The 50,974-nt window shown below is 58.2% G+C and carries 43 protein-coding genes and 3 pseudogenes; 26 read left to right on the top strand and 20 right to left on the bottom strand.

Translation table 11 applies throughout. The annotated features are described in order from the left end of the window. Together ACK5JN_RS19130 and ACK5JN_RS19125 are read left to right on the top strand one after the other, a co-directional pair. The coding region (locus ACK5JN_RS19130; protein WP_416871593.1) for a class I tRNA ligase family protein at nt 1–672 on the top strand (672 nt) is incomplete at its 5' end. A 218-nt stretch (nt 673–890) separates the two neighbouring features. Continuing rightward, nucleotides 891–1,394 carry a GNAT family N-acetyltransferase gene (locus ACK5JN_RS19125; RefSeq protein WP_416871592.1) on the top strand — a complete coding sequence of 168 codons (504 nt, stop codon included), beginning with the start codon at nt 891–893 and terminating at the stop codon, nt 1,392–1,394. Between the two features lie 6 nt (nt 1,395–1,400). Here the strand turns inward: ACK5JN_RS19125 and ACK5JN_RS19120 are convergent, their stop codons facing one another. From ACK5JN_RS19120 to rraB, 3 genes are all read right to left on the bottom strand, one after another. Next, the gene (locus ACK5JN_RS19120; RefSeq protein ID WP_416871591.1) at nt 1,401–2,231 is read right to left on the bottom strand and encodes a topoisomerase II; all 831 of its coding nucleotides are present in this window, start codon (nt 2,229–2,231) and stop codon (nt 1,401–1,403) included. 126 nt (nt 2,232–2,357) lie between these two features. Continuing rightward, the gene (gene miaE / locus ACK5JN_RS19115; RefSeq protein ID WP_416871590.1) at nt 2,358–3,116 is read right to left on the bottom strand and encodes a tRNA isopentenyl-2-thiomethyl-A-37 hydroxylase MiaE; all 759 of its coding nucleotides are present in this window, start codon (nt 3,114–3,116) and stop codon (nt 2,358–2,360) included. Between the two features lie 52 nt (nt 3,117–3,168). Further along, a complete protein-coding gene (gene rraB / locus ACK5JN_RS19110; protein ID WP_163445790.1) occupies nt 3,169–3,588 on the bottom strand; it encodes a ribonuclease E inhibitor RraB in 420 nt (139 codons plus the stop codon). A gap of 95 nt (nt 3,589–3,683) precedes the next feature. Here rraB and argL point away from each other — a divergent pair, with 95 nt between their 5' ends. Together argL and argF are read left to right on the top strand one after the other, a co-directional pair. Continuing rightward, the gene (argL, locus tag ACK5JN_RS19105; RefSeq protein ID WP_411908129.1) at nt 3,684–3,779 is read left to right on the top strand and encodes a putative translational regulatory protein ArgL; all 96 of its coding nucleotides are present in this window, start codon (nt 3,684–3,686) and stop codon (nt 3,777–3,779) included. Further along, nucleotides 3,749–4,753 carry an ornithine carbamoyltransferase gene (gene argF, locus ACK5JN_RS19100; RefSeq protein ID WP_416871589.1) on the top strand — a complete coding sequence of 335 codons (1,005 nt, stop codon included), beginning with the start codon at nt 3,749–3,751 and terminating at the stop codon, nt 4,751–4,753. Before argL ends, argF begins: the two co-directional genes overlap by 31 nt. 77 nt (nt 4,754–4,830) lie before the next feature. On the opposite strand, the gene ACK5JN_RS19095 is transcribed toward argF, so the two are convergent. Continuing rightward, on the bottom strand, nt 4,831–5,283 hold the full coding sequence (locus ACK5JN_RS19095) for a YhcH/YjgK/YiaL family protein (RefSeq protein ID WP_416871588.1): 453 nt from the start codon (nt 5,281–5,283) through the stop codon (nt 4,831–4,833). Between the two features lie 264 nt (nt 5,284–5,547). Here ACK5JN_RS19095 and ACK5JN_RS19090 point away from each other — a divergent pair, with 264 nt between their 5' ends. The 4 genes from ACK5JN_RS19090 (at nt 5,548) to ridA (ending at nt 7,559) form a co-directional block, all read left to right on the top strand. Beyond that, the gene (locus tag ACK5JN_RS19090; RefSeq protein ID WP_072351778.1) at nt 5,548–5,652 is read left to right on the top strand and encodes a pyrBI operon leader peptide; all 105 of its coding nucleotides are present in this window, start codon (nt 5,548–5,550) and stop codon (nt 5,650–5,652) included. Nucleotides 5,653–5,689: 37 nt separating this feature from the next. Continuing rightward, complete coding sequence (gene pyrB, locus ACK5JN_RS19085; RefSeq protein ID WP_064546980.1) at nt 5,690–6,625, top strand: aspartate carbamoyltransferase; 936 nt, start codon at nt 5,690–5,692, stop codon at nt 6,623–6,625. Nucleotides 6,626–6,637: 12 nt separating this feature from the next. After that, on the top strand, nt 6,638–7,099 hold the full coding sequence (gene pyrI, locus ACK5JN_RS19080; protein WP_416871587.1) for an aspartate carbamoyltransferase regulatory subunit: 462 nt from the start codon (nt 6,638–6,640) through the stop codon (nt 7,097–7,099). Nucleotides 7,100–7,172: 73 nt separating this feature from the next. Continuing rightward, nucleotides 7,173–7,559: a 2-iminobutanoate/2-iminopropanoate deaminase gene (gene ridA, locus ACK5JN_RS19075; RefSeq protein ID WP_000047541.1), complete on the top strand. Its 387-nt coding sequence runs from the start codon at nt 7,173–7,175 to the stop codon at nt 7,557–7,559. 142 nt (nt 7,560–7,701) lie between these two features. Here ridA and mgtA read toward each other — a convergent pair whose 3' ends face one another. Continuing rightward, complete coding sequence (gene mgtA, locus ACK5JN_RS19070) at nt 7,702–10,410, bottom strand: magnesium-translocating P-type ATPase (protein ID WP_416871586.1); 2,709 nt, start codon at nt 10,408–10,410, stop codon at nt 7,702–7,704. Nucleotides 10,411–10,560: 150 nt separating this feature from the next. Beyond that, nucleotides 10,561–10,611 (bottom strand): mgtA regulatory leader peptide MgtL, encoded by a 51-nt coding sequence (gene mgtL / locus ACK5JN_RS19065; RefSeq protein WP_416871596.1) that lies wholly within the window; start codon nt 10,609–10,611, stop codon nt 10,561–10,563. A 156-nt stretch (nt 10,612–10,767) separates the two neighbouring features. On the opposite strand from mgtL, the gene treR reads away from it, so the two are divergent. From treR to nrdG, 5 genes are all read left to right on the top strand, one after another. Continuing rightward, nucleotides 10,768–11,715, top strand: coding sequence for a trehalose operon repressor TreR (gene treR / locus ACK5JN_RS19060; RefSeq protein ID WP_416871585.1), 948 nt, complete (start codon nt 10,768–10,770; stop codon nt 11,713–11,715). A gap of 194 nt (nt 11,716–11,909) precedes the next feature. Then, the gene (treB, locus tag ACK5JN_RS19055) at nt 11,910–13,331 is read left to right on the top strand and encodes a PTS trehalose transporter subunit IIBC (RefSeq protein ID WP_416871584.1); all 1,422 of its coding nucleotides are present in this window, start codon (nt 11,910–11,912) and stop codon (nt 13,329–13,331) included. 55 nt (nt 13,332–13,386) lie between these two features. Beyond that, nucleotides 13,387–15,042, top strand: coding sequence for an alpha,alpha-phosphotrehalase (treC, locus tag ACK5JN_RS19050; RefSeq protein WP_416871583.1), 1,656 nt, complete (start codon nt 13,387–13,389; stop codon nt 15,040–15,042). A gap of 385 nt (nt 15,043–15,427) precedes the next feature. Next, entirely contained in the window at nt 15,428–17,566 is a 2,139-nt protein-coding gene (gene nrdD, locus ACK5JN_RS19045; RefSeq protein WP_416871582.1) for an anaerobic ribonucleoside-triphosphate reductase, read from the top strand. 158 nt (nt 17,567–17,724) lie between these two features. Further along, nucleotides 17,725–18,189: an anaerobic ribonucleoside-triphosphate reductase-activating protein gene (nrdG, locus tag ACK5JN_RS19040; protein ID WP_416871581.1), complete on the top strand. Its 465-nt coding sequence runs from the start codon at nt 17,725–17,727 to the stop codon at nt 18,187–18,189. An 11-nt stretch (nt 18,190–18,200) separates the two neighbouring features. On the opposite strand, the gene ACK5JN_RS19035 is transcribed toward nrdG, so the two are convergent. The 3 genes from ACK5JN_RS19035 to pmbA all read right to left on the bottom strand — a co-directional run bounded on the left by ACK5JN_RS19035 (nt 18,201) and on the right by pmbA (nt 21,213). Next, entirely contained in the window at nt 18,201–19,343 is a 1,143-nt protein-coding gene (locus ACK5JN_RS19035) for a lactonase family protein (protein ID WP_416871580.1), read from the bottom strand. Nucleotides 19,344–19,425: 82 nt separating this feature from the next. Next, nucleotides 19,426–19,812: a cytochrome b562 gene (gene cybC, locus ACK5JN_RS19030; RefSeq protein ID WP_416871579.1), complete on the bottom strand. Its 387-nt coding sequence runs from the start codon at nt 19,810–19,812 to the stop codon at nt 19,426–19,428. Between the two features lie 60 nt (nt 19,813–19,872). Further along, complete coding sequence (gene pmbA / locus ACK5JN_RS19025; RefSeq protein ID WP_416871578.1) at nt 19,873–21,213, bottom strand: metalloprotease PmbA; 1,341 nt, start codon at nt 21,211–21,213, stop codon at nt 19,873–19,875. Nucleotides 21,214–21,319: 106 nt separating this feature from the next. On the opposite strand from pmbA, the gene yjgA reads away from it, so the two are divergent. Both yjgA and ACK5JN_RS19015 read left to right on the top strand, forming a co-directional pair. Further along, a complete protein-coding gene (gene yjgA, locus ACK5JN_RS19020; RefSeq protein ID WP_416871577.1) occupies nt 21,320–21,871 on the top strand; it encodes a ribosome biogenesis factor YjgA in 552 nt (183 codons plus the stop codon). Between the two features lie 53 nt (nt 21,872–21,924). Beyond that, nucleotides 21,925–22,002 (top strand): annotated as a pseudogene (locus ACK5JN_RS19015) (hypothetical protein); the annotation flags it as partial. A 12-nt stretch (nt 22,003–22,014) separates the two neighbouring features. Here the strand turns inward: ACK5JN_RS19015 and ACK5JN_RS19010 are convergent. After that, a complete protein-coding gene (locus tag ACK5JN_RS19010) occupies nt 22,015–22,536 on the bottom strand; it encodes a GNAT family N-acetyltransferase (protein WP_416871576.1) in 522 nt (173 codons plus the stop codon). A gap of 156 nt (nt 22,537–22,692) precedes the next feature. Then, nucleotides 22,693–24,060, bottom strand: coding sequence for a UDP-N-acetylmuramate:L-alanyl-gamma-D-glutamyl-meso-diaminopimelate ligase (gene mpl / locus ACK5JN_RS19005; RefSeq protein WP_416871575.1), 1,368 nt, complete (start codon nt 24,058–24,060; stop codon nt 22,693–22,695). A gap of 176 nt (nt 24,061–24,236) precedes the next feature. Between mpl and fbp the strand changes: the two genes are divergently transcribed. After that, nucleotides 24,237–25,235 (top strand): class 1 fructose-bisphosphatase, encoded by a 999-nt coding sequence (gene fbp / locus ACK5JN_RS19000; RefSeq protein WP_416871574.1) that lies wholly within the window; start codon nt 24,237–24,239, stop codon nt 25,233–25,235. A 151-nt stretch (nt 25,236–25,386) separates the two neighbouring features. On the opposite strand, the gene ACK5JN_RS18995 is transcribed toward fbp, so the two are convergent. The 5 genes and pseudogenes from ACK5JN_RS18995 to ytfQ all read right to left on the bottom strand — a co-directional run bounded on the left by ACK5JN_RS18995 (nt 25,387) and on the right by ytfQ (nt 31,772). Next, a complete protein-coding gene (locus tag ACK5JN_RS18995; RefSeq protein ID WP_416871595.1) occupies nt 25,387–26,949 on the bottom strand; it encodes a methyl-accepting chemotaxis protein in 1,563 nt (520 codons plus the stop codon). Nucleotides 26,950–27,035: 86 nt separating this feature from the next. Beyond that, nucleotides 27,036–28,037 carry a galactofuranose ABC transporter, permease protein YjfF gene (yjfF, locus tag ACK5JN_RS18990; RefSeq protein ID WP_416871573.1) on the bottom strand — a complete coding sequence of 334 codons (1,002 nt, stop codon included), beginning with the start codon at nt 28,035–28,037 and terminating at the stop codon, nt 27,036–27,038. Beyond that, nucleotides 28,024–29,049 carry a galactofuranose ABC transporter, ATP-binding protein YtfT gene (gene ytfT, locus ACK5JN_RS18985; protein ID WP_416871572.1) on the bottom strand — a complete coding sequence of 342 codons (1,026 nt, stop codon included), beginning with the start codon at nt 29,047–29,049 and terminating at the stop codon, nt 28,024–28,026. The genes yjfF and ytfT overlap by 14 nt, the downstream gene beginning before the upstream one ends. Before the next feature lie 10 nt (nt 29,050–29,059). Next, nucleotides 29,060–30,562, bottom strand: a pseudogene (ytfR, locus tag ACK5JN_RS18980) (galactofuranose ABC transporter, ATP-binding protein YtfR). Between the two features lie 253 nt (nt 30,563–30,815). Continuing rightward, nucleotides 30,816–31,772, bottom strand: coding sequence for a galactofuranose ABC transporter, galactofuranose-binding protein YtfQ (gene ytfQ, locus ACK5JN_RS18975; RefSeq protein ID WP_416871571.1), 957 nt, complete (start codon nt 31,770–31,772; stop codon nt 30,816–30,818). Nucleotides 31,773–32,174: 402 nt separating this feature from the next. Between ytfQ and ppa the strand changes: the two genes are divergently transcribed. Continuing rightward, nucleotides 32,175–32,702 carry an inorganic diphosphatase gene (ppa, locus tag ACK5JN_RS18970; RefSeq protein WP_416871570.1) on the top strand — a complete coding sequence of 176 codons (528 nt, stop codon included), beginning with the start codon at nt 32,175–32,177 and terminating at the stop codon, nt 32,700–32,702. 97 nt (nt 32,703–32,799) lie between these two features. Here ppa and ACK5JN_RS18965 read toward each other — a convergent pair whose 3' ends face one another. From ACK5JN_RS18965 to tamA, 3 genes are read right to left on the bottom strand one after another with little or no spacing between them, the layout of a single operon-like run. Next, entirely contained in the window at nt 32,800–33,144 is a 345-nt protein-coding gene (locus ACK5JN_RS18965) for a gamma-glutamylcyclotransferase family protein (protein WP_064546942.1), read from the bottom strand. 2 nt (nt 33,145–33,146) lie between these two features. Continuing rightward, nucleotides 33,147–36,923, bottom strand: a complete 3,777-nt coding sequence (tamB, locus tag ACK5JN_RS18960) for an autotransporter assembly complex protein TamB (RefSeq protein ID WP_416871569.1) — start codon at nt 36,921–36,923, stop codon at nt 33,147–33,149. After that, the gene (gene tamA / locus ACK5JN_RS18955; protein WP_416871568.1) at nt 36,920–38,653 is read right to left on the bottom strand and encodes an autotransporter assembly complex protein TamA; all 1,734 of its coding nucleotides are present in this window, start codon (nt 38,651–38,653) and stop codon (nt 36,920–36,922) included. Before tamA ends, tamB begins: the two co-directional genes overlap by 4 nt. A 269-nt stretch (nt 38,654–38,922) precedes the next feature. On the opposite strand from tamA, the gene msrA reads away from it, so the two are divergent. Continuing rightward, on the top strand, nt 38,923–39,567 hold the full coding sequence (gene msrA / locus ACK5JN_RS18950; RefSeq protein ID WP_416871594.1) for a peptide-methionine (S)-S-oxide reductase MsrA: 645 nt from the start codon (nt 38,923–38,925) through the stop codon (nt 39,565–39,567). A 27-nt stretch (nt 39,568–39,594) separates the two neighbouring features. Here the strand turns inward: msrA and ACK5JN_RS18945 are convergent. Then, a pseudogene (locus ACK5JN_RS18945) lies at nt 39,595–40,629 on the bottom strand (LacI family DNA-binding transcriptional regulator); the annotation flags it as partial. A gap of 189 nt (nt 40,630–40,818) precedes the next feature. Between ACK5JN_RS18945 and ACK5JN_RS18940 the strand changes: the two are divergent. The 8 genes from ACK5JN_RS18940 to ACK5JN_RS18905 all read left to right on the top strand — a co-directional run. Further along, a complete protein-coding gene (locus ACK5JN_RS18940) occupies nt 40,819–41,973 on the top strand; it encodes a Gfo/Idh/MocA family protein (RefSeq protein WP_416871567.1) in 1,155 nt (384 codons plus the stop codon). A 19-nt stretch (nt 41,974–41,992) separates the two neighbouring features. Further along, nucleotides 41,993–43,171, top strand: a complete 1,179-nt coding sequence (locus tag ACK5JN_RS18935; protein ID WP_416871566.1) for a Gfo/Idh/MocA family protein — start codon at nt 41,993–41,995, stop codon at nt 43,169–43,171. A gap of 2 nt (nt 43,172–43,173) precedes the next feature. Next, nucleotides 43,174–44,241 carry a Gfo/Idh/MocA family protein gene (locus ACK5JN_RS18930; protein ID WP_416871565.1) on the top strand — a complete coding sequence of 356 codons (1,068 nt, stop codon included), beginning with the start codon at nt 43,174–43,176 and terminating at the stop codon, nt 44,239–44,241. Between the two features lie 12 nt (nt 44,242–44,253). Next, nucleotides 44,254–45,276 carry a Gfo/Idh/MocA family protein gene (locus ACK5JN_RS18925; protein ID WP_416871564.1) on the top strand — a complete coding sequence of 341 codons (1,023 nt, stop codon included), beginning with the start codon at nt 44,254–44,256 and terminating at the stop codon, nt 45,274–45,276. An 88-nt stretch (nt 45,277–45,364) separates the two neighbouring features. Beyond that, a complete protein-coding gene (locus ACK5JN_RS18920) occupies nt 45,365–46,909 on the top strand; it encodes an MFS transporter (protein WP_416871563.1) in 1,545 nt (514 codons plus the stop codon). A 143-nt stretch (nt 46,910–47,052) separates the two neighbouring features. Next, nucleotides 47,053–48,396 carry a hemolysin family protein gene (locus ACK5JN_RS18915; RefSeq protein ID WP_416871562.1) on the top strand — a complete coding sequence of 448 codons (1,344 nt, stop codon included), beginning with the start codon at nt 47,053–47,055 and terminating at the stop codon, nt 48,394–48,396. 192 nt (nt 48,397–48,588) lie between these two features. Continuing rightward, nucleotides 48,589–49,812 (top strand): oligosaccharide MFS transporter, encoded by a 1,224-nt coding sequence (locus ACK5JN_RS18910; protein ID WP_416871561.1) that lies wholly within the window; start codon nt 48,589–48,591, stop codon nt 49,810–49,812. Between the two features lie 17 nt (nt 49,813–49,829). Then, nucleotides 49,830–50,974: beta-galactosidase (locus ACK5JN_RS18905; protein WP_416871560.1), on the top strand; the 1,145-nt coding region annotated here is incomplete at its 3' end.

The following is a 50,974-nucleotide window of genomic DNA, read 5'->3' as shown; positions in this document are numbered from 1 at the left end:
GAATCTGAACTGCGCGGCACCCGCAATACGCTGGTCACCGTGCTGGAAGGTCTGCTGCGCCTGGCGCACCCGATCATCCCGTTCATCACTGAAACCATCTGGCAGCGCGTGAAGGTCATTTGCGGTATTACCGCCGATACCATTATGCTGCAGCCGTTCCCGGAATATAACGCCGCGCAGGTTGATGAAGCCGCGTTGGCCGATACCGAATGGCTGAAGCAGGCGATCGTTGCCGTACGCAACATTCGTGCGGAAATGAACATCGCCCCGGGCAAACCGCTGGAGCTGCTGCTGCGTGGTTGCAGCGCTGACGCGATGCGTCGCGTGAACGACAACCGTAGCTTCCTGCTGAACCTGGCACGTCTGGAAAGCATCACCGTGCTGCCAGCCGATGACAAAGGTCCGGTTTCCGTGACCAAAATCATCGACGGCGCCGAGCTGCTGATCCCGATGGCTGGCCTCATCAACAAAGAAGATGAGCTGGCGCGTCTGGCGAAAGAAGTGGCGAAAATCGAAGGCGAGATTGCCCGTATCGAAGGCAAACTCTCCAACGAAGGTTTTGTCGCTCGCGCACCGGAAGCGGTCATTGCTAAAGAGCGTGAGAAGCTGGACGGCTACGCGGAAGCGAAAGCGAAGCTGATTGAGCAGCAGGCGGTTATCGCCGCGCTGTAACAATCCTGCCTGTACGTTTGCCGGATGTCGCTACGCTTATTCGGACTACAGGCTCCGTCAACGTAGGTCGGATAAGCGTAGCGCATCCGACGTCGCAGACAACAAAAGCCTCTGACGCAAATGCTCAGAGGCTTTTTATTGAATTATCCTCGCTTGCGCTTCCCCTCACCACAATGGTATTAACTGCATATATTTCACGTTTCTGTCATGAGTTCGTTATGAGTGTTACTACACCTGTCCTGGCAACGCTACGCCGCATTACCGCCGACGACAACGCCGCTATCGCCCACGTTATCCGTCAGGTCTCCGCCGAATACGGTCTGACCGCCGATAAAGGCTATACCGTGGCCGACCCTAATCTGGACGAACTGTATCAGGTATACAGCCAGCCGGGCGCGGCCTATTGGGTAGTTGAGCAGAATGGTCAGGTGGTAGGCGGTGGCGGCGTCGCGCCGTTAGGCTGTAGCGAACCGGATATCTGCGAACTGCAAAAGATGTACTTTCTGCCGAGCGTACGTGGCCAGGGGCTGGCGAAAAGGCTGGCGCTGATGGCGCTGGATCACGCCCGTGAGCAGGGATTTAAACAGTGCTATCTGGAAACGACCGCGTTTCTGACGGAAGCCATTCGCCTCTACGAGCGCCTGGGGTTCGCGCACATCGCGGAACCCCTCGGCTGCACCGGTCACGTCGACTGTGAAGTCCGGATGCTGAAACCGCTCTGATTCCCGCTATTGCATCTCAGCGGAGAGCATCAGGCGTATCATGCCGGCCGATCGTGCGGTCGGCAGTTTGAGCACCTGATCCCATAAGTCCTGTACCATGTCGCAGGTCAGCTTCTCTTTCCCTACGCCTTTACTCGGGTCAGCCATAATCTGGATATCCTGGCCATAGCGCTGTACCAGACCGGGGCTGAGAGCCTGCAGGTCCTGGAGCGCCAGCTGCTTTTCTTCCGCCGTCACGGTATGTTTTTTCGGGCCATGAGAGGCATACAGCATACTCATATCACTCGCCATACGACGCTGCATAATCTCGTGCGGAATAATGCGGACCGGGTTAATTCCCCCTTTCACCGCCGGGAACAGGAAGCGAAAACATTCGTCATCGCCCACCTTTTCCACCGCCGCAATCTGTTCGAGGTTAATCTTCATATAATCAATCACGTTGGCATCGGGTGCCTGCTGCAAGCGCGCCATCTGCATCTGCAGAATCTGCGGCTGAATGGCGTCGATAATCTGCTGTTCGCCTTTCCCCGCCTCTTTCATCTCGGCGGCCTGGCTGAGAATATGCTGCCAAAGCGCAGGCTCCTGCTCTTTAATCACCTGATAGACCGGCATTGCCAGCATCGCCTTTTCAAACTTCTGCGTTTCCGTCAGGCCATAGTCCGGGCTTTCACGCGGAATAAGGTAATGCACGTCAAACAGATTCCAGCCGACGATAGCGACAACGAAAATCACCCCGCTCGCGACCTTGCCAATCCAGCCTTTTTTACGAAATACGCCAACGATGATGGCGATAACCGCCCCGATGTACCCTGCCAGTAATACGTGTGCCCAGTTCATTGAATATCCTTAGCCGAAACAATAACCCTGCCGGGGATTATGCTTCCCCGTGTTGTGTGTCGATTATTGCGGCAAAGCTGGACGATTTCCAGCCACCAGATTTTTCCGCCGGGAAAAGGTGAGAGGCTAGACGGGCACGCCGCTGTGGAAGCGGAATTCATCGTCAGGCGTAGAGATGAGCGAGGCTTCCACTTCGCCAAAGAAGCGTACGCGGTCGCCGATATCATCAGCCGCCACCTGCTGTGCCAGCGTCAGATAGTCCTGATAGTGACGCGCCTCAGAACGCAGCAGCGACAGATAAAACGCCTGCAAATCAGCGTCCAGATACGGCGCCAGCGCAGCAAAACGCTCGCAGGAACGGGCCTCGATATAGGCGCCGCAAATCAGCTTATCGATCAGCGTCAGCGGCTCGTGGGTGCGCACCTCTTTGAGCATACCTTTGGCATAGCGGCTGGCGGTGATTTTGACGTAGGGGATCTCGCGACGCTGCATCGCCTCGCGTACCTGCCAGAAGTGGTGCAGCTCCTCTTTGATCAGCAGCACCATGCTGTCGATCAATTGGCGGCCCCACGGGTCATCGGTCTGCGGCATCACGCTTTTGTTAATCTGCTTATTCAGCGCGGCAAAATCGGGCTCCTCGCCCTCGCGAAAGGCAAAGGCCTCATACGGTTTTAGCCAGTCGAGCAGCGCCTGTGCGCCGTCTTTATCGGCGACATATTTACGCACCAGCAGCATTGCGGTTTGCGCCGCTTTCAGCTCGCACACGAGGTGGTCGGTCAGCAACAGAGGAAGATTGGCCGGATCGCGGGCTTTATCGAGCCACGCCTGCGGCGTTTTGCAGTGCAGGAAATCAACAACCGGGGAGAGTATTTGCGGGTAATCCATACCGAAATCCTTGCCCTACGGCAGCGGGCGCTGCCGTAGGTCGTGAGATGACTTAGTGACGCACGCCGTCGTCTTCTTCGTCGACGTAGTCTTCGTCGTCATCGCCTTCTTCGCCGTTCGGGTCTTCGTAGTAGGTGCCCCAACCGTCGTATTCCACTTCAAACTTCTCGGCCAGGTTCATCAGTTGCTCAACCTGGGCGTCAATCAGCTCGGCATTCAGCGCACATTCACTGAGGATATCGCAGCAGATCACGGTGTCGCCTTCTTCCACTTCCAGCTCTTCCGGCTCGGTCACTTCATAGCCCAGCTTGAACGCTTCGACCGCCGCCTTCTCCAGGCTTTCGAAATCGTCAGCGGAAAGGTGGTGTTCGATGGTGTACAGCGCATCAGGATCGCTGCCGTCTTCCAGCAGTTCTTCAATAATCAGACGCGTTTCTTCACGCTGTTCTTCCAGGTGTTCCGGGTTTGCCATGGCTCGTTCCTCATAATGTGGCTGATGCTCTTATTGTCACATACCGCCGCCATTGCCTCCACCTTTCCGACAAAGATTTGTTATGGGGGTTGCAAATGAATATTCATACATATAAAGTGAATTTTAATTCAATAAGTGGCTTGAGCCAGGTGAGGGAAAAATGTCTACTCTGTATAAAAAGAACTTCTTAAAATTACTCGATTTTACCCCTGCAGAAATCACCACGCTGCTGCAGCTCGCGGCAAAACTCAAAGCGGATAAAAAGAAAGGCGCAGAGACGCCGAACCTGACCGGTAAAAACATCGCGCTCATCTTCGAAAAAGACTCGACCCGTACACGATGCTCTTTCGAAGTTGCCGCTTACGATCAGGGCGCTCGCGTCACCTATCTGGGATCCAGCGGCAGCCAGATTGGCCACAAAGAATCGATTAAAGACACTGCGCGCGTGCTGGGCCGCATGTATGACGGCATTCAGTATCGCGGCTACGGCCAGGAAGTGGTTGAAACATTGGCCGAGTACTCCGGCGTGCCGGTGTGGAACGGCCTGACCGACGAATTCCACCCGACTCAGCTGCTGGCGGACCTGCTGACCATGCAGGAACACCTGCCGGGCAAAGCGTTCAACGAAATGACGCTGGTCTATGCGGGCGATGCGCGTAACAACATGGGTAACTCGATGCTCGAAGCGGCGGCGTTAACCGGGCTGGATCTGCGTCTTGTCGCGCCACAGGCGTGCTGGCCGGAAGAGAGCCTGGTGGCCGAGTGTAAAGCGCTGGCGCAGAAAAACGGCGGCAACGTGACGCTGACGGAAGATATCGCCGCAGGCGTGAAAGGGGCCGACTTTATCTATACCGACGTGTGGGTATCGATGGGCGAAGCCAAAGAGAAGTGGGCGGAACGTATCGCGCTGCTGCGCGGCTATCAGGTGAACAGCGCCATGATGAAGCTGACCGGCAACCCGCAGGTTAAATTCCTGCACTGCCTGCCCGCCTTCCATGATGACCAGACCACGCTCGGCAAGAAAATGGCCGCTGAATACGGCATGCACGGCGGCATGGAAGTGACCGATGAGGTCTTTGAATCGCCGGCCAGCATCGTGTTTGATCAGGCGGAAAACCGGATGCACACCATCAAAGCGGTGATGGTTGCAACGCTGAGCAAGTAATAAAGTAGCCCGGCCGAGCACCGCGACGCCGGGAACACCCCGGAGTCGGCGCTATCGCACCTCGTCCGGGCTACATATCACTCAACCAGCAGTTTCACCACCAGCTTACGCACTTTCGCCGGTGCCCCGACGGCGCACAGCGGTTTGTGCACTTCGCCCGGATAAAACACCACGAAATCACCTTCGCTCATCACCACCATTTTTTCCTGCACGCCTTCCGGCAGGAACGCGATGTCTTTATCAGCCAGCCAGTCGGTGTCCGGTTTGCCCGCAGGCTGCGTGCTGAACGCCATCCCTTCCTGGCCGCTCAGCACCACCTGGATATCCAGGTAACGCGCGTGATACTCGGCGCGGCGCTCGGCAAACGGCTCGGTCATGTTTTCAGAAACCATATAGAACAGACGGTTGCCGTCGATGTCGTATTTCCCTTCCGGGGTCTCTGCGGTGACGTTCGCTTTGATGTAGGCAATCGCCTGACGCAGCTCTTCCGGCAGCCAGGACTGCACGTTATGAATGTTGCCAATAATCATGATGACTCCATAAATAAAACAATGTTTCAATTTTCAGTTGTTATACGTAAATTCGCGATACCATACCAGCACTTTTTATCCTGTTATTGCCATCCTGCCGGTTTAGCGCACACTTTGCGCCTGCCGGGCGCGCCGTAGAATTTAAATGCATAAAAAGCGAATACTCATTCTATGAGAATCGTTTTCGTTGATTAAAATGTGAATTCATCGCTTGATTGCCTACTAAAGCTGCGTATAATGCCACCCGTTTTGCCGGGAGGAATTATGGTTCAGTGTGTACGACATCGCGTCTTACCGCGTCTCAAAACAGACGCTGGCCTGCCGTTTTTCCTTTCCGTTGCATCCGTATTCGTAAAGCCCCTTATTTAAGGGGCTTTTTTTTTTGCGCCGTCGTCAGGAGATAAACATGGCTAATCCGCTGTATCAAAAACACATCATTTCCATAAACGATCTCAGCCGCGAAGACCTTGAGCTGGTTTTGGCGACCGCCGCTAAACTGAAAGCCAATCCACAGCCGGAGCTGCTCAAGCACAAGGTTATCGCCAGCTGCTTCTTCGAGGCCTCGACGCGTACCCGCCTCTCCTTTGAAACCTCTATGCACCGCCTCGGCGCCAGCGTGGTCGGCTTCTCCGACAGCGCCAATACCTCTCTCGGCAAAAAAGGCGAAACCCTGGCCGACACCATTTCGGTAATCAGCACCTACGTTGACGCCATCGTGATGCGTCACCCGCAGGAAGGCGCGGCGCGTCTGGCCACCGAATTCTCCGGCGGCATTCCGGTACTTAATGCCGGTGACGGCGCGAACCAGCACCCAACTCAGACGCTGCTCGACCTGTTCACCATTCAGGAAACCCAGGGCCGTCTCGAAAATCTCAACATCGCGATGGTCGGCGACCTGAAGTATGGCCGCACCGTGCACTCGCTGACCCAGGCGCTGGCGAAATTTAACGGCAACCGCTTCTACTTTATCGCCCCGGACGCGCTGGCAATGCCGCAGTACATCCTCGATATGCTCGACGAGAAAGGTATCGCCTGGAGCCTGCACAGCGCCATTGAGGAAGTGATGGCCGAGGTCGACATTCTGTACATGACCCGGGTGCAGAAAGAGCGCCTTGACCCGTCGGAATACGCCAACGTGAAGGCGCAGTTCGTCCTGCGCGCCGCGGATTTGACCGGCGCACGCGATAACATGAAAGTGCTGCACCCGCTGCCGCGTATTGATGAAATCACCACCGATGTCGATAAGACGCCGCACGCCTGGTACTTCCAGCAGGCCGGTAACGGCATCTTCGCCCGCCAGGCGTTACTGGCACTGGTACTGAATAGCGAACTGGCTCTGTAAGGGGAAATGACGATGACACACGACAACAAATTGCAGGTAGAAGCCATCAAACGTGGCACCGTAATCGACCATATCCCGGCACAGGTTGGCTTTAAGCTGCTGACGCTGTTCAAGCTGACCGAAACCGACCAGCGCATCACCATTGGCCTGAACCTGCCGTCCGGAGAGATGGGCCGTAAAGATCTGATTAAAATTGAGAACACCTTCCTGACCGACGAGCAGGTCAATCAGCTGTCGCTGTACGCGCCAGAGGCCACCGTCAACCGCATCGATAATTACGAAGTGGTCGGCAAAACGCGCCCCAGCCTGCCGGAGCGCATGGACAGCGAGCTGGTGTGCCCGCACAGCAACTGCATCAGCCACGCCGAGCCGGTTTCATCGAGCTTTGCAGTGAAAAAACGCGCCGATGACGTTGCGCTCAAATGCAAATACTGTGAAAAAGAGTTTTCCCATTATGTGGTGCTGGCCAACTAATTGCGGTTGGTATTGGTATTAGGCGTCCCTATAATGGCTACGACCTCATTACCGCAGTTCATCTGGAGATATCATGAGCAAAACTATTGCGACGGAAAATGCACCGGCAGCTATTGGACCCTACGTTCAGGGCGTTGATCTGGGCAGCATGATCATCACTTCCGGTCAGATCCCGGTTGACCCAAAAACCGGCAGCGTGCCGGAAGACGTGTCCGCACAGGCGCGTCAGTCGCTGGAAAACGTTAAAGCTATCGTTGAGGCCGCTGGCCTGAAAGTGGGCGATATCGTGAAAACGACCGTATTCGTAAAAGATCTCAACGATTTCGCGACCGTTAACGCCACTTACGAAGCGTTCTTCACCGAGCACAATGCCACCTTCCCGGCGCGTTCCTGCGTGGAAGTGGCGCGTCTGCCGAAAGACGTGAAGATTGAAATCGAAGCGATTGCCGTACGTCGCTGATCGCGATGCAGTATGAAGAAAGGCAGCCAATGGCTGCCTTTTTTGTTTTGTGCGGTGGTTTCCCGGCGGCGCTTCGCTTGGCCGGGCTACATTCGTGTTTCCTGTAGCCCGGGCGACCGCAGTGACCCCGGGGCCACCACAATCACTGCCAGCCGTAGCGACGGCTGAAGAAGCCTTTCACCAGCTGCGTCAGCGTCATGTAGCCCACCAGAATCGCCACCAGCCACGGAAAGTAGCTGAGCGGCAGCGGCTGCAGCTGCAGGTAGCTGGCCAGCGGCGAGAACGGCAGCGCGATACCGACCGCCATCACCAGCAGCGTCATGGCAAACAGCGGCCAGGCGGCACGGCTCTGCACGAACGGAATGCGGCGGGTACGAATCATATGCACAATCAGCGTCTGTGACAGCAGCCCTTCAATAAACCAGCCGGACTGGAACAGGGTCTGCATTTCCGGGGTATTGGCCTTAAACACCCACCACATCAGGCAGAAAGTCAGAATGTCGAAGATGGAGCTGATCGGCCCGAAGAACACCATAAAGCGCCCCAGATCCGCCGGGTTCCAGCGCTGCGGTTTACGAATCTGCTCGTCATCGACGTTATCAAACGGCAGCGCCACCTGGGATACATCGTACAGCAGGTTCTGAATCAGTAAGTGTAACGGCAGCATCGGCAGGAACGGCAGGAAGGCGCTGGCCACCAGCACGCTGAAGACGTTACCGAAGTTGGAGCTGGCGGTCATCTTGATGTACTTGAGCATGTTCGAGAAGGTGCGGCGCCCTTCGATCACCCCCTCTTCCAGCACCATCAGGCTTTTTTCCAGCAGGATGATATCCGCCGCCTCACGGGCGATATCCACCGCGCCGTCCACTGAAATACCGATATCCGCCGCGCGCAGCGCCGGGGCGTCGTTGATGCCGTCGCCCATAAAGCCCACCACGTGGCCTTCGCGCTTCAGCAGCGTCACGATGCGCTCTTTATGCATCGGCGTCAGGCGGGCGAACAACGTGGTGCGCTGGGCAAGCTTCGCCAGCTCGTCGTCGCTCAGGTGCTCAATATCGCTGCCGATAATCACCTCACCGGCGTCCAGCCCCACTTCATGGCACACTTTCGCCGCCACCAGCTCGCTATCGCCGGTCAGAATTTTCACCGTGATGCCGCTGGCCTTCAGCGCTTTCAGCGCCGGTGCGGTGGTCTCTTTCGGCGGATCGAGGAAGGCGATGTAGCCTTCAAGAATCAGGTCCGATTCATCAATACGCTGATAGTCGCCTTCACGCGCGGGCAGGAATTTGCTGGCCACCGCCACCACCCGCAGCCCCTGACGGTTCAGGTTGTCGGTCACCCGACGGATACGGCGCAGCATGGTGTCATCCAGCGGCACGATTTCACCGTTGTGATACACCTGGCTACAGACGTTGAGGATCTCCTGCAACGCGCCTTTGCAAATCAGCTTGTGGACGTCCGGCTTCTCGCTCACCACCACCGACATACGGCGGCGCTCGAAATCAAACGGGATCTCATCCACCTTCTGCCAGGCGGTAGACAGCTCGCGGGCCGCCGCTTCATCTACCCCTTCCAGCACTGCGGTATCGAGCAGGTTTTTCAGCCCGGTCTGGTAATGGCTGTTCAGCCACGCGGTTTGCAGCACCCGTTCGCTGACCTTGCCGGATACATCGGTGTGGTTTTCCAGCACGATTTTATCCTGCGTCAGGGTGCCGGTTTTGTCGGTGCACAGAATGTCCATCGCGCCAAAGTTCTGAATAGCGTCGAGGTGCTTCACAATCACCTTTTGCTTAGAGAGCTTCACCGCGCCGCGCGCCAGCGTGGAGGTGACGATCATCGGCAGCATTTCCGGCGTCAGGCCGACGGCGACGGAGAGCGCGAACAGCGCCGCTTCCCACCAGTCGCCTTTGGTGTATCCGTTAATGACCAGCACAATCGGCGCCATCACCAGCATAAAGCGGATCAGCAGCATGCTGACGCGGCTGATGCCTTTCTGGAAGGCGTTCGGCTCGCTCTCCTGCTCGCTCACGCGCCCGGCCAACTGACCAAACCAGGTGTTCGCTCCGGTGGCAATCACCATCGTCTGCGCGGTGCCGCTGACCACGTTGGTGCCCATAAAGCACAGCGTGTCGCACTCAAGCGGGTTCGTTTGCTGTGGCTCGCGGGTGTTCGCCACTTTCTCCACCGGCAGCGATTCGCCGGTCAGCGAGGCCTGCGCCACGAACAGATCGCGGGCCTGAATCACGCGCAGATCCGCCGGAATCATATCCCCGGCGGCGAGCTTGATAATATCGCCCGGCACCAGCTGGTCGATAGGCAGTTCCACCCAGCTGCTCTCGCCCTTATCGTTGACGACACGCAGCACCGTTGCGGTGTTGCTGACCATCGCTTTCAGGGTATCGGCGGCTTTGGTTGAGCGCGCCTCCTGCACGAAATTCAGCAGCGTGGAAATGCCCACCATCAGCACAATCACCACCGCCGCGAACAGATCTTCCGTGGCGTAAGAGACGGCGGCCAGCACGGTCAGCAGGATGTTGAACGGGTTACGGTAGCAGAGCCACAGATGCACCCACCACGGCTGAGGCTGCTGTGCCGGCAGCTGGTTTTCACCGTGTAGCGCGCGCGCCTGCTCCACTTCCGCCGCATTCAATCCTTCCGGATGGGTATTAAAGATTTGCCACAGCTCCTGCTCGCTAAGCTGGGCCATTTTGAGGCAGTGTTCGCTGAGCGAAGGTGGAATGGGCGTATGGGCGACGCTTTGCTGAGTGAGCATCGGATCGCGCTGTACCAGACGGCGCGGCAGGTGGCGGCCAAGCTGTGCAAACAGCTGCCGGGTTAAATTTTTCAGCATACAAAATCCCCCTGCAGTCGCCGGACGCGACCGCAGTCAGACCTGTGGGCACAGTCAATCTGTACCGCACAGGCACTTAATTTTTATTGCAGGGACATGATTAAGGAATGTCACTGCCTCACATCATCGGCAAGGCAGCGCAAAGCTGACTTACCGGAACGTTACTCTCCAGCGCGAGAGAGGTGCGGGATCGGGATCCATAAAGCCTCCGGTAAGGGTGAAAGACGAAATCGCCGCGAATTATACGCAGAAAATCATAAGTTTTGTGACTATTAGAGCGATATAATAACGGCAAGTAATTCAACAACACGTCAACCATCAGGTCTGACGGCAAAAATATTCACGTGGGGCAACTACATGCAAAATCGGCTGACCATCAAAGATATCGCTCGCCTGAGTGGTGTTGGCAAATCAACCGTGTCCCGCGTCCTGAATAACGAAAGCGGCGTCAGCGAACGCACCCGCGAGCGCGTGGAAGCGGTAATGATCCAGCACGGCTTCTCCCCTTCTCGCTCCGCGCGCGCCATGCGGGGGCAAAGCGATAAAGTGGTCGCCATTATCGTTACCCGTCTGGACTCGCTATCGGAAAACCTGGCGGTGCAGACCATGCTGCCGGCGTTTTACGAACAGGGCTATGACCCGATCATGATGGAAAGCCAGTTCTCGCCCGAAAAGGTGGTGGAGCATCTGGCGATGCTTAAACGCCGCAATATCGACGGTGTGATCCTGTTTGGTTTTACCGGCATCACCGACGACATGCTGGCTAACTGGCAGTCTTCGCTGGTGCTGATGGCCCGCGACGCCGGCGGCTTCTCCTCGGTTTGCTATGACGACCACGGCGCTATCACCCTGCTGATGCAGCGCCTGTTCGAACGCGGCCATCGCCATATCAGCTTCCTCGGGGTGCCTCCAGGCGATGTCACCACCGGCCAGCGCCGTCACGACGCCTATCAGGATTTCTGCCAGCGCCACCAGTTGGAACCGGTCGCCGCGCTGCCGGGGCTGGCGATGAAACAGGGCTACGACTTCGCCCGCCAGGTCATCACCCCGGAAACCACCGCGCTTATTTGCGCCACCGATACCCTCGCCCTGGGCGTCAGTAAATATTTTCAGGAGCAGCGCATCAACAGCGTCCAGCTGGCAAGCGTCGGTAATACCCCGCTGACCAAGTTTTTGCACCCGGAAATTATCACCGTCGATCCCGGCTACGCCGAGGCCGGACGCCGCGCCGCAGATCAGCTGAACGCCTTGATCGGCGGCACTCGCGAGCCGCAGCAGATCGTGATCCCCGCCACCCTCGCCTAAGCTTAACATCCGCTTTAATGTGATCTTCGCTACGTTTCGGGAACGTTCCCATTTTCCCAAATCCGTAAACCCGCTACGCTTATAATCAGCGTATTAATAACGATTCATGTCCTGAATCCGTCAGGTTGCCCGAATTACGGCAGTCTGTACCGGCGGTTATCGGGAAGATCTTATCTCTGTTTGAAGGCCCTGACATGAGCAAAAAAATAGACCAAAAGAACATCGATAAACTTATCGATCTGGTCGGCGGACGCGAAAACATCGCGACCGTTAGCCACTGCATCACGCGCCTGCGCTTTGTGCTGAACGACCCGGCCAAAGCGGATCCAAAAGCGATCGAAGAACTGCCGATGGTAAAGGGCTGCTTTACCAACGCCGGGCAGTTCCAGGTGGTCATTGGCACCGAAGTGGGCGACTACTATCAGGCGCTGCTGGCCACCACCGGTCAGACCGGCGTGGATAAAGAGCAGGCCAAACAGGCGGCGCGCCAGAACATGAAATGGCACGAGCAGATGATCTCCCACTTTGCCGAGATCTTCTTCCCGCTGCTGCCGGCGCTGATCAGCGGGGGTCTGATCTTAGGCTTCCGTAACGTGATCGGCGACCTGCCGATGAGCAACGGCCAGACGCTGGCGCAGATGCACCCGTCGCTGCAAACCGCCTATGATTTCCTATGGCTGATTGGCGAAGCCATCTTCTTCTACCTGCCGGTAGGTATCTGCTGGTCGGCGGTGAAGAAAATGGGCGGCACGCCGATCCTCGGCATCGTGCTTGGCGTTACCCTCGTGTCGCCGCAGCTGATGAACGCTTATCTGCTCGGTCAGCAGGTGCCGGAAGTGTGGAACTTCGGCCTGTTTACCATCGCCAAAGTCGGCTATCAGGCGCAGGTTATCCCGGCGCTGCTGGCGGGTCTGACCCTCGGCTTTATTGAGACGCGCCTCAAACGTATCGTGCCGGACTATCTGTACCTCGTCATCGTACCGGTGTGCTCACTGATTCTGGCGGTATTCCTCGCTCACGCGATTATCGGGCCATTCGGTCGCTTGATTGGCGACGGCGTTGCCTTCGCGGTACGTCACCTGCTGACCGGCAGCTTCGCACCGATTGGCGCAGCGCTGTTCGGCTTCCTGTATGCGCCACTGGTGATTACCGGTGTGCACCAGACCACGCTGGCCATTGATATGCAGATGATTCAGAGCATGGGCGGCACCCCGGTGTGGCCAATGATTGCCCTGTCCAACATCGCGCAGGCGTCTGCCGTCGTCGGCATTATCATTTGCAGCCGTAAAGCGAAAGAGCGTGAGATCTCCGTACCGGCCGCCATCTCTGCCTACCTTGGCGTGACCGAACCGGCGATGTACGGGATCAACCTGAAGTACCGCTTCCCGATGCTCTGCGCCATGATTGGTTCCGGTATTGCGGGCCTGCTGTGCGGCCTGTACGGCGTGCTGGCGAACGGTATCGGCGTCGGCGGCCTGCCGGGCATCCTGTCGATTAAACCGACCTTCTGGGCGGTCTACAGCGTCGCAATGATTATCACCATCGTGGTACCGATTATCCTGACGGTTGTGGTCTACAAGCGCAAAGAGCGTCAGGGCACCCTGCCCGTTATGTAAACACACCTTCTTCGGGGCGCATTTGCGCCCCTGATTCTTATTCGAGGACAACCCCATGAACACACTACCTCTCTGGTGGCAGAACGGCGTCATCTATCAAATTTATCCCAAGAGTTTTCAGGACACGACGGGCAGCGGTACGGGAGACCTGCGCGGCGTGACGTCTCGCCTCGACTATCTGCAAAAGCTCGGCGTTGACGCCATCTGGATCACGCCGTTTTACGTTTCACCGCAGGTGGATAACGGCTATGACATCGCCAACTACACGGCAATCGATCCATCTTACGGCACGCTGGAGGATTTCGATAAGCTGGTCGCCGAGGCGCATCAGCGCGGCATTCGCATCGTGCTGGACATGGTGCTGAACCACACTTCTACCCATCACGCGTGGTTCCAGGAATCGCGTAAAAAAGAGAGCCCGTATCGCCAGTTCTATATCTGGCGCGACGGTACGCCGGACACGCCGCCGAACAACTGGCGCTCCAAGTTTGGCGGCAACGCCTGGCAGTGGGACGCCGAGAGCGGCCAGTACTATCTGCACCTGTTCGCCACCGAGCAGGCCGATCTTAACTGGGAAAATGAGACGGTTCGTGATGAGCTGAAAAAGGTCTGCGAGTTCTGGGCCGATCGCGGCGTTGACGGCCTGCGTCTCGACGTCGTTAACCTGATTTCAAAAGACCAGACCTTCCCGGATGACCATCAGGGCGACGGCCGCCGCTTCTACACCGACGGCCCGCGCGCGCATGAGTTTCTGCAGGAGTTCAGCCGCGATGTCTTTACCCCACGCGGCCTGATGACCGTCGGCGAGATGTCTTCGACCACCCTGGAAAACTGCCAGCAGTATGCGTCTCTGGACGGCAAAGAGCTGTCGATGACCTTCAACTTCCATCACCTGAAAGTGGACTACCCCGGCGGCGAAAAGTGGACGCTGGCGCGCCCGGACTTCGTGGCGCTGAAATCGCTGTTCAGCCACTGGCAGCAAGGGATGCATAACCGTGCGTGGAACGCGCTGTTCTGGTGTAACCACGACCAACCGCGCATCGTCTCCCGCTTTGGTGATGAAGGTGAATATCGCATTACGGCGGCGAAGATGCTGGCGATGGTGCTGCACGGCATGCAGGGTACGCCGTACATTTATCAGGGTGAAGAGATTGGCATGACCAACCCCCATTTTGCGAAGCTTGAGCAGTATCGCGATGTGGAGAGCCACAATATGTACGCCGAGCTGCTGGCGCAGGGGAAAAACCCGGACGAGCTGCTGGCCATCCTCGCCAGTAAATCGCGCGACAACAGCCGCACGCCGATGCAGTGGGACGCCAGCGCCAACGCCGGTTTCACCGAAGGCGAGCCGTGGATTGGCGTGTCCGACAACTATGCAAGCATTAACGTTGAGCAAGCATTGGCGGATCCCGATTCGGTATTTTATACCTATCAACAGCTGATTGCGTTGCGTAAATCGCAGCCGGTACTGACCTGGGGCGACTATCAGGATCTGCTGCCGGAGCATCCGTCGCTGTGGTGCTATCGCCGCCAGTGGCAGGGGCAAACGCTGCTGGTTGTTGCCAACCTTAGCGCAGAGCCGCAGGCATGGCAGCCAACGGATACCGTTGCCGATGCCCGCGTGCTGATGAGCAACTACGCCGATGCCGCTTCGACCCCTACCGCGATGACCCTGCGCCCGTTTGAAGCCGTCTGGTGGCTTCAGGGCTAATCCCCCTACCCGGCAGCGCTGCGCTGCCGGGCCTGCCTGCATCACACTGTTTCTACGCCTTTTTTCGTACATTTATTGCGCAACAAAATTTACATAATCGATAACGCCTGCCATATGTACTCTCGCATTTTTACTTTGTCCTGAATCAATAAAAGCGCAAACATGTTTGATGCAAATCACTACATATAGAACTTAAAATGCGTCCCGGCCCAACATATGGTATTTATCGTCTATCATTGCAACAATGAGAATCATGAAAAAGATAGCCGGTATGTGGATAACCTGGGCCACACGCGGGGGAAAGTATTGGTTAATGGAGTAAATACGCCAATCGCTGTTTTCCCACCTCTGTGGATAACCTGTTCTTATAAATATTGGAGTGATCATGACACCGCATGTGATGAAACGAGATGGCTGTAAAGTGCCGTTCAAATCAGAGCGCATTCAGGAAGCAATTCTGCGTGCAGCTAAAGCAGCGGGAGTCGATGACGCAGATTATTGCGCCACCGTCGCAGCAATCGTTAGCCAACAAATGCAGGGCCAGGCGCAGGTTGATATCAACGAAATCCAGACCGCCGTTGAGAATCAGCTGATGTCCGGGCCGTACAAGCAGCTGGCCCGTTCCTATATCGAATATCGCCACGACCGCGATAGCCAGCGCGAGAAGCGCGGCCGCCTGAATCAGGAAATTCGCGGCCTGGTTGAGCAGACCAACTCGGCGCTGCTTAACGAAAACGCCAACAAAGACAGCAAAGTGATCCCGACCCAGCGCGATCTGCTGGCCGGTATCGTCGCCAAACACTACGCTCGCCAGCACCTGCTGCCGCACGACGTGGTGATGGCGCACGAGCGCGGCGTGATTCACTACCACGACCTCGACTACTCGCCGTTCTTCCCGATGTTCAACTGCATGCTGATCGACCTGAAAGGCATGCTGACCCAGGGCTTTAAGATGGGCAACGCGGAAATCGAGCCGCCGAAATCCATCTCGACCGCTACCGCGGTCACCGCGCAGATCATCGCCCAGGTTGCCAGCCATATTTACGGCGGCACCACCATTAACCGTATTGATGAAGTGCTGGCGCCGTTCGTCACCGAGAGCTTCAACAAGCACCGTAAAATTGCCGATGAATGGCAGATCCCGAACGCGGAAGAGTACGCTCGCACCCGCACCGAGAAAGAGTGCTACGACGCCTTCCAGTCGCTGGAGTATGAAGTCAACACGCTGCACACCGCCAACGGCCAGACGCCGTTCGTCACCTTTGGTTTCGGCCTCGGCACCAGCTGGGAATCGCGCCTGATTCAGCAGTCTATTCTGCGTAATCGCATCGCGGGCCTCGGCAAAAACCGCAAAACCGCGGTGTTCCCGAAGCTGGTCTTCGCCATTCGCGACGGCCTGAACCACAAGTTCGGCGACGCCAACTACGACATCAAGCAGCTGGCGCTGGAGTGCGCGAGCAAGCGCATGTACCCGGATATCCTCAACTACGATCAGGTGGTGAAGGTCACCGGCTCCTTTAAAACCCCGATGGGCTGCCGCAGCTTCCTCGGCGTGTGGGAAAACGAAAACGGTGAGCAGGTGCACGACGGGCGTAACAACCTGGGCGTCATCAGCCTCAACCTGCCGCGTATTGCGCTGGAAGCCAAAGGTGATGAAGCCGCATTCTGGACGCTGCTCGACGAGCGTCTGCTGCTGGCGCGTAAAGCGCTGATGACCCGCATCGCGCGTCTGGAAGGGGTAAAAGCGCGCGTGGCGCCGATCCTGTATATGGAAGGGGCCTGCGGCGTGCGTCTGAAAGCGGACGACGACGTATCAGAAATCTTCAAAAACGGTCGTGCGTCCATCTCTCTGGGCTACATCGGTATCCACGAGACCATCAACGCGCTGTTCGGCAACCAGCATATGTACGACAGCGAAATGCTGCGTGAGAAAGGCGTGGCCATCGTTCAGCGCCTGCGCGATGCGGTTGATCAGTGGAAAGATGAAACCGGCTACGGTTTCAGCCTGTACAGCACGCCGAGCGAAAACCTGTGCGACCGCTTCTGCCGTCTCGACACCGCCGAGTTTGGCGTGGTGGAAGGCGTGACTGACAAAGGCTACTACACCAACAGCTTCCACCTCGACGTGGAGAAAAAGGTTAACCCGTACGACAAGATCGACTTCGAAGCGGCCTACCCGCCGATCGCCAACGGCGGTTTTATCTGCTACGGCGAGTACCCGAACATCCAGCACAACCTGAAGGCGCTGGAAGACGTGTGGGACTACAGCTACCAGCACGTGCCGTACTACGGGACCAACACGCCGATCGATGAATGCTACGAGTGCGGCTTTACCGGTGAGTTCGAGTGCACCAGCAAAGGCTTCACCTGCCCGAAATGCGGCAACCACGACGCGGCCCGCGTCTCCGTGACGCGCCGCGTGTGCGGCTACCTCGGCAGCCCGGACGCCCGTCCGTTCAACGCCGGTAAGCAGGAAGAAGTGAAGCGCCGCGTTAAGCACCTGGGTAACGGGCAGCTCGGTTAAGGCCGAGCGGTTTATCCCCCTCCCCTGAGGGGAGAGGGAACCGTTTACTGCACCATCGTACCACCGTAGCCCGGCCGAGCGTAGCGACGCCGGGGCCGTCCCGGAGTCGGCGTATCGCCTCGTCCGGGCTACGATGGTTGCTAATCTGGAACGCGAACATGAATTACCATCAATACTACCCCGTCGACATCGTCAACGGCCCCGGCACGCGCTGTACGTTATTCGTCGCTGGCTGCGTTCACGAATGCCCCGGCTGCTACAACAAGAGCACCTGGCGCGTGAACTCCGGCCAGCCGTTCACCGCTGAGATGGCTGACCGCATCATCGCCGACCTCAACGATACCCGCGTCAAACGCCAGGGGATTTCACTCTCCGGCGGCGACCCGCTGCACCCGCAGAACGTGCCGGAGATCCTCAAGTTGGTCAAACGCATCCACGCCGAATGCCCCGGCAAAGATATCTGGGTGTGGACCGGCTATAAGCTCGACGAACTCAATGCTGCGCAAATGGAAGTCGTTGACCTGATCAACGTGCTGGTGGACGGTAAGTTTGTGCAGGACCTGAAAGACCCGGCGCTGATCTGGCGCGGCAGCAGTAATCAGGTGGTGCATCACCTGCGCTAGCCACGAGAGATCTAGCGGGCAGAGACCACCATCTGCGACGGGCTCCCCACCGGCGTATAGTCCGGCTCAAAGGTCAGCGCGCCGCTTTGCGGATCGACGCGGAAACGGGTGATGTTGTCGCTGCGTTGATTCATCACGTACAGCCAGCGCCCCTGGCTATCGAGGGTTAACGTGCGTGGGTAATCGCCGCGCGTCCAGATATCTTCCTGCCGCTTCAGACCGCCATCGGCCAGTACCGTAAAGTGAGCAATACTGTTGTGTAAGCGGTTGGCTACGTACAGCTGCTTACCGTCCTGGCTCAGCGTTAATCCCGACGCGAAGCTCGTGCCTTTGTACATTTCCGGCAGTACGGAGACCGTCTGGCCTTCGCGCAGCAGGCCGCTGTGCGTATCAAGATAGTAATAGGTCAGCGTTGAAGACTCTTCATTCACCAGCCACAGCCCATCGCCCGCAGGCGTGAATACGAAATGGCGCGGCCCCGCGCCCGCAGACGACGCGGCGATAAACGGCGGATCGTTCGGCGTCAGTTTGCCGCTCGCCGGATCTATCGTGTACTGGTAGATCCTGTCTAATCCGAGATCCGTGGCGTAAACAAAACGCCCGCTCCGATCCGCGCGTACCATATGCGCATGCGGACTGCCGTGGCCGCTGATGGCGAAACTGCCCTCGACCGCGGCTTCCGGGCGCGATGCGCCCACCGGCCCGCTATCCTGATGAACATCAACCGCATCCCCCAGACTGCCGTCATCGTGAACCGGCAGCACGGCAATCGAGCCGCTGGTGTAGTTAGCCACCAGCAGGTAGCGACCATCCGGCGTTAACGACAGATAGACCGGCCCCGCGCCGCCGGAGGCGACCTGGTTCAGGCTGAGCAATTCGCCCTGCGCGTCAATTCGCCACGCCTGCACCACGCCCTGATCCACTTCGCTGGCGGCATACAGCACCTTACCATCGCGCGAGACGGTGAGCTGCGCCAGGTCAGGCAGCGAGCTGACCTGCGTTTTATTCCGCAGCTCGCCGGTTTCCGCATCCACGGTAAAGCGGTATAGCCCTTCGCCATTCGGCGCGTAAGTGCCAACCCAGGCGTACTGCGTTTGTGCGGCAGCGCTGGCGGCGAGCAGAGAGAAAGAGGCAGCAAGCAGATGAGAAGGCATGGCGATTCCTTGATGGTCGATGGGAGATAGCAGGCGTTGAGGTATGCGGAAGGCATCGGGCGACGCCTTCCGTAGACAGGAATTAGCGGAACTTCTTGTGGTTCTCGTTGCGGGTGGTTTTGAAATCTTCCGCAGCGGCCTGGGCTTCTTTCACTTTGCCCTCGTTCGCCAGCTTCAGCGCACCGTCAATCTGACCAATCAGCGTATCCATGCCATGACGATAATCTTTCATTTCCGCGCTGTCAGCCGCTTTGCCTTCCAGCTTCGGCGGGGTCTCTTTTTTGGCGTCTTCTGCTGCGGTGCGCATCTTCGTCAGCGCCGCTTTCAGCTCACCCGCGTCGGAGGTTTTCTGCACGATCTGCAGATTTTCCGCCAGGGTATCCATATCGTCGCCCAGATCGGCGAAGGCCGAAGCCGAACCCAGCGCCAGCGCGGAGACCGCCAGCATCGCTACCAGTTTTTTACGCATTGCTCACTTCCTTTTTATTATCTACGCAAACGGGCGCAGCAGGATGCGCCCAGCACGTGTTTACTGCCCGGCGATTTTCATCTCCGGTAACAGTACGGAACCACATTGGATGTTACTGCGTGTCTCAATATCGTCGGCGATGGTGACAATATTGCGCCACATATCTTTCAGGTTGCCGGCGATGGTGATTTCGCTCACCGGGTACTGAATTTCGCCGTTCTCAACCCAGAAGCCGGATGCACCGCGCGAGTAGTCGCCGGTGATGCCGCTAACACCCTGCCCCATCAGTTCGGTGACGACAAGACCCGTACCCATCTCTTTAAGCAACTTTTCAAAACTCAGGCCGCGCCCTTTAATGCGCCAGTTGTGAATGCCGCCCGCGTGGCCGGTGCTCTTCAGGCCCAGCTTACGCGCGGAGTAGTTGGTGAGCAGCCACTGGGTCAGGATGCCGTCTTTAATAATGTCGCGACGTTCGGTGCGCACGCCTTCGCTGTCGAACGGCGTCGAGGCCAGCCCTTTCAGCAGGTGCGGGTGCTCTTCAATGGTCAGCCACTCCGGCAGAATCTGCTTACCGAGGGAGTCCAGCAGGAAGGTGGATTTACGGTACACCGAACCACCGGCAATCGCGCCAACCAGGTGTCCAAACAGGCCGGTCGCCACTTCATTGGCGAAAATCACCGGCGCCTGCATGGTGGAGAGCTTACGCGGTTCCAGGCGAGACAGGGTGCGGCGGGCGCACTCTTCCCCAACCCATTCCGGCGATTGCAGATCGCCCAGCGCGCGGCCAATGGTGTAGGCGTAGTCGCGTTCCATGTCGCCGTTGGCTTCGGCAATCACGCAGCTGGAGAGCGAGTGGCGGGTAGAGCTGTAGCTCTGCAACATGCCGTGGCTGTTGCCGAAGACTTTAATGCCGTAGTGGCTGTTGAAGCTGCCGCCTTCGGTATTGGTGATGCGTTTGTCGGCTTTCAGGGAAGCCTGCTCAGCGCGGGCCGCCAGTTCAATGGCCTCGTCCGGGGTCACTTCCGCCGGGTGGAACAGGTCGAGATCCGGCGCGTCAAAGGCCAGCAGATCTTTGTCCGCCACGCCCGCGCACGGGTCCGGCGAGGTGTAGCGGGCGATATCCAGCGCCGCCTGCACGGTACGGGCAATGGCGTCCGGGCTCAGGTCTGTCGAGGAGGCGCTGCCTTTACGATTCTGGTGGTATACGGTGATCCCCAGCGCGCCATCGCTGTTGAATTCGACGTTTTCAACTTCACCGTAGCGCGTACTGACGCTGATACCGGTGGTCTTGCTGACCGCGACTTCCGCGCCGTCCGATTGGGCGGCTGCCAGCTCGAGTGCCGTGGAGACCGCTTTTTCCAGCGCAATACGCTGTTCCGCAACTTGTGTGATCACTTTCATCGTCTAAGCCATAATCTGAGGTAAAGTTAAATGAAGTCTAACAGAGAACCCTTTCTCAGTATGCGCTCAAGCTGTTAGTATTAGCCTCTTTTTTAAGGAGCCTGAAATGACAAAGCAGCCCGAAGACTGGCTCGACGAAGTCCCCGGTGATGATATCGAGGACGAAGATGATGAAATTATCTGGGTCAGCAAGAGTGAAATTAAGCGTGATGCCGAAGAGCTGAAAAAGCTCGGTGCGGAACTGGTCGCTCTCGGTAAGAACGCGCTGGATAAAATCCCGCTGGACGCCGACCTGCGCGCCGCCATTGAACTGGCGCAGCGTATTAAGATGGAAGGCCGCCGCCGCCAGCTGCAGCTGATCGGTAAAATGCTGCGCCAGCGCGACGTTGAGCCGTACCGCCAGGCGCTGGATAAGCTGAAAAACCGCCACAACCAGCAGGTTGTTGTGTTCCACAAGCTGGAGCAACTGCGTGACCGTATGGTTGACGGCAGCGATGAAGCCATCGAAGAAGTGATGAACCTGTGGCCTGACGCCGACCGTCAGCAGCTGCGTTCGCTGGTGCGTAACGCCAGGAAAGAAAAAGCCGGCAACAAGCCGCCAAAATCTTCCCGCCAGATCTTCCAGTATCTGCGCGAGCTGTCCGAAAACCAGGATTAATCATCCGTAAAATGCCCTCTTCGTGAGGGTATTTTTTTATCTGCGTGAGACCGCCTGATGGCGCTACGCTTATCAGGCCTACATTCGGTGCAAATTGTAGGCCGGATAAGGCGTTTACGCCGCCATCCGGCAATGATGCCGGGTTATGCCATCACAATCTGGCACAAATCATGGTTAAAACGCTGATACTGCGCCTCATCAATCGGCTGCGGATAGCTCAGCACAATTAATGCGTGATCGGCGATACCGGCGTGATAGGTCGGGTGCGTATGCGGCCACGGATTGGCGAAGAACCCCATCCCTTCATAGAAACGCAGACGTTTGTGGGCAATCTCGGTGGTCAGCGGATCGATTTCCAGAATCGTTTTCGGCGCGCGCGCAAGGATTTGCCCCAGCAGACGTTTGCCGTAACCCTGCGAGCGCAGGCTGCCGTCGACCGCCAGATGTTCAATATAGCTATAGCCGTCGAACGCCCACGTGCCGCTCATCCCGATAAACAGCTCACCGTCGAACCACGCTTCCAGCGCGTAGTGTGGGTCGTGGAGTGCCCGCTGTTTGGCGAGGAGTTCGCGCTGTTCGTGCCACGGGAAAGCGTGGGTATAGAGAGCATCGAGCGGGGGAAATAAGGGGGAATCGGTGGCGGTGATTTTTTTGGCGATGAGCATGTTTGGGTACCGAGGGAGAGTGTTGTGTTGAGCGGGCCCCCTCACCCCGGCCCCCTCCCCAAAGGGGCGAGGGAGAAAACCAATCGTGCTAGCTGCTCGATCGGTCCCCTCTCCCCTTTGGGGAGAGGGTTAGGGTGAGGGGCCCAGCTCAGCCGTTTAGCGCTGAGCTTTCTTTTCCAGCCTTTCCAGCAGCTTCTGATGAATACCGCCAAATCCGCCGTTGCTCATCACCAGAATATGGTCGCCCGGCTCGGCGCTTTTGACGATCATGTCCGCCAGCGCGTCAACGTCGGCGCTCCAGTGGGCTGGCTGCACGCAGGCTTCTGCCACCTCCGCCACCTGCCACGGAATATGCTGCGGCTGAAGCAGGAACACTTCGTCCGCGCGACCCAGCGACGGTGCGAGGTCGTCTTTGCAGACGCCCATCTTCATGGTGTTGGAACGCGGTTCCAGCACGGCGATAATCTTCGCGGTGCCGCCCACTTTGCCGCGCAGCGCCTGCAGCGTGGCGAGGATCGCCGTTGGGTGATGCGCAAAATCGTCATACACGCACACGCCGTTGGCTTCACCGCGCAGCTCCAGGCGGCGACGGGCGTTGATAAAGCTGCCCAACGCGTTGGCGGCATCCGCAGGCGTCACGCCGACATGGCGCGCGGCGGCAATCGCCATCAGGCCGTTGTGCATGTTGTGTTCGCCCACCAGGCTCCACTTCACTTCACCGACCTTTTCACCGTCGAGCAGCACTTCCCACTCGGAGGCATCGGTATTCAGCTTCTTCGCCAGCCAGTGGCCCTGCTCGCCCACCAGCTCCTGTTCGCTCCAGCAGCCCATCGCCATCACCTGCTTCAGGTTGGCGTCGTTCTCCGGCAGGATGATACGCCCCTGCCCCGGCACAATACGCACCAGGTGGTGGAACTGTTTCTGGATAGCTTTCAGATCGTCGAAGATATCCGCGTGATCGAACTCAAGGTTGTTGAGGATCAGGGTGCGCGGGCAGTAATGCACGAATTTGGAACGCTTATCGAAGAACGCGCAGTCGTATTCGTCGGCTTCGATCACGAAGAACGGGCTGTCGCCCAGACGCGCGGAAACCTCAAAGTTACCCGGCACGCCGCCGATGACGAAGCCCGGCTTGTAGCCGCACTCTTCGAGGATCCAGGTCGCCATGCCGGCGGTGGTGGTTTTACCGTGGGTACCGGCAACCGCCAGCACCCAGCGGTCGCGCAGCACGAAGTCGTGCAGCCACTGTGGGCCGGACATGTACGGAATGTTGTTCTCCAGCACTGCTTCTACGCACGGGTTACCGCGCGTCATGGCGTTGCCGATGATCACCAGATCCGGCTGAGGGTCAAGCTGGCTTGCATCATAACCTTGAATTAAATCAATGCCTTGATTTTCAAGCAGCGTGCTCATCGGGGGATACACGTTAGCATCCGAACCCGTGACTTCATGGCCCAATGAGCGAGCCAGCATTGCCAGACCACCCATAAAGGTGCCGCAAATACCCAAAATATGAATGCGCATACGTCACTATCATTTTTTTATCTATCGCGCATTTTACCCATATGTTTGCCGACAGAGAAACGCATTTCAGGATATTCCGTAGTTTGCTGGCGCGATTCACCTGTGCGTATTTTTTTTATTCTTTGTTAGTATTGTTGCAGCCGTTTTACTCAACATCCACTGTCAGGGAAAGTGTTATGAAAACGTTAGGTGAATTTATTGTCGAGAAGCAGCACGAGTTCTCTCACGCAACCGGTGAACTCACTGCTTTGCTGTCGGCAATAAAGTTAGGTGCTAAGATCATCCACCGCGATATCAATAAGGCCGGTCTGGTCGATATCCTGGGTGCCAGCGGCGCTGAAAACGTACAAGGAGAAGTACAGCAAAAGCTCGATCTGTTCGCGAACGAGAAACTGAAAGCAGCGCTGCGTGCACGTGACATCGTCGCCGGTATCGCCTCCGAAGAAGAAGACGAAATCGTGGTCTTCGACGGCTGCGAGCACGCGAAATACGTGGTCCTGATGGACCCGCTGGATGGCTCATCTAATATCGACGTTAACGTCTCTGTCGGTACCATCTTCTCTATCTACCGCCGCGTCACGCCGGTCGGTACGCCGGTAACGGAAGAAGATTTCCTGCAGCCGGGTAACCGTCAGGTTGCCGCCGGTTACGTGGTTTATGGCTCCTCGACCATGCTGGTGTATACCACCGGCTGCGGCGTGCACGCCTTTACCTACGACCCGTCGCTGGGCGTGTTCTGCCTGTGCCAGGAGCGCATGCGCTTCCCGCAGCGCGGCAGCACCTATTCCATCAACGAAGGTAACTACATCAAGTTCCCGAACGGGGTGAAGAAGTACATTAAGTTCTGCCAGGAAGAAGACAAGTCCACGCAGCGCCCGTACACCTCACGCTATATCGGTTCCCTGGTGGCGGATTTCCACCGTAACCTGCTGAAAGGCGGTATCTACCTGTACCCAAGCACCGCCAGCCACCCGGAAGGGAAGCTGCGCCTGCTGTATGAGTGCAACCCGATGGCGTTCCTGGCGGAGCAGGCCGGTGGTAAAGCCAGCGATGGTAAAGAGCGTATTCTGGATATTCAGCCGGAAAGCCTGCACCAGCGCCGCTCGTTCTTCGTCGGCAACGACCATATGGTTGAAGACGTTGAGCGTTTTATTCGTGAGTTCCCGGACGCGTAATTCGTCAGGAGCTGGGTAGCCCCTCACCCTAACCCTCTCCCCATAGGGGAGAGGGGACCGTCCAGTTTTCCCCTCGCCACACGAGCAGAGGGGTCGGTCGGTTTTCTCCCTCGCCCCTCTGGGGAGAGGGCCGGGGTGAGGGGTAACCCGATTACGCCACCTGCAGCCTGAACGACGCCATCGCCGCCACCAGCGCCTGCGACTGTTCTTCCAGCGAGCGGGTTGCCGCCGATGACTGCTGCACCAGCGCCGCGTTCTGCTGCGCGGTTTCATCCATCTGGCTGACCGCAATATTCACCTGTTCAATGCCGCGGCTCTGTTCCTGCGACGCGCTGGCGATTTCCCGCATCAGTTTGGTCATTCGCATCACTTCGCTGGCGATCTCATCCATGGTTTCTCCCGCCTGCTGCGCCAGGTCGCTGCCTTCGTTAACGTGGGTTTGCGAGTCGCTAATCAGCTGGCGAATCTCCTTCGCCGCATCGGCGCTACGGCTGGCAAGGTTACGCACCTCTCCGGCCACCACCGCAAACCCTCGCCCCTGCTCGCCCGCGCGGGCCGCTTCAACCGAGGCGTTGAGCGCCAGAATATTGGTCTGGAAGGCAATGCCGTCAATTACCCCGAGGATATCGGCGATACGTTTGGCGCTACCGGAAATATCCTGCATTTTTTCAATCACGTAGCACACCATTTCGCTACCGCGATCGGCGGTATCGGAGACGTCGCGCGCCAGCTTGTGCGCCTGCTCGGCGTTATCGGCGTTCTGCTTCACGGTGGCGGTCAGCTCTTCCATACTGGCGGCGGTTTGCTCCAGCGAGGTCGCCGTCGACTCCGTACGCTGCGCCAGATGGTTGTTGCCCGCCGTCAGCTCGCGGCTGCCGACATCAATCTGTGAGCTGGCATCGCGCACCCGCATAACGGAGTTCATCATCGACTCGCGCATCGCGGCAATCGCCACGTTCAGGCGCTTAATCTCGGCGCTGCTGGCCTTCAGCGGTGAAGGGGTTAAATCCCCGGCGGCCACCTGTTCCAGCTGGGCAATCGACGACGCCAGCGGCTTCAGCAGCAGGTGCTGCAGCTGTAGCCAGGCCAGCGCGATCGCGCCTGCGGTCAGCACGATGGCCAGCACCATCAATGCCAGCACCCGATTTTTCGTGCTCTGCACCGCCGCCACTTCGCTCTGCCCGCGCAGCTCGCCCCAGTTCTGGAAGGCGTACATCGCATCATCGAACTGACGGGAGACCGGGATCATCCTGTTTTCCAGCAGATCGTAATAGCCGTCCACGTTCTGCTGCTCCAGCGCCGCCAGCATCGGGGCGATCGCCTGGGCGTTATAGATCTCATAGCTCTTCGCTACCCCCGCTATCAGCTTCGCGCCGTCGCTATCCTCCACCGTTGACTGGCTAACATCGGTGATAATCTTCTGCGCCATCGTCACTTCGCCGTGGAGGGTTTTGACCGCCTTCGCCGCATCGTCCAGCATGCCGATTTCCATCAGCCTGACCGCCTGCCCGGCTTCGTTACGCGCGCGCAGCAGCAGCGTGTAGCCCTCGTTCAGCTGGGTGATTTGCTCACTTTGTAGATGGTCGATGCGCTGGAGGGAGGCAGAGCTTTGGGTGAGAGCATAAATACCGATGCCGCTGACCAGAATCAGCAGCAGAGTCATTACGGCGAGCAGGGACAGCAGGCCGGTACGGATAGAGAGCGTTTTTAGCATCATAGTTTTGTCCGGTAGCAGGGGTACTGTTTGGCGTAAATGACTGGTATCGGCTGCTACCGGAAAAACTTTAGCGTTTCAGTATGTTAGTTCTTTGTTACCGCGGCATCGACGCGGGTCACCGCCGCATTTTGCCGGTTCTCCCACAGCACCGTCAGCGCCCGCTGAAGGGCGATAAAGATAAACAGCAGAATGCCGATGGCGATCTTGGTCCACCACGAGCTGAGCGTACCGTCGAAGTTAATATAGGTCTGAATCAGCCCCTGAATCCCCACGCCGAACAGCGTGCCCAGCACCGTACCGACGCCGCCGCTCAGCAGCGTGCCGCCGATCACCACCGAGGCGATCGCGTCCAGCTCCACGCCGACGCCCGCCAGCGCGTAGCCCGCCTGGGTATACAGAGAGAACACGATGCCCGCCAGCGTCGCCAGCCCCGTCGACAGCATATAAATGCGAACGATGGTGCTGCGGGTCGGAATGCCCATCAGGTTAGCCGACGCGGCGCTACCGCCGATCGCATAGACCTGATTGCCAAAGCGCGTACGGTGCGCGAGGAAAATGCCCAGCACCACCACCAGCAGCATCAGCAGCCCCATCGCGCTCAGGCGACCGCCGCCGGGAATAGTCCACGCCAGCCCGGAGAGGGTGTCGTACACCGGGTGGTCGATCGGGATCGACTCTTCGGACACCAGATAGCTCACACCGCGCAGGAAGAACATCCCGGCAAGCGTAATGATAAACGCCGGGATCTTCAGGGCATCGATCAGCCAGCCCATCATCGCGCCAAACGCGCAGCCCATCGCCAGCACCAGCGGGAAGGCCACCAGCGGCGACAGCCCCCAGAAGCCGATCGCTTTGGCGAGAAACACGCCGGTGAAGGCGATCACCGAACCAACGGAGAGATCGATCCCGCCGGAGAGGATCACGAAGGTCATGCCCACGGCGATGATCCCCAGGAAGGCGTTATCGGTCAGGATGTTACAGATGACGCGCGTTGAGGCAAAACCGGGAAACTGGGTCAGGCAGTAGAGATAGCCAAGGATAAACACGCCCAGGGTAATCATTAACGGTAAATTACGTTTTATCATGGCCCCGCATCCTCTTCAGTATCTGTATAAAGCGCTGCGACTGGACGATCAGCACGCACATTACCACCACCGCTTTGACCACCTGATTCATTTCCGGCGGGAAGCCGGAGAGCAGAATGCCGGTGTTCATGCCCTGAATAATCAGCGCCCCCACCACCGACAGCAGCAGGTTAAAGCGCCCGCCCATCAGCGAGCCGCCGCCGATCACCACCGCCAGAATGGCGTCCAGCTCCAGCCACAGTCCGGCGTTGTTGGCGTCGGCGCCGCGAATATCCGCCGCCACAATGGTGCCGGCAATGGCCGCACAAACGCCGCTCAGCACGTAGGCCAGCATCACCACGATGCGGGTATTCACCCCGGCGTTTTTCGCCGCGCGGATGTTGATGCCGACCGCTTCAATAAACATGCCGAGCGCGGTTTTGCGCGTCAGCAGCCAGAAGACGACCAGCGTCACCAGCGCAATAATCACCGGCGTCGGGAACAGAAGAAACTTGCCGCTGCCAAGCCACGCCAGCGACGGCGAGTCGAAGGTGACAATCTGCCCGGCGGTGATCAGCTGCGCCACGCCGCGCCCGGCCACCATCAGGATCAGGGTGGCGACGAAGGGCTGGATTTTGAGGATCGCCACCAGAATGCCGTTCCACAGCCCGGCCAGCACGCCGGATCCGAGCGCGGCCAGCAGCACCACCGGCAGGCTGTGGCCGGCCACGGTCATCGCGGCGGCGGTAGCCCCGGCGATGGCCATCACCGCGCCGACGGAAAGATCGATACCGCCGGTGGCGATCACCAGCGTCATGCCGATCGCCAGCAGCGCCACCGGGGCCGCACGGTTGAGGATATCAATCGGGCTACCGAACAGGCGGCCATCCTGTAGCGTTATCTGGAAAAAGTGCGGCGCCACCAGGCTATCGACCAGCAGCACCAGGATTAATGCCGCAATCTGCGGCATTCCCGGCGGCCAGCGAAAGCGGCGCTCTGGCTTACCGGTTTGGGGAACGGTTCGAGGCATCACGGTTAACTCCTTAGGCCGCAATAGCGTTCATGATCGCGGGAACGGAAAGCTCGGCGAGCGGGATCTCCGCCACCTGCTGGCGATCGCGCATGATGATCACGCGATCGGCGTAGCCCACCAGCTCTTCCAGCTCGGACGAGATCACCAGCAGCGCCAGGCCGTCCGCGCACAGGGTTTCAATCAGGCGGATGATCTCCGCGTGCGCGCCCACGTCGATCCCACGCGTCGGTTCGTCGAGGATCAGGAACTGCGGGCGCGTCAGCAGCCAACGCGACAGCAGCACCTTCTGCTGGTTGCCGCCGGAGAGAAACTCCACCGGCTGCTCGGCGCTGGGGGTGCGGATGGCCAGCTGGCGGATAAAACGCTCGGCAATCTCGTTTTGCTCTTTACGCGGTATCGGCCGCAGCCAGCCGCGCTGCGCCTGCAGCGCGAGGATAATGTTTTCCCGTACCGAGGCGGCGGCAATAATGCCGTCGGTTTTACGATCCTCCGGGCAAAAACCGATCCCCAGACACGAGGCCTGATGCGGCGAACGCAGGGTTTGCGGTTTACCTTTGATCGTCGCCTGTCCGCAGTCGGCCGGATGAATGCCGAAGATCACTTCGGCCGTTTCGGTGCGCCCGGATCCCAGCAGCCCCGCCAGACCGACGATCTCGCCGGGGCGCACGTGCAGATCGAACGGCGCGATGGTGCCCTTTTTGCCGTAGCCTTCAAAGGAAGCCACCGGTTTGTCGCTCAGCAGCGTGCGTCCGGCGCGATGCAGCGCCTGGCTCTCCAGCTCGCGGCCCAGCATCATTTTTACCAGCTCAATCTGCGGCAGCTCGCGGGTTTCCCGGCAGCCGACGAACGATCCGTTACGCAGGACGGTGATCCGATCGCTGACCGCATACACCTGATCGAGGAAGTGGGTGACGAAGATCAGGCTGACGCCGCGATCGCGCAGCTGGCGCATCAGGGTGAAGAGCATCTCCACCTCTTTGGTGTCGAGGCTGGCGGTCGGTTCATCGAGGATCAGCACTTTGGCGGAGAGATCGATCGCCCGGCAGATGGCGACGATCTGCTGCATCGCCACCGAAAAGCGGTTTAACGGTTCGCGCACGTCGAGGGAAAAACCGTAGGAAGCCATCAGCGCGGTGGCGCATTTTTCCATCTCTTTGCGCTGAATAAAGCCAAAGCGTTTCGGCTCGCGGCCAATAAACAGGTTATCCGCCACCGACATATTCGGCAGCAGGTTCACTTCCTGATACACCGTGCCAATGCCCAGTTGCTGAGCATGCGCGGTATTTTTCGGATGGATTTGTTGCCCTTCCAGTCAGATGCTGCCGCTGTTGGCGTGGTAAACGCCGGTCAGTGCTTTAATCAGCGTGGATTTGCCCGCGCCGTTTTCGCCGAGCAGCGCCATGATTTCACCGCGCCGCAGGCTGAAGTTGACGTTATCCAGCGCTTTCACGCCGGGGAAGTACTGGCAGAGCCCCTCGGTGCGGAGGATTTCCGGGTTGGTTTCAGTGGTCATGGTGCGCTCCCCCTCACCCTGGCCCTCTCCCCGAGGGGGAGAGGGAACAGATTGTGCCCAACTTGCTACCCGCACCGCTCGACTCCCTCTCCCTTGCAGGGAGAGGGTTGGGGTGAGGGTAGCAGTCCTGTAGGCCGGATAAGGCAAAGCCGCCATCCGGCATCGTGCGCCGAACTGCCTGATGGCGCTTCGCTTATCAGGCCTACCGTTACAAAGGTCCGATATGTAAAGCGCCATCAGCCTGGGCTATCTCTTAGTAGCCCATATTTTTCTTCTTCTCTAACTCTTCTTTCGCCGTATCCGGCAGGTAGAGCGTCGATTTGGTGAGGGTCACTTTCTCCGGCTGGGTGCCGTCTTTCTTGAATTTCTCCAGCGCGTCAAACGCCGGGCCGGCCATATTTGGCGTCAGCTCAACGCTGGCGTTCGCGTCACCGGCGATCATCGCTTTATAGATATCCGGCACGCCGTCGATAGAGCCGGTGAGGATATCTTTGCCCGGCTTCAGCCCGGCCTCTTTGATCGCCTGGATTGCGCCAATCACCATGTCGTCGTTATGCGCGTAAACCATGCAGATATTCTTGCCGTTGTTCTCCGCCTTGATGAAGCTTTCCATCACCTCTTTACCCTTACTGCGGGTAAAGTCGCCGGACTGGGAGCGGATAATCTTAATGTTAGACGCCTTCGAGATAGCGTCGGCAAAGCCCTTCTTACGGTCGATCGCCACGCTCGCACCCACGGTGCCCTGCAGTTCAACCACGTTACACGGCTTGCCGTCGACGGTTTTAATCAGCCATTCGCCAATCAGCTGGCCTTCCAGCACGTTGTTAGCGGTGACGGTGGTCATGTACAGCGATTTGTCCTTCACGTCGATCGAGCGGTCGAGCAGGAACACCGGGATGTTGGCCTCTTTGGCTTCTTTCAGCACCGGCTCCCAGCCGGTCGCCACCACCGGCGCGATAAAGATGGCATCAACGCCCTGAGCGATAAACGAACGTACCGCTTTAATCTGGTTTTCCTGTTTTTGCTGCCCGTCGGCAATCTTCAGGGTGATACCGCGTTTTTCCGCTTCCTGCTTCGCGACGTTGGTTTCCGCCGCGCGCCAGCCGGATTCAGACCCGACCTGCGAAAATCCCACCGTTAAAGGGGCAGCCATGACCATAGACGACATGGCTGCGGAAACTGCTGTGACAAGAAGTAAGCGCTTCCACATAGAGGTATCCTCGTAGGGTTATTGTTGGTCGAATATTCATCAGCGGAAAAACTATAGACAATGGGAGATGTAACGGAATGAGTTACATCACACTTCAAAAAAGTAAATTAGTTGTTAACTTTTGGTGTGAGCAGAAGATGAGAGGCGGCAAGGCGTCGCGCATCCATTGACTGCTATTGATTTTGTCGAAATTTTGATCGCCGTCGGCGCTTTTTTTAGTGCGATGGAAACGGTTACACGATTTTATTCAGTATGCGGCTAAGTTTATGGATTTTTCTGTCATAGGAAGGGGCTGAAAAGGGCAACTTCAAGCGGGCGGAATGTAAAACAGGCCAAGACTTTCGCGGCGAGTTGGCTATAATACCGGGCACTAGTTTGCCACACATTCTAAAGGAAACAGACATGAGCTTACTCAACGTCCCTGCGGGTAAAGATCTGCCGGAAGATATCTACGTAGTCATCGAAATCCCGGCTAACGCAGATCCTATCAAATACGAAGTCGACAAAGAGAGCGGCGCGCTGTTCGTTGACCGTTTCATGTCCACCGCGATGTTCTATCCGTGCAACTACGGTTACATCAACCACACCCTGTCTCTGGACGGTGACCCGGTTGACGTACTGGTCCCGACGCCGTATCCGCTGCAGCCGGGCGCGGTCATCCGTTGCCGTCCGGTTGGCGTTCTGAAAATGACCGACGAATCCGGTGAAGATGCGAAACTGTTTGCGGTACCGCACACCAAGCTGAGCATAGAATACGATCACATCAAAGATGTGAACGACCTGCCGGAACTGCTGAAAGCGCAGATCACCCACTTCTTCGAGCACTACAAAGACCTCGAAGCGGGCAAATGGGTTAAAGTTGACGGCTGGGACAACGCTGAAGCGGCTAAAGCTGAAATCGTTGCTTCCTTCGAGCGCGCGAAGAAGTAAGACTTCTGACCACGCTTGCAGACACCGCCTTCGGGCGGTGTTTTTGTTTGTCGATTGCCCCAAAAAACAACGCCACCCGAGGGTGGCGTTGTCATATTCAATACTGGTCTTTATCCAACCAGTTGCCGCTTTCTATCAGCTTCAGCCCATCGACCGGGCGCTGATAGACGTACATCCAGGCGCTACCATACGGCGTCTGAATGAGGTGACGTGCATATTCGCCCGCTTTGGTACGCAGCGCATCCAGTTCAGCCAGCGTCGAGGCGTCAATCCGATAGACTTCACCATGTACCGTGCCATCGCCGGGCACCGCGCCTGGATAGTGGCCCAGGCTGTACAGTTGATAATCGGTAACGCTGTGATCGCCCAGCCACTGAGCGTTGGTCATCCAGTGGCTGTTGCCTTGTTTGCGCCGTAAACTGCCGTAAACAAATATTCGCATTGCTAAAACTCAAACTGATAGAGCAAATCGAGCGCCTGGTCTACGCCAGACACCGCTTCCAGATACAGCTTAGGCATCAGGCGATAGCGTAACGTGAGCGTCGCTAACGAGTCAAAGATCCCAACGCCATATTTTACCTGTAGACCCGGCAATACGTAACCGCTGACCACCACCTGAGAGGAATCGCCCACCCCTTGGGTATCCAGCGCCAGATTACTTACGCCAAACGTCTCGCCGATTTTACCCACAACCTGACCACTTTGTGCAACCCCCATACCAATAAGCATAGACGTCATCGCGGCGCTGTCGCTCTGGCCGCTGTCCAGCCCCTGCCCACGCACGAGGTAAGAAAGCGCTTCCTGCTGCGACATCGCCGGGTCAGAGAAGACTTCCGCCTTCGGCTGATCGGCCGAGCCGGTGACGCGAACGCCGGCGATAACATCGTTTTCGGTAGCATCCGGGTTACGAATGGCTTCGATATTCAACAGCGGCTGATCCGGCGGGCCGGAGAACAGCAGCTCGCCTTTACGCACGATCAGATCCTGGCCGTAGGCGTGGAAGCGCCCTTCCGGAATATTGATCTGCCCGTTCAGCCCCAGCCCCTGTTTATCCTGTGCTACCTTCAGGTCGCCGGTCAGGCGCGCCTTCAGGCCGAACGCGTCAAGACGCACGTTGTTGCCGACGTGGATGGTCAGGTTGCTGTTGATCGGAATCGACGCCGATTTGGCCTCTTTCGGCTGCAGATCGTTATTCAGCAGCACTTCGTCGCTGGAAACGCCGACCGCGCTTTCCGGCACCTCTTTCACCACGATACGCGCCCACGGCACGTCGACGCTGCCGTCGAGCGTAAACAGGCTCGGCGTCGCGTTAAACTCGACGTCCGGCGAAACGTCCAGGCGCACCATCGGCGGTACGGTTATCCGCACGCGGGAACCTTTTGCGGCAACGCGCGCGCGCCAGTTTTCAATCTGCCGCCAGTCGGCGTCGCCGTTCAGGCTGATCTGCCCCTGCTGGGTGCGGATATCGCCCTGTAGCGTCGAGCTGGCGCCGTTGAAGTTCATGGTTATCTGGCTTGGCTGCATATCAAACGGCATGAAGTTACCGTCGATATCGAGGCCGTTAAGCTGGAGTTGGCCGAACATCAGCGGGCTCTGAAGATCGCCGCCGAGGCGCAGGTTGGCGTTCAGCTTGCCGTCCGCTTTTTCGCCGCGGGAGAAGATAGGGTTCACCATCGCCAGCGAGAAGTTGCGGATGTTGACGTTACCGCCGAGGTTACGCCGCCCCTGCGGGTCGCTCACCTGCACCTGCCCGTCCAGCTGGCCGTTGTTGGTCAGGCGAATCATCCAGCCCAGCTCGGCGCGGTTATTATGCAGGTCGGCGCTGAGGTTCAGCGTATCGAAAGCTACCGGCAGCGGCGCATTGTTGACGATCTGGGTAACCTTCACGTTACGCCCGGAAAGCGTCACCTTGCCCTGCGGCAGCCCTTCTTTGGTGGTGTCCCAGGCGACGTCCGCGTTCCCGCTAAACACGCCGCTGGCCTTCGTCTCTTCCGGCATAAACGGCTTGAGCATCGCCAGGTCGAAGCGGTTGAGGTTGACCACCGCCCGCCCCGCCGCGCCCGCGTCAATCGTCTGCGGCACGCACAGCTCCGCGTTCGGGTTCACCCAGCAGTGCGGCCCGATGCTGATTTTCTGTTCCAGATTGCGGTAGTCCAGCGCAATATCGCGGTTGATGGACCACGGGCCGACCGGCGTCTGGAAGCGCGTATTGCTTAACGCCCCCTTCCAGCGCTCTTCTTTACGGTCGAAGCTCCCCGCCAGCGCCAGCTGGCCGGAAACCGGCTCGCCCTGAATTTGCAGCTGTAGCGCGTGCTGTTTTTCGTTGCCCTTCGCCGTCAGATGCACCAGCCCGATATTTACATCCGGCTGCACGATGCGCTCAACGCGCACGTCGAGGTTGCCGCCAATCTGATCGGTGGATTTCACGTCGCCGTCAACGCGCACCTGGCCAATCGACAGCTCCTGCCAGCGCAGGCCGCGGGCGGTGATATCCGCCAGCAGCTGCGGCGCATCCACCGTACCGCGAATCTTCACCAGCCCTTTCGCCGTGCCACCCAGCCCCGGCAGCATGTTGTCGAGCTTCGGCGCGTCGATGTTGGCATCCAGCGCAAGGTCTTTCACCCCCAGCTCGCCCTTCACGTCGGCGGTGTTATTGCCCAGCGCCACGTGCAGCCCCGGAATGATCCATTGCAGGTAGCTGTTGCCGCGCAGCGAGCCCTCAACGTTCACTTTGTTCTGCTTCACGTTGCCGGTGAGTTTCAGCTCCGGCACGTTCATCTGCCAGCTGCCGCCGTACAGGCTACCGTTGGTTTTAATCAGGCCATCGAGCTTCGACGGCCAGTCCGGCGTCATTTTCGCGGTGTTGATGCCGCGTAGCGCCAGCTCGCCGCGCCAGCTGATCGCCTGCTGCCAGTCGAGCAGCGCGGTCAGCTCGGTTTTACCTTCCAGCGCCGCGACGGTGAGCTTGTCGAGGTTCACCTGACGCTCGTTACCTTTGGCGTCGAGAGTGATATTTGCCGGCGGCACGTCCTGCCCTTTCACCGCGGTGCGGAACGACAGGGTGTAGTCGGTCATCTTGCCGCCGAGCTTCAGCTTCAGATCGTCAGCCTGGAACTGCTTCTCGCCGGTAAACGGCCAATAGAGCTGCTTACTGTTCACCTCGAGGTTGAACGGCAGCCCGGCTTCCGCCAGCTGCGCCTGCGCGCGGATGCCCATATCGACCGGTCCGGACAGGTTCACGCCCACTTCCAGCTGCTTGCGCACCGCGCCGCCCACCTTCAGCTTCACCTTTTCGCCCTTCAGCGGGTCCATATTCAGGGTGCTGTTCAGCGTGAGATCCACCGGCCAGTCGTTAATCAGCGTCGCGGTGCCGCTGGCGTTCACCGTGCCCTGGCTGGAGTCGATATCCAGCGTGTCGAGCTGCATATTGCCGTCGATGCTGCTGACCTTCAGCAGCATCTTATACACCGTTAGATCGGTATCGCCGGTAATACGCAGTTGCTCGCCGCTAAAGGATTCGATATTCAGGTTCAGCGGCAAATGGACATCGGTCATCTCCGGCAGCACCGGTTTCGAGAACAGCTCGGTCATGGTTTCACCGAGCGGTTTTTCCTGCGGCTGCGGATTATCGATCTTCGGCTCCACCACCTCTTCCTGCGCCACGTCGGCCACCTTCGGCAGCGCGATGAGCAGCCCTTGCAGGGTGGTTGGCGTCAGCGTCAGGTTTTTCTCCTGCCACGCCAGGCCGCTGGTGAAGTCCATCACCGATACCGTGGTGTCATCAATCTTGATATTGACGTTGTTGAGCGCGAAGCGCTTCAGGGTAATCGGGTACGGCGTCGAGAGGTTCAGCGGCCCGCTGTCCTCTTCCTCCACCGGCGCGGCAGGCGGCATTTTGCTGCTGTCGATTGCCACGTTGATATTGCTGAGCGCCACGTCGTTAACGCACACGCTGCTGTGCAGCAGGCAGTTGAGATCCACCGCCAGATGAAGCTCACCGGCATCCACCGCCACGCCCGGCTGGGTATAGCGGACATTTTTCAGCGACAGATCGCGCCAGCCGCCGGTCACCTGGCCAATTTCCAGCCCCGGTACCCAGCGGTTCGCCGCGTTAAACAGCAGATGTAGCCCGGTGGTGGTGCCAATCAGAAACCCAACGATCCCCAGCAGCAGCACGAGAAAAATCAGTACGCCGAGGCTTATTTTTTTCCATAACGTCATAGCTCAGGCCCCAGACCGATGTAAAACTGCAATCCATGTTCATCTTTGTCGCCCACCGGAACGGCGAAGTCGAGCTTGATAGGCCCCACCGGCGACTGCCAGCGTACGCCGACGCCCGCGCCTTTTTTCCAGTCGCTGTCGCGAATGTCGCTGACCGCTTCGCCGCCGTCGACAAACACCGCGCCCCACCATTTACCGGTGACGTTGTACTGATATTCCAGCGAGCCGGTGGCCAGCTTTGAGGCCCCGATCAGCTTGCCTTTGTCATCTCGAGGCGCGATGGATTTGTATTTGTAGCCGCGAATGCTGCGGTCGCCACCGGCGAAGAAACGCAGGTCTGGCGGCACGCGATCAAAGTCGCCGGTTTCGATCCAGCCGAGATTACCGCGCACCACGAAGCGATGGCGATCGTACAGCGTGCGGATCCACACGTTCTGCGCCTGAATAACCGAGAAGTCGACGTCCGAACCCCAGGCGGTGTTCGAGTAGTCGATCGAGTAACGTTGGGAATCGCCCCAGGTGGGCATCAGGCCGCCGCGCGAACGGGTACGGCTGATGGAAACGCCCGGGTAGAACAGCATGGTGGTGTTGGTGACATCCGCCTGCGTAAAGTGGTCGAGGCTCCAGCGCAGGTTAATCGCGCGCTGCCAGCCGCTGGAAAGATCCCAGTAGCGTGAAACGGCAAGCGTAGTGGAGTCGGCCTTGGTATCGTTGAGGTCGGTGCTTTTAAAGCCGCCCTGCACCAGGTAGTACTGCTCGAGCGGGTTTTTCAGCAGCGGCATCTTGTAGCTGAAGTCCAGCTGCTGTTCCGGCGCCGAGACGCTGAGGCTGGTCGTCAGGCTGTGGCCGTAGGAGTTGACCCACGGTTTTTTCCACGACGCTTTCACCCGTGGGCCAACGTCGGTGGAGTAGCCACCGCCCAGCTCTACGGTATTTTCGCTGCGCGGCGATACGACACCATGCAGCGGTAACACCTTAGTTTTACGCGATTTTTCAAACTCGGGCGCCACAACGACTGAGTTAAACCAGCCGGTCGCAGACAGACGGCGGTTCAGCTCCGCCAGATCGCTGGACTGGTAGTAGTCGCCTTTTTTAAACGGCACCAGATGCTGTAAATACTCTTCGCGAATCTGCGATCCTTCGAAGGTCACGTCGCCAAAGCGGTAGCGTTCGCCGCTGTCGTAGTCGATATCCCAGAACGCCTGATGGCGATCGACCGCCACGCCAAGCTGGCTCTTATTAAACTCGCTGTCGAAATAGCCCTTACGCAGCGCCACGCTGGTTAACGACCCTTTGAAATGATCGTAATCGCCATGGTTGAGCACCGTGCCAATTTTGGGACGGGTTTTTAGCAGATCCAGATAGTCGCTATCGGTCCGCGCCCCGCCGCGCAGGATCACATCGGTACCGCCTATACGTACCGGCTCCCCCGGTGTGACCTTTGCCAGCAATACCTGGCGGCCTTTGGCCGGCGGCGGCTTGAGTTCAAAATCGATGGTCGGTTCGTAATAGCCGAGGGCCTTCAGCCCTTCGCGAATAGCGTCATCTACGCGCGCGCGAAAGCGACGATCCGGCGTCACTTCGTCGCTGTCGATAGTCGAAAGCTGCGCTCGAACGTTTTTTTGTAGTTCGCCTGAAAGCCCTTCAACCTGCAGACGGATGCTTGCTGCACTGGCAACACCGCTGGTCAGCAGTAAGCTCACCAAACATAACTGGCGGATTTGTCGCACGTTTTCTCCTGAATATCCTTGTTTCCACCCCAACGGGAAACGAAAGTCCGCTCCGCGGCCACGACTGCGTTTTGCCCTTTTTCGCGTCTCTACAACGCGCGGCATTCAACGTCAGTTTAAAAAACCCACTCTTTGTCGGGTTGAAATAAAGACAGAGCCCCAAATTATTCTTATGTTTAAATTTAGACGTATTCGGCGTGTTTATTGTGTTCAAAGACACGCCCGGTTACAACCTTAACGGAAATTACTGTTCCCCGGAGAGCAACCCTATGAGCCTGTTTGACAAGAAACACCTTGTATCTCAATCGGATGCATTACCCGGAAGAAATACGCCAATGCCCGTCGCAACGTTAAATGTTGTGACAGAGCACTCAATGACCCACGTTCCGGAAGGTATGGAGGTGGCGCTGTTCGCGATGGGCTGCTTCTGGGGCGTGGAGCGTCTTTACTGGCAGCTTCCGGGCGTTTATAGCACCGCGGCTGGCTACACCGGCGGCTATACGCCAAATCCCACCTACCGGGAAGTCTGTAGCGGTCAGACCGGGCACGCGGAAGCGGTGCGCGTGGTGTATGACCCGACGGTGATTCGCTATAGCGACCTGCTGAAAGTGTTCTGGGAGAACCACGACCCGGCGCAGGGCATGCGTCAGGGTAACGACCACGGCACCCAGTACCGCTCCGCCATCTACCCGCTGACGCCGGAACAAGAGCAGGAGGCGCACGCCAGCCTGCAGCAGTTCCAGGACGCGATGCGCAGCGCGGGCGACGCGCGCGAGATCACCACTGAAATCGCCGCCGCCAAACCGTTCTACTACGCGGAAGATGAGCACCAGCAGTACCTGCATAAAAACCCGTACGGCTACTGCGGCATCGGGGGAATTGGCGTGTGCCTGCCGCCGCAGCTGCAGGGCTAACCGTCCAGCGCCACGCGCGCCGCATGGCGCGTGGCGCGTGGCGTTCGCCACCGTGCCAAAATCCATCACTTTGCCCTGTAATAACAGGTTGTAGACCGGCGACTGCGGGCGGTTGAGGCGGGTTTGCAGCAGATGTACGGCTTCAATTCCCAGATCGCGGCAGGGCACCAGAATGCCGGTGACCGGCGCGGTCAGGCTGTTTTCCAGATTCCACGTAAAATCGGTGGTGATCAGAGAGATGTCTTCGGGGACACGCAGCCCGCGACGCCGCAGCGCCTTCATCACCCCGTCGGTCATGCTGGTGCTGTTGGGGAAGATAACATCGGGCCACTGCGCGCGGTCGTGGGCCGTCAGCCAGGCGTCCAGCGCCCGCTCCGCCTCTTCCGCCGTGAACCACTCGGTGACCAGCAGGTCATGCTGAGGATTGAAAGGCACGTGGTGATAGCGGTAGGCCTCCTTAATACCGTCCAGCCGGGCGTAGAGCGTTTCCCGACGCAGGCAGGTCATCGTCAGCACCCGCCGATGCCCTTGCTCAAACAGATAGCGCATCGCGGTAAAGCCAATCGCCCGGTGGTCGGGCGACACGCAATCCAGCGACATCTCCCGGTCGATGGAGTTGATCAGCACGCAGGGTTTATTCAGCGTGCTGGCTAGCTTAAGGATCATGGGATCATCCGTGCCGATGATGATCACCGCGTTGATGCTCTTGTGGCTGGCTTTTTCGAGGAATAATTTAACGTCGGCGTGCTGCTCTTCCAGCGCACAGTGGCTGATCCAGACATCATGCGGCGCGCTGGCTTCGGCAATCCCCTTCGTGACTTCCAGATAAAAGGTATCGCCCCGCCCCTGAAAGGTGCGCTCCGGCGCGAACACCGCAATGCCGTTAATCAGCAGGCGTCCGTTGGCCAGCGAGTCCAGCACCCCGAGCTGGCGGGCGCATTTCACAATCGCCTCTCGTGCTTTTTCACTGGTGTAGGATTTACCGCTCAGCACCCGGGAAACGGTGCTGATGGAGTAGCCGGTACGGGCGGCAATTTCATCCATTTTGAGCTTACCTGGCATTGTGTGACCTCGCTCGCAATCATATTTTGCAAATTTTTGCAGATGCAGTTCGCTGATTTTAAAACCCATTTTCAGTTTTCCGCGCATATTCCTTTTCTACCTGCGAGCATTCTCACAAATTCCGTTTGTCCGCCTTCGCCGCCTTGCCTATTTTCAGGCTTCAGTCATTCCTATCACGTAAGGTGCAACATGGATAAGGTGCGTTTTGGCATTATCGGCGTGGGTAATATCGGGACCGTTCACGCCCGTTACCTGCTGGCAGGTACGGTGAAAGAGGCCTGCCTGACGGCAGTGTGCGATAACAATCTCAGCAAGCATCCGGCGATTCGCGAGCTGGTGGGTGAAGCGGTCACGCTGTTCAGCGACGCCGAAACCATGCTGAAAAGTGGCCTGATTGACGCCGTCATCGTCGCCACACCGCACTATGACCATCCGGGCCTGTCGATGCTGGCCATGCGCAACGGCATTCACACCCTGTGCGAGAAACCGGCGGGGGTGTACACCGCGCAGGTGCGCGAGATGAACGAATTCGCCCGCGGCTGCAACGTGGTGTTCGGCATGATGTTCAACCAGCGCCCTAACCCGCTGTATCAAAAAGTGAAAGATCTGATCGACAGCGGCGAGCTGGGCGAACTGCGTCGTTCCAACTGGATCATTACCAACTGGTATCGCTCACAGAGCTACTACAACTCCGGCGGCTGGCGCGCCACCTGGAAAGGCGAAGGCGGCGGCGTGCTGCTCAACCAGGACCCGCACCAGCTCGACCTGTGGCAGTGGCTGGTCGGTATGCCGGTGCGCATGCGCGCCTTCTGTCAGTTCGGCAAGCATCGCGATATTGAAGTGGAAAATGAAGTCACCGCCTACGCCGAATACGCCAACGGCGCGACCGGGGTCTTTATCACTACTACCGCTGAAGCGCCGGGGACCAACCGGCTGGAGATCGCCGGCGATCGCGGCAAAGTGGTGGTGGAAGACGGCAAGCTGCGCTTCTGGCGGCTGCGCGAATCGGAAACCGAGTTCAATGCCCGCTGGGAAAACGGCTTTGGCGAGCCGGAGTGCTGGGAAGTGACCATTCCGGTCGCCCCGGAGTGCAGCGATCACCACGTGATCACCGCCAACTTTGCCGCCGCCGTGCTGCACGGCAAGCCGCTGATCGCGCCAGGCACCGACGGCATCCACGGTCTGACGCTCTCTAACGCCATGCATTTGTCTACCTGGACCGACGATTGGGTTGACCTGCCGTTCGACGAAGCGCGGTTTAAACAGCTGCTGGATGAGCGCATCGCCTCCTCCGTCGACAAACAGGTTGAAAGTAAAACGCTGGATGCCTCGGGCACCTGGTAATTCGCGTAAGGAGCGCAGTATGTTACGCATTGCGATTGTAGGCACCGGGAACATCTCCCACAGCCATATTCAGGGGTATCAGGAATTTGCCGACCGCTGCCAGATTGTGGCGCTGGTCGATATCTACCCGGAAAAGGCGCAGGAGAAAAAAGAGCGCTATGGGCTGACACAGGCGACGGTTTTCAGCAGCCATCAGGCGCTGCTGGCGTCCGGCCTTGAGGTGGATATTGTCGACGTCTGTACGCCGCCGTACGTGCACGCCGAAATCAGCATCGACGCGCTCAACGCCGGTAAGCACGTGCTGTGCGAAAAGCCAATGGCGGCGTCGCTGGAAGAGTGCGACGCGATGATCGCCGCCCAGCGCGCCAGCGGCAAAATCCTCTCCATCATTGCCCAGAACCGCTTTACCGACGCCTTCTGGCGCTTAAAGCAGGTGGTGGACTCGGGCGAGCTGGGGAAAATTTGCCACGCCCAGGTCGACTCCTTCTGGTGGCGCGGCCACTGCTACTACGACCTGTGGTGGCGCGGCACGTGGGAGAAAGAGGGCGGCGGCTGTACCCTCAACCATGCGGTGCACCACATTGACGCCATCCAGTGGATGCTCGGCTTCCCGACCGAAGTGGTGGCGATGATGACCAACGTCGCCCACGACAACGCCGAGGTGGAAGATCTTTCCGCCGCCATTTTCCGCTACGACAGCGGCGCGCTGACGCAGTTGACCGCCTCGGTGGTGCATCACGGTGAAGATCAGAAAATCGTTATTCAGGGCGATAAAGCGCGCATTTCCGCGCCGTGGGACGTGTGGGCCAGCGTCTCCGCCGACAACGGCTTCCCGCAGGAGCAGCACGATAGCGAGCGCGAAGCCCGGCTGGACGCGCTGTTCCGCAACGCGCCGAAGCTGAAACACACCCTGCACGCCGGGCAGATTAACGACCTGCTTAACGCGGTAGAACAGCAGGGTGAACCGCTGATTGACGGCGTGCAGGGTAAGCGCTCGCTGGAGCTGATTACCGCGATTTATCAATCCGCTATCACCCGCCGCGTGGTCTCTCTTCCCGTCAACCCGGAGGAGCCCTGGTATAAAACCGGCGGCCTGGTCTCCCTCGCCCCGCATTTCTATGAAAAAGGCGCGTCGGTGGAAAATTTCTCTGAGGTGGGCGCAATCCCGCTGGGTAAAGATTTGGATAAAGGAGCATAAACATGAGCATCAAAGACGGTATGAACTACGCCCCGGTGGGCAAACCGCAGCCGGTTGTCGGCGCGGGCGAGTTTGTGATTGCCGCCGCCGCGCTGGACCACGGCCATATCTACGGCATGTGCAACGGGCTGATTGAGGCCGGGGCGACGCTGAAGTGGGTTTATGATCCGGATCCGGCGAAGGTCGACAAATTTGTCCAGCAGTACCCGCAGGCGCAGGTTGCGCCGTCGCTGGAGACCATTCTCAACGACAACAGCGTGCAGCTGGTTGCCGGGGCGGCCATTCCTTCCGAGCGCTGCGCGCTGGGGCTGAAGGTGATGGACGCCGGGAAAGACTACTTTACCGATAAAGCGCCGCTGACCACCCTCGCCCAGCTGGAGGCCGCCAAACGCAAGGTGGCGGAGACCGGCCGCAAATACGCGGTGTACTACAGCGAACGTCTGCACGTTGAGAGCGCGGTATTCGCCGGGCAACTGGTGCAGCAGGGCGCGATTGGCCGGGTGATGCAGACGCTCGGCGTTGGCCCGCACCGCGAGGGCGAAGGCCGCCCGGACTGGTTCTACGAAAAAGAATTCTTCGGCGGCATTCTGTGCGACATCGGCAGCCATCAGATTGAACAGTTCCTGTTTTACACCGGCAACAGCGAGGCCCGTATCGTCGCCAGCCAGGTGCGTAACGTTAACCATCCGCAGTATCCGCAGTTCGAAGATTTCGGCGACGCGATGCTGGCCGGGGAGAACGGCGCGACCGGCTACTTCCGCTGCGACTGGTTCACCCCGGACGGCCTCTCAAGCTGGGGCGATGGTCGCCTGACCCTGCTCGGCACCGACGGCTATATCGAAATCCGTAAATACGTCGATATCACCCGCGGCGAACAGGACGTGGTGTACCTGGTCAACCAAGAGGGCGAATTCCGCTATCCGGTAGCCGGTCAGGTGGGCTTCCCGTACTTCGGCCAGCTGATTCTGGACTGCCTGAACCGTACGGAAAACGCCATGACCCAGGCGCACACCTTTAAAGCGGCCGAGCTGTGCGTGAAAGCGCAGATGCTGGCGAACGCGGTCGAGTAACAGGAGGCGGATATGCAAACACGTCATGCGGCGATTATCGGCTGCGGCGCGATTCACACCTGTCACGTGGATGCGCTGCGCCACGTACCGGGCGTCGTGCTGCGCGCGATAGTCGATATCGATGGTGAAAAGGGGAGCCGGCTCGCTGCCGACTACGGCTGTCAGTTTTATCAGGACTATCGCGAGATGCTGCTGGATGACGCCATTGACGTGGTGCACATCTGCACGCCGCATTACCTGCATAAGCCGATGATCCTCGCCGCGCTGGCGGCGGGGAAACAGGTATTCTGCGAGAAGCCGGTGGTGATGAACCCGCAGGAGGTGGCCGACATTCAGGCCGCCGCCGCAATGGCCCAGCGCCACGTCGGCGTCTGTTATCAGAACCGCCTCAACCCCACCAGCCTCGCCATTCAGCGTTGCATTGATGCGGGGCAGCTCGGCGCCATGCGCGCCGTTAAAGCGGTGCTCACCTGGTCACGCGGTGGTCAGTACTACACCGCCAGCCCGTGGCGCGGCAGCTACGCCACCGAAGGAGGCAGCCTGCTGATTAATCAGGCGATTCACACCCTGGATTTGATGCAGTGGTTTGGCGGCGGCGTGCGACGTCTGAAGGGCGTAGTCGACAGCACCCTGCTGGCCGACGATATCGAGACCGAAGACAGCGCGATGGTGACGCTGTGCTTTAACAACGGTGCGCGCGGGCTGTTTTACGCCAGCAACTGCCACGCCAGCGACTCGCCGCTGCTGCTGGAGCTGGAGTTCGAGCACGGGATGCTGCGCCTGACGGATAACGCGCTGTGGCAGATTTGCGGCGACGAGCGCACCCTGCTGGCCAGCGACGCTTCGCCGGACGGTATCGGCAAGAGCTACTGGGGTATCGGCCACCAGCAGGCGATTCAACATTTCTACCAGGCGTTAGATGACGCCACAGCCGCCACCTTCTGCGATATTCGCGAAGCGGCAAAATCATTACAGATGGTTAATGCCATTTACCAATCGTCACTATTGAGGAAATGGGTGAATATCACCGAGTGATCGTTATCCGATTTTTCCTGCTGTCAATAATATAAGGTGCAGGGGCAACTCTGCACTGACACCCTACCAGTACAGGAATAATAATATTATGGTGAAACCAACCGAGCGTCGCGTTGGCTATGGCACTGCCATTGGCTACGGCGTTACTGATTTATTTGGCGGCGGCGCCTTTGCCGTTATAGGAACATGGCTTTTATTTTTTTATACCACCTATTGCGGCTTATCCGTATTAGAGGCCGGGTCAATATTTGCCATTGCGCGAATTATCGATGCGGTTTTAAGCCCGGTGATGGGATACATCACTGATAACTTTGGCAGTACCTGGCTGGGCCGTAAATTTGGCCGCCGCCGTTTTTTCCTGCTGATTAGCGCGCCGTTAATGTTTCTCTACGCCCTCGTCTGGCTGACCGATATGAACTATTGGTACTACCTGGGCACCTATCTCTCCATCGAACTGCTCTCCGCCATGGTGCTGGTGCCGTGGGAAACGCTGGCCGCTGAAATGACCAACCGCTTCAGCGAGCGGACGCGGCTTTCCGGCGTGCGCATGATGTGCTCGGCGCTCGGCGGTTTTCTGGCAGTCTCCGTTCCCGGTATTATTATGCAGTACACCGGTAAGGATAATTCCTTTACCTATACCCTCACCGGGATTGTTTTTGCGGTTATTTATTGCGTCGCGGTATTTACCACCTGGGCCTGCACCTGGGAAGCCAAAGACGTGCGAGAAGAGTATGAATTTCAGCCGGATAATCAACGCAGCAGCGGCCTTTTAAACCATTTAAAATATCTGGTTATTGATCTTATATCCTCATTCAAAATCAGAATATTTCGTCAGCATATTTTAATTTATATTTGTTCATTTACCGCCATGGATGTATTTGGCTCGGTATTCACCTATTACGTGGTTTATGCCCTGCACCACGATGCCGAAATGGTTTCCGGGTTATTAAGTATTGCCGCCTTTGTCTCTATTCCCGGCACATTCGGCTTTATGATGCTGATGAACAAATTTAACCTCACGCCCTCCGGCGCGCTACGGCTCTCCTATGGCAGTATTTTCCTCGTGCTGGCCTTCCTCTTCACCGTCTATATCGGCAATCTCCAGGCGCCAACGCTGCTGTTCTCCGCGGTCTTCGTGCTGCTGGGGCTGGCGAAAGCCGGGCTGTATTACATTCCGTGGAACATCTACAGCTTTATTCCCGACGTTGATGAAATCGTCACCCGCCAGCGTCGCGAGGGGATCTTCGCCGGGGTGATGGTGCTCACCCGTAAAAGCACCGTCGCGCTGGCGATTATGCTGATTGGCGTGGTGCTGGAAGAGAGCGGCTTCGTTAAAGGCGGCGGCGCGCAGCCGGCCAGCGCCCTGCACGCCATTATCGGCCTGATGATTTTCGCCACCGCGGGCCTGTTAGCCATCAGCTTCTATGTCACCTGGCGCTTTAAGCTGACGCAGAAAACCCACAGCCTGCTGGTGAAAGAAGTGGCGCGCCGCAAGCTCGGCGGCAACGCCGAAGACTGCGACCCGGAGACCCGCAACGTCATCCGCGCGCTGACGGGCTATGCCTATAATCAGGTGTGGGATGCGACGCCGGAAAGTCGCGCAAAAACCAGGCCGTTACCGACTAACGGTTAACCTCTGGCAGCTTTACAGTCCCTTACGCTATACTAACCCCTGAAATTGCCGGCCCATCTCCTTCGGGCCGGTTTTCAATGTGTATTTCACACGGATTTATCAACTTCCCTTCCGAGGATCTGGCCCCACGGGTTAGATAAGATATGTTAAACAGTATATTCATCATACTTTGCCTGATCGCCGTCAGTGCGTTCTTCTCGATATCTGAGATTTCACTTGCCGCATCGCGCAAAATCAAACTGAAGCTGCTTGCCGATGAAGGCAACATCAACGCCCAGCGCGTGCTGAAAATGCAGGAAAACCCGGGGATGTTCTTCACCGTGGTGCAGATTGGCCTCAACGCGGTCGCCATCCTTGGCGGTATCGTCGGCGATGCGGCGTTTTCACCGGCCTTCCACTCCCTGTTCTCTCGCTACGTGTCACCGGAACTCTCCGAGCAGCTGAGCTTTATCCTCTCCTTCTCGCTGGTCACCGGCCTGTTTATCCTGTTTGCGGACTTAACTCCGAAACGCATCGGTATGATTGCGCCTGAAGTGGTGGCTTTGCGTATCATCAACCCGATGCGCTTCTGCCTGCTGGTGTTCCGGCCGCTGGTGTGGTTCTTCAACGGCATGGCCAACATCATCTTCCGTATCTTCAAGCTGCCGATGGTGCGTAAAGACGACATTACCTCCGACGATATCTACGCGGTGGTGGAAGCCGGCGCGCTGGCGGGCGTGCTGCGTAAACAAGAGCACGAGCTGATTGAAAATGTGTTCGAACTGGAGTCCCGTACCGTGCCGTCATCGATGACGCCGCGCGAAAACGTCATCTGGTTCGATCTGCACGAAGACGAGCAGAGCCTGAAAAACAAAGTGGCCGAGCACCCGCACTCCAAGTTCCTGGTGTGTAACGAAGATATCGACCACATCATTGGCTACGTCGATTCCAAAGACCTGCTGAATCGCGTGCTGGCGAACCAGAGCATGGCGCTGAACAGCGGCGTGCAGATCCGCAACACGCTGATCGTGCCGGACACCCTGACGCTGTCCGAAGCGCTGGAAAGCTTTAAAACCGCCGGCGAGGATTTCGCGGTCATCATGAACGAGTACGCGCTGGTGGTGGGCATTATCACCCTCAACGACGTGATGACCACCCTGATGGGCGACCTGGTCGGCCAGGGTCTGGAAGAGCAGATCGTCGCCCGTGACGAAAACTCGTGGCTGATTGACGGCGGTACGCCAATCGACGACGTGATGCGCGTGCTGGACATCGACGATTTCCCGCAGTCGGACAACTATGAAACCATCGGCGGCTTCATGATGTTTATGCTGCGTAAAATTCCGAAACGCACCGATGCGGTGAAGTTCTCCGGCTACAAGTTTGAGGTGGTGGATATTGATAACTACCGCATCGACCAGCTGCTGGTCACGCGCATCGATAACAAGCCGACGGTACTGGTACCGAAACAGACCGAAATCGCGGAACGCGAGCAAGGCGCCGCCTGATCCCTTCCCCGGGCTACGCCTGTAGCCCGTTCTTCCCCCACTCCCCGCAGAATGTGAAGCCGCTCACGCTCGGCTCGCAGCAGCAGATTATTACTGGTCGATAGCGGAACATTTATGACTCCCCGTAGCGCGAAACGGTAACGTTGCTCGCGTCTCTACAATCAGATTCCTGCATGAGGAAACGAGGGTATCATGAATAAAAATTACTCTATCAGCTGCCTGTTCTTCCTGTTTTTCTTTATCGGCTGGGGCTGCTGTTACCCCTATTTGTCGCTATGGCTGACCGAAACCATCGGCATCAGCTATACCGACGTTGGCCTGGTCTATTCGTTTACCGCCATCATCGCGGTGTGCGTCCAGCCGCTGTTTGGTTTTATCTCCGACAAGCTGGTCTACCGTAAACACCTGATGTGGATGCTGGCTATCATCATCACGCTGTTTGCCCCCTACTGGATCTACGTTTTCGCTCCGCTGCTGAAGTACCACGTCATTCTCGGCGCGCTGGCGGGCGGGGTGTATATCGGGATGGCCTACGGTGCGGGCTGCGGTATCTGCGAAGCCTATATTGATAAGGTCAGCCGCGCCTCCGGCTTCGAGTTTGGCCGCGCGCGCATGTTTGGTGGCATTGGCGCCGCCATCGGCACCTTCGCCGCCGGCAAGCTCTACGGTATCGACCAGAACATGATTTTCTGGCTGGCCAGCGCCGCGGGCGTTTGTCTGCTGCTCACTGTCTGGAAAACCGAGGTGGATACCTCCGGCACCGCCGCGCAACAGCAAACGAAAACCACCCCCGTCACCTTTAACGACGCCGTGGCGCTGCTGAAGCTGAAAAAATTCTGGTTCTTCGCCATCTATATGATCGGCGTCGGCGCGGTGTATGAAACCTACGACCAGCAGTTTGCGATCTACTACAGCCATTTCTTTGAAAGCAAAGCGCGCGGCGCGGAAGTCTTCGGCTACCTGACCACCGGGCAGATCTTCCTCGATGCGGTCGTGATGTTCTTCGCCCCGTGGTTCGTCAACAAAATCGGCCCGAAAAACGCCCTGCTGTACTGCGGCATGATCATGAGCCTGCGCATCATCGGCTCGGCGTGGGCGGTTGGCCCGGTCTCCATCAGCCTGATCAAACTGCTGCACGGCTTTGAAAGCTCGGTGCTGCTGGTGGCCGCGCTGAAGTATATCGTCGCCAACTTCAATCCGCTGCTTTCCGCCACCGTTTACCTGATTGGCTTCCAGTTCGCCAAGAGCTTTAGCTCTATTTTCCTCTCCACCGGGATTGGCCATATGTACCAGAGCATGGGCTTCACCAGCAGCTACGTGGTGCTGGGCAGCATCGCCCTGTGCTTCACCCTGCTCTCCTTTATCACCCTGGATAACGCGCGATTTTTCGCCCCGCAGCCAGCTGCCGAACATTAATGACACGAGGTAACCGCATGTCTGATTTATATTACGGTGTCGCTTATTACGACGAATATATGCCGGAGGATCGCCTCGCGCAGGACATTGCGCTGATGCGCGAGACGGGTATCAACGTGGTGCGCATCGCGGAGTCCACCTGGAGTACCCTGGAGCCGCAGGAAGGCGAATACCATTTCTATCACATCGACCGCGTGCTGAACGCCATGCACCAGGCGGGGATCGCGGTGATTATCGGTACGCCAACCTACGCGGTACCGGCGTGGCTGGTGGCGAAGCACCCTGACATTCTGGTGACCACCGCCGAAGGCCAGCAAAAGTACGGCCCGCGACAAATCATGGACATCGTGAATCCCACCTTCCGCCGCTATGCTGAGAACATTATTCGCACGCTGATGGACCATGTGCAGCACCACCCGGCGATTATCGGCTGGCAGCTGGATAACGAAACCAAGCACTACGACAACGTCGGGCGCTATATGCAGGAAGGTTTTGTGCGCAGCTTGCAGGAAAAATACTCTGACCTCGCCCCGTTAAACCGCGACTTCGGCCTCGACTACTGGAGCAACCGTATCGACAGCTGGGATGATTTCCCGCCGGTGGAAAACACCATCAACGCCAGCCTCGCCTGCGCCTTCTCCCGCTATCAGCGTCAGCAGGTCACCGAGTATCTGGCCTGGCAGGCGGCCATCGTTCGGGAATACGCCCAGCCGCACCAGTTCGTCACCCACAACTTCGATTTCGAATGGCGCGGTTACTCTTACGGCGTGCAGCCGCGGGTCGACCATTTTGCGGCGGCGCAGGCGCTGGATATCGCCGGTGTCGATATCTATCACCCGAGTCAGGCGCACCTGACCGGGCGGGAAATCGCCTTTGGCGGCGCCATCACCCGCTCGCTTAAGCCGGGCCAGAACTACTTCGTGCTGGAAACCCAGGCACAGGGCTTCGCCCAGTGGACCCCCTTCCCGGGCCAGCTGCGCCTGCAGGCATTCAGCCATATCGCCTCCGGCGCCGCCATGGTCTCCTACTGGCACTGGCATTCGATTCATAACGCCTTCGAAACCTACTGGAAGGGGCTGCTCAGTCACGACTTCTCGCGCAACCCAACCTGGCAGGAAGCCACCACCATCGGCGCCGATTTCGCCCGCCTGTCGCCGCAGCT

It is taken from the genome of Kluyvera sp. (assembly GCF_047971185.1).
Classification (GTDB): domain Bacteria; phylum Pseudomonadota; class Gammaproteobacteria; order Enterobacterales; family Enterobacteriaceae; genus Kluyvera.
This window is presented reverse-complemented; position numbering and strand designations above follow the sequence as displayed.

Bases quoted from the DNA above. Each gene is read 5' to 3' on its own strand.
- ACK5JN_RS19125 (WP_416871592.1), top strand. From the start codon at position 891: ATGAGTGTTACTACACCTGTCCTGGCAACGCTACGCCGCATTACCGCC.
- ACK5JN_RS19120 (WP_416871591.1), bottom strand. From the start codon at position 2,231: ATGAACTGGGCACACGTATTACTGGCAGGGTACATCGGGGCGGTTATC.
- miaE (WP_416871590.1), bottom strand. From the start codon at position 3,116: ATGGATTACCCGCAAATACTCTCCCCGGTTGTTGATTTCCTGCACTGC.
- rraB (WP_163445790.1), bottom strand. From the start codon at position 3,588: ATGGCAAACCCGGAACACCTGGAAGAACAGCGTGAAGAAACGCGTCTG.
- argL (WP_411908129.1), top strand. From the start codon at position 3,684: ATGAATATTCATACATATAAAGTGAATTTTAATTCAATAAGTGGCTTG.
- argF (WP_416871589.1), top strand. From the start codon at position 3,749: ATGTCTACTCTGTATAAAAAGAACTTCTTAAAATTACTCGATTTTACC.
- ACK5JN_RS19095 (WP_416871588.1), bottom strand. From the start codon at position 5,283: ATGATTATTGGCAACATTCATAACGTGCAGTCCTGGCTGCCGGAAGAG.
- ACK5JN_RS19090 (WP_072351778.1), top strand. From the start codon at position 5,548: ATGGTTCAGTGTGTACGACATCGCGTCTTACCGCGTCTCAAAACAGAC.
- pyrB (WP_064546980.1), top strand. From the start codon at position 5,690: ATGGCTAATCCGCTGTATCAAAAACACATCATTTCCATAAACGATCTC.
- pyrI (WP_416871587.1), top strand. From the start codon at position 6,638: ATGACACACGACAACAAATTGCAGGTAGAAGCCATCAAACGTGGCACC.
- ridA (WP_000047541.1), top strand. From the start codon at position 7,173: ATGAGCAAAACTATTGCGACGGAAAATGCACCGGCAGCTATTGGACCC.
- mgtA (WP_416871586.1), bottom strand. From the start codon at position 10,410: ATGCTGAAAAATTTAACCCGGCAGCTGTTTGCACAGCTTGGCCGCCAC.
- treR (WP_416871585.1), top strand. From the start codon at position 10,768: ATGCAAAATCGGCTGACCATCAAAGATATCGCTCGCCTGAGTGGTGTT.
- treB (WP_416871584.1), top strand. From the start codon at position 11,910: ATGAGCAAAAAAATAGACCAAAAGAACATCGATAAACTTATCGATCTG.
- treC (WP_416871583.1), top strand. From the start codon at position 13,387: ATGAACACACTACCTCTCTGGTGGCAGAACGGCGTCATCTATCAAATT.
- nrdD (WP_416871582.1), top strand. From the start codon at position 15,428: ATGACACCGCATGTGATGAAACGAGATGGCTGTAAAGTGCCGTTCAAA.
- nrdG (WP_416871581.1), top strand. From the start codon at position 17,725: ATGAATTACCATCAATACTACCCCGTCGACATCGTCAACGGCCCCGGC.
- ACK5JN_RS19035 (WP_416871580.1), bottom strand. From the start codon at position 19,343: ATGCCTTCTCATCTGCTTGCTGCCTCTTTCTCTCTGCTCGCCGCCAGC.
- cybC (WP_416871579.1), bottom strand. From the start codon at position 19,812: ATGCGTAAAAAACTGGTAGCGATGCTGGCGGTCTCCGCGCTGGCGCTG.
- pmbA (WP_416871578.1), bottom strand. From the start codon at position 21,213: ATGAAAGTGATCACACAAGTTGCGGAACAGCGTATTGCGCTGGAAAAA.
- yjgA (WP_416871577.1), top strand. From the start codon at position 21,320: ATGACAAAGCAGCCCGAAGACTGGCTCGACGAAGTCCCCGGTGATGAT.
- ACK5JN_RS19010 (WP_416871576.1), bottom strand. From the start codon at position 22,536: ATGCTCATCGCCAAAAAAATCACCGCCACCGATTCCCCCTTATTTCCC.
- mpl (WP_416871575.1), bottom strand. From the start codon at position 24,060: ATGCGCATTCATATTTTGGGTATTTGCGGCACCTTTATGGGTGGTCTG.
- fbp (WP_416871574.1), top strand. From the start codon at position 24,237: ATGAAAACGTTAGGTGAATTTATTGTCGAGAAGCAGCACGAGTTCTCT.
- ACK5JN_RS18995 (WP_416871595.1), bottom strand. From the start codon at position 26,949: ATGCTAAAAACGCTCTCTATCCGTACCGGCCTGCTGTCCCTGCTCGCC.
- yjfF (WP_416871573.1), bottom strand. From the start codon at position 28,037: ATGATAAAACGTAATTTACCGTTAATGATTACCCTGGGCGTGTTTATC.
- ytfQ (WP_416871571.1), bottom strand. From the start codon at position 31,772: ATGTGGAAGCGCTTACTTCTTGTCACAGCAGTTTCCGCAGCCATGTCG.
- ppa (WP_416871570.1), top strand. From the start codon at position 32,175: ATGAGCTTACTCAACGTCCCTGCGGGTAAAGATCTGCCGGAAGATATC.
- ACK5JN_RS18965 (WP_064546942.1), bottom strand. From the start codon at position 33,144: ATGCGAATATTTGTTTACGGCAGTTTACGGCGCAAACAAGGCAACAGC.
- tamB (WP_416871569.1), bottom strand. From the start codon at position 36,923: ATGACGTTATGGAAAAAAATAAGCCTCGGCGTACTGATTTTTCTCGTG.
- msrA (WP_416871594.1), top strand. From the start codon at position 38,923: ATGAGCCTGTTTGACAAGAAACACCTTGTATCTCAATCGGATGCATTA.
- ACK5JN_RS18940 (WP_416871567.1), top strand. From the start codon at position 40,819: ATGGATAAGGTGCGTTTTGGCATTATCGGCGTGGGTAATATCGGGACC.
- ACK5JN_RS18935 (WP_416871566.1), top strand. From the start codon at position 41,993: ATGTTACGCATTGCGATTGTAGGCACCGGGAACATCTCCCACAGCCAT.
- ACK5JN_RS18930 (WP_416871565.1), top strand. From the start codon at position 43,174: ATGAGCATCAAAGACGGTATGAACTACGCCCCGGTGGGCAAACCGCAG.
- ACK5JN_RS18925 (WP_416871564.1), top strand. From the start codon at position 44,254: ATGCAAACACGTCATGCGGCGATTATCGGCTGCGGCGCGATTCACACC.
- ACK5JN_RS18920 (WP_416871563.1), top strand. From the start codon at position 45,365: ATGGTGAAACCAACCGAGCGTCGCGTTGGCTATGGCACTGCCATTGGC.
- ACK5JN_RS18915 (WP_416871562.1), top strand. From the start codon at position 47,053: ATGTTAAACAGTATATTCATCATACTTTGCCTGATCGCCGTCAGTGCG.
- ACK5JN_RS18910 (WP_416871561.1), top strand. From the start codon at position 48,589: ATGAATAAAAATTACTCTATCAGCTGCCTGTTCTTCCTGTTTTTCTTT.